The organism is Streptococcus saliviloxodontae (genome assembly GCF_016908655.1).
In the GTDB taxonomy this organism is placed as follows: Bacteria; Bacillota; Bacilli; order Lactobacillales; family Streptococcaceae; genus Streptococcus; species Streptococcus saliviloxodontae.
The window spans coordinates 1-47,000 of the sequence record NZ_JAFBEI010000016.1 but is presented as its reverse complement, the minus strand read 5'-3'; the positions used below and the strand labels follow the sequence as shown (position 1 = coordinate 47,000).

Here is a 47,000-nt window from a genome sequence, read left to right as displayed (position 1 = left end):
CTAGTTTACTCCTCCTTATCTGACCTGAACACTTAGATTATACAGGAAAAATAAATGGAAGCTCAAAGCCTTGTCAGCCACCAGCATAGCTGGTGGTTTTCTTGTTTTTCTCTCAGAGAAAAACTGGCTCGAAGCCATAATAAAAAAGTCAACCGAAGTTGACTTTGTGTATAGATGAACTTTTTAGAATAGTCCGATTGCAGTTCCGTCTTCTGCCACATCCATATTGAGGGCTGCTGGTTTTTTAGGAAGACCTGGCATAGTCATAACATCACCTGTAAGAGCAACGATAAATCCTGCACCAGTTTTTGGTACAAATTCACGGATCGTAATATCAAACTCTTCTGGTGCACCTAAAAGAGCTGGATTGTCTGAGAAGCTGTATTGTGTTTTTGCCATGCAGACAGGAAGTTTATCCCAACCGAATGTAGCAAACTGTTTCAGTTGTGTTTGGGCTTTTGGTCCAAAAATAACTGAACGTCCACCATAGATTTGCGTAACAATTTTAGAAACTTTTTCTTCAATTGAATCGTCATCTGAATAGAGTCGTTTGTAGTCAGCTCCGCCATTTTCAACCGCTTCTACAACCGCTTTAGCAAGGTCAACACCACCATCTGCACCGTTTGCCCAAACGCTAGCAAGCTCAACAGGAACACCAATTTCAGCACAGAGTTCTTTCAAAGTGGCGATTTCAGCTTCTGTATCTGCAACAAATTCGTTGATGGCTACGACTGCTGGAAGTCCGAATTTACGAACATTTTCAACGTGACGTTTCAAGTTAGCAAACCCAGCTTTAACCGCTTCAACATTTTCTTCTGAAAGATCTGTCTTAGCAACGCCACCATGCATTTTAAGCGCACGAAGAGTGGCAACAATCACAACTGCATCCGGCGTTTTTGGAAGATTTGGTGTTTTGATATCCAAGAATTTCTCAGCACCAAGGTCAGCACCGAACCCAGCTTCTGTGATAGTATAGTCTGCCAAGCGAAGGGCTGTTGATGTTGCGAGAACAGAGTTACAACCGTGAGCAATATTAGCAAACGGACCACCGTGAACAAGGGCTGGTGTACCGTAAATCGTTTGAACGAGGTTAGGCTTAATAGCATCTTTAAGAATGAGAGTCAAAGCTCCCTCAACCTCAAGATCGCGCACATAAACAGGCGTACGGTCATAGCGGTAAGCAACTACAATATTTGAAAGACGTTCTTTGAGGTCTTTAATATCTGTTGCCAAGCAAAGGATGGCCATAATTTCTGAAGCAACAGTGATATCGAAACCATCTTCACGTGGAATACCATTTACTGGGCTTCCAAGTCCGATAATAACTTGACGAAGAGCACGGTCATTTAGGTCAACAACACGTTTCCAAATGATACGACGTTGGTCAATACCGAGTTCATTTCCCTGTTGGATATGATTGTCAATAAGGGCAGACAAGGCGTTATTGGCAGTCGTGATGGCGTGCATATCACCAGTAAAGTGTAGGTTAATATCTTCCATAGGAAGAACCTGAGCATAGCCACCACCTGCTGCACCACCTTTAATCCCCATGACAGGTCCAAGAGATGGTTCGCGAAGGGCAATCATAGTTTTTTTGCCGATTTTATTAAGTGCATCAGCAAGTCCGATAGACATCGTTGATTTTCCTTCACCTGCTGGCGTCGGATTGATAGCTGTTACGAGAACTAGCTTACCTGGTTCTTGATCTTTAACTGCATTGATCTTATCAAAAGAAAGCTTTGCTTTATATTTGCCATATAACTCGATATCGTCAAACGTAATGCCGACTTGTTCAACGATGTCAGTAATTGGTTTTAGTTCAATACTTTGTGCAATTTCGATATCAGATTTCATGAGACACCTCTTTTTCATTTATGAGTCTATTATAGCAAAGATTAAGCAAAAACGCACCATTTTTGTACTAAAAACAGATAACGTTCGCTTATTACTTTATATTACTCATAAATAAACCCTTTTTATCGGAAAAAGAGTTCATTTTTAGAGAAACTTTATTTTGCTTTTTACTTGTTTCTTACAGGATAAAAAGTTACCCTAAATAATTTCTTGGTTTACAAAGGCTTTGATTTAAGGTAAAATGCATCTATGAAAGTTTTGATTACATCTGGTGGTACAACTGAGAAAATCGACTCAGTAAGAGGTATCACTAATCACTCAACAGGAAATCTGGGAAAGCTCATAGCTGAACGTTTCTTAGCTCAAGGACACGAAGTAAGTCTGGTGACAACCAAACAAGCTGTTAAACCTGAAGCAAGTTCTTTATTGCACACTTATATTGTCTCGACGGTAGATAGTTTGCTAACAACAATGGAGCCTTTAGTGAAAAGCCATGATCTTGTGATCCATAGTATGGCTGTTTCTGACTATACTCCAGTTTATATGACAGATCTTGATGATGTCTTGTCTAGCGAAGACTTAACCAAACTACTAACAAAAAGCAATCAGGAATCTAAAATTTCATCTCAGGCAGATTATCAAGTGCTTTTTCTGAAAAAAACACCCAAGGTTATCAGTTTGATCAAGCAATGGAATCCGGATATTTGTCTTATAGGATTTAAATTATTAGTCAATGTGTCTCGTGATGAGCTTTTTTCAGTTGCTCGCGCAAGCCTTCAAAAAAATCAGGCTGACTATATTTTAGCCAACGACCTCAATGAGATAACATCCAAACAGCATCACGCTTATCTCTTGTCGGATAATCAAATCAGCGAAGCCTTCACCAAACAAGAAATCGCTGATGTAATCTATGAACAGGTGACACACAATGACTAAACGTATTACTCTAGCTGTTTCAGGTTCTATCTCAGCCTATAAGTCTGCTGATTTGACAAGTCAGTTAAAAAAACGAGGCTATAATGTCACTATTATCATGACTAAAGCTGCAACTTCTTTTATTACCCCTTTGACATTACAGGTTTTATCAAAAAATCCTGTGTATCTAGATGTTATGGAGGAGAAAGTAGCTACTCGTATTGAACATATTGATTTAGGAAAAGAAACAGATCTTTTTGTTGTCGCACCTGCTTCAGCTAATACCATCGCACACCTGGCAAATGGCTTTGCTGATAACATGCTAACTGCTACTGCTCTAGCCTTGCCATCAACAACTAAAAAATTATTGGCTCCTGCTATGAATACTAAAATGTATGAGCACCCTTTAACTCAAAAAAACCTGACTTCTTTGGAAGAAATTGGCTATGACATTATTCAACCGAAGTCAGCCTTGTTAGCTTGTGGAGACATAGGACGAGGGGCACTTGCTGATGTGGATGATATTCTGATTAAAATAGAGGAGATATTACATGAACCGTAACCAAAAATCATCAACTATTGCAACACTTGCTATTTTTTTTGCTGTTATGCTAGTCATCCATCTGTTGTCTAGTATCATTTTCAATGTTCTACCAGTACCAATCAAACCAACCTTGATTCACATTCCGGTTATTGTAGCTTCAATCATTTACGGACCTAAAATAGGTGCGAGCTTAGGATTGTTTATGGGAATCATCTCAGTTGTGACAAATACAGTTGTACAACTGCCTACCTCATATCTGTTTAGTCCTTTTGTTGACAATGGAAACTTCTACTCCCTTATTATCGCTATAGTCCCAAGGGTTTTAATTGGCATTACCCCTTACTTCATTTACAAATGGACTAAGCGAACAGGCAAATTCGGCCTACTTCTATCTGGCGCTATAGGATCAATGACCAATACCGTCTTTGTTTTGGGAGGTATTTTCATCCTATTTGCCAACCTCTACAATGGCAATATCCAAGCGCTCTTAGCGGTTATCTTAGGTACAAATGCTATAGCAGAAATGCTGATTTCAGCTTTCTTAACACTTGCTATCGTACCAACTCTACAAAAAATCAAACTTCATTAATCTGAAAGCTTAGGTGTTTTAAAAGAAACTCACCTAGGCTTTTTTAAGTCCTAAACTTCCTTAAAATCTAGCTAAATCATTGAGTTTCAGAATTTTTCATGTTATAATGAAAGCGTTATAAAAACTATAAGGAGTTTCTTATGTCATATCAAGAAAATTATCAAAAATGGGTTGATTTCGAAGCCCTTCCAGACTACCTCCGCCAAGAATTAGAGGGTATGGATGAAAAAACAAAAGAGGATGCTTTCTATACAAACCTTGAGTTTGGTACAGCAGGTATGCGTGGTTATATCGGTGCAGGTACTAACCGCATCAACATCTACGTTGTTCGTCAAGCCACTGAAGGATTAGCAAAATTGGTAGAGAGCAAAGGCGATGAGGCTAAGAAGCGTGGTGTGGCGATCGCTTACGATTCTCGCCACTTCTCTCCAGAGTTCGCTTTTGAATCAGCCCAAGTGTTGGCAGCCCACGGCATCAAATCTTATGTCTTTGAATCACTTCGTCCAACACCAGAATTATCATTTGCCGTTCGTCATTTGAATACTTTCGCTGGTATTATGGTGACAGCAAGTCACAATCCAGCTCCGTTTAATGGTTATAAAGTGTACGGTGAAGATGGTGGACAAATGCCACCTGCTGATGCTGATGCCTTAACAGATTATATTCGTGCAATTGAAAACCCATTTACAGTTGAGCTAGCCGATTTAGAAGAAAGCAAGGCTTCTGGACTTATTGAAGTTATCGGTGAAGCTGTTGATGTCGAATACCTTAAAGAGGTTAAAGATGTCAACATTAACCAAAAATTGATTGCTGAGTTTGGACGTGATATGAAGATTGTCTATACACCACTTCATGGTACTGGTGAAATGCTAGCTCGTCGTGCCCTTGCACAAGCTGGTTTTGAATCTGTTCAAGTTGTCGAAGCACAAGCAACTCCAGATCCTGATTTCTCAACCGTTAAATCACCAAATCCTGAAAGTCAAGCTGCTTTCGCACTTGCTGAAGAACTTGGACGCCAAGTTGATGCAGACGTTCTTGTAGCTACCGACCCTGATGCTGACCGTCTTGGTGTTGAGATTCGTCAGGCTGATGGCTCTTACAAAAACCTCTCTGGTAACCAAATCGGGGCTATTATTGCGAAATACATCCTTGAAGCTCATAAAGCTGCCGGTACACTTCCTGCTAATGCTGCCCTTGCTAAGTCAATCGTATCAACTGAGTTGGTGACTAAGATTGCTGAAAGCTATGGCGCTACTATGTTCAACGTCCTAACTGGTTTCAAATTTATCGCTGAAAAAATTCAAGAATTTGAAGAAAAACACAACCACACTTATATGTTTGGTTTTGAAGAAAGTTTCGGCTACCTCATTAAACCGTTTGTACGTGATAAAGATGCTATCCAAGCTGTCTTAATTGTTGCTGAGATTGCTGCTTACTACCGCTCACGTGGTTTGACCCTAGCTGATGGTATCGATGAAATCTACAAAGAATACGGCTACTTCGCTGAGAAAACCATTTCCGTTACCCTTTCAGGTGTTGATGGTGCGGCTGAAATCAAAAAAATCATGGATAAATTTCGTGACAATGCCCCAACACAATTCAACCAAACTGACATCGCACTTCTTGAGGACTTTGAACTCCGCACTGCTACTGCCCTTGACGGAACTGTTACTGAATTAACAACTCCAGCAAGTAACGTCCTTAAATATCATTTGACAGATGGCTCATGGTTCGCTGTTCGCCCATCTGGTACAGAACCAAAAATCAAATTTTACATTGCTACAGTCGGCGAAACTCTTGCTCAGGCTGACGAAAAAATCGCAGCTATTGAAGCTGAAATCAATGCTTTTGTAAAATAAAAACGCGTAAATTCCAAACAAAAAAACTCCTAGCCCATACAGACTAGGAGTTTTTTTGTTTGGAATTCAATCAACTACCATCTATTCTACTTGTTGTGCAGTTTGCATTTGATAGTAAATACCTTTTTGTTGCATCAATTCACGATGGTTACCATGTTCAACGATATTTCCTTTATCCATGACTAAAATCAAGTCTGCTGTTTGGATCGTTGATAAACGGTGAGCTATAATGAAGCTTGTGCGACCTGTCATCAGTTTTTCAAAGGCTTCTTGAATAAGTACTTCAGTTCTTGTATCAATTGAAGAAGTTGCTTCATCTAGAATCAATAATTTAGGAAGTCTTACGAATATTCGCGAGATCGTCAACAGTTGTCGTTGACCTTGTGATAAGGAATCTCCTGCATCTGAAAGATAGGTATCATAGCCTTGAGGTAATTGACGAATAAAGAAGTCTGCATTGGCAGCTTTAGCGGCATCAACAACCTCTTCTCGACTAGCATCTGGAAATCCATAGGCGATATTATCATGAATGGTAGCTGTTTCTAGCCACGTTTCTTGTAAAACCATACCGAATTGCTGCCTTAGTTCGGCAACGGGTATCTCGTTGATGGCTTGATTATCGATAAGAATTCGTCCACCATCAAGATCGTAAAAACGCATTAACAAATTAATGAGAGTGGATTTTCCAGCACCAGTAGGCCCAACAACTGCCACTTTGGCCCCAGCAGGGATATGAAGATTCAACTGTTTAATTAAAGGTTTGTCTTTTGTATAGCCAAACATCACATTTTCAAAGTCGACCTGACCTTTAAGGTTTTTCAACTCTTTGGTTTCGAGACTTGTATCTGGAAGCTCTTCTTCTAAGATGCTATACAGTCTCTCTGCGCAGGCTGTGGCACTTTGCAATTCTGATAAGACGGCTGAGATATCATTAAAGGGTTTGGTGTATTGGTTAACATAGTTAAGAAAAGTTGTTAATTGACCAATACTGAATGCTCCATGCATAATACGGACGGCACCCACTCCAGCTAACAGAGCATAAATCAGTGAATTGACAAAACGCGTTGCTGGATTGACCGCAGATGAGTAAAAAATGGCATCTTGAGAGTGTTTAGCGTAGGTAGCATTGACCTTATTAAAAGTCTTAATCACTTGATCTTGCGCATTTAATGATTGCAAGAGACTTTCTTGGCTAATCATTTCTTCAATCAACTGCGTTTGTTCTCCCCTTGATTGCGTTTGTTGCTGATAGAGATGGTAACTTCTAGAAGCAATAAAACGTGCCAGATAGAGCGATAGAGGAGTTAGTAACAAAACTAGAACAAGCATAATGAAATCAATTTCTGCCATCGTAACGATAGTAACGACAATCGTTAAAATACCTACAAAAAATTGATTAAATACCATGATTAAGCCGTTAGAGAGTTGTTCAGTATCGGTAGTAACACGACTAACCATATCTCCAATAGAACGTCTATCAAGATAACTCAAAGGAAGGTGATGCAATCGATCAATGACTTTCATTCTCAAATCAGAAATATAGCGATAAACCAATCGATTATACAACAATGGATTAAGCGCTTGAACAATGGTATTGACCGCAATGACACAAACCATTTTCCAAATAATCGGGAGCAAACGAGCACTTGAATTCGGTAACAAAACACTATCTACTGCATTACCAATCAAAATTGGTAAGTAAACCGTTAAGCCTACTTGGATAACAGTTAGTACAAATACAGGAATAAGAATTTGTTTTTGTCTTAGCAAATCACGACTAAGTCGTCTTAAAGTGGTTTGTTGTTTCTTAGCTTTCATCAGATGACTCCCCTCTTTGTTGTGATAAGTGAATCGCTTGATAAGTAGCATTCGAGTCAAGGAGAGCCTTGTGGTTACCATAGCCAATTTGAGCACCCTTATCCAAAACTAAGATGTTGGTCATTGCTTTAAGACTATTAGTGCGTTGTGAAACCATAATTAAAGTGGTTTCACTCAACTCTTCTTGAATGGCTTGCAGCAGTCTTTTCTCAGTCAGGTAGTCTAGAGCTGAAGTTGAGTCATCAAGGATAAGAAATGGTGCGCGTTTCAAAACCGCTCTGGCAATTGTTAACCGTTGACGTTGTCCCCCTGAAAAGTTTTTCCCAAATGCCTCTACAGTTGTGTCAAGTTGCCCTTCTTTTTCCCTGATAAAGTCGCTAGCTTGGGCAATGTCTAAAGCCCACCACAATTCATCGTCGGAAACGGCTCTTTCTAAGCCCATAGTTAAGTTAGAGCGAACAGTCCCTTTAAATAGCTCTGCTTTTTGCGGAACAAGACTCACCATCTGGCGCCAATGTCTAATGGAAGACGGACTTTTGTGGTGATGGAAAATCTGAAGTTCTTGCTTATCAACCTCATAAAGATGGTCAAATAGTTGAACCAAGGTTGACTTACCAGACCCAGTACCACCGATAATACCTAGATTTTCACCCGTTTTTACAGAAAAATTCAATTTGTGGAGGGAAGAGTCTCCAGCTGTTGGATAGGTAAAAGTCAGATCACGTACTCTAATGGAAATATCGTCCGATTCTTCAACATCAAACGGCTGATCAAGATCTTCTGCCTCTTCTTCAAAGACTTGAGTTACCCGTTTTGCAGAGATAAAGCTCTGGTTTAGAGAAGTGACAAGCATGGTCATTTTTAAGAGTTCTGTCAGTATCTGTAGCAGGTAATTCGTCAAAGCGATGAGCATCCCTTGACTTAAGTGACCTTGGCTAATCAGACCATTCCCCTGCCAAATGACTAAGACCAAAGTAGTATTGACAACAAAAAATGTTAAGGGGTTAACAAAGCTAGAAATATTAGCAGCTGTAATTTGTTTCTTTGTATAGTCGTTATTGACCTGTTGAAACTGTTTAAGTTCACGTGCAACCTGATTAAAGGCTCGAATAACACGAACTCCTTGTAATTGCTCCCTTGTTTTTGTCACAATAGCATCTGTTAAAGAACGAATCCTTTGGTAATAAGGAGACAAAATCCTAGAAGTTATCGCTATGATTAGCAATAACAGAATGACCATCCCCAAAAAATTCAAGGTAAGTCTAGGACTGATACGGTAAGCCATGATAATCGAACCAAATACAATAATCGGAGCCCTTAGAAAAAGCCTTAAAAATTGATTTATCGCTGTTTGAATTTGATAGGTATCACTTGTCAAACGAGTCACTAGACTAGAGGTGGTCAAACGATCTCGTGATGCTTTAGGAAGTATCATGATTTTATTAAAAAGATCTTGATTTAATTTTCTGGTGTAACCTACTGCTGCTTTTGATGAGAAAAATTGAGCTGTTAGAGAAACAATGATACCCATGACAGATAGAGCAAAAAGCCCGCCAATCATGAGATAAAGTCTCGGATAATTAGATTTGGGAATAATATCATCAACTATTGTCGCTATGATAACAGGAACTAACAGTTCAAAACTTGCTTCTAATAATTTAAATAAGGGCCCAAGGAGTGTCTCCTTGATGTAGCCCTTAAAGTATTTTAGTAATGATGCCATATCTCTCCTTTTAAAAGACTCTCATTAGTTTAATGAGATAAAGGTTGAATTGAACCTCGCGTGAATAATAGATGTTACCTCCATTAACGTACAATTTCCCGCCACCATATAGTAAGGCGATAGGATGGTAATAGAAGTAGGTTTTCCCACTAGAATTCCCTAAACTAGGAGCAACAACATCTCTTGAGTAGCTTTCCGCCAACTCTACTGTGTTTTCTCTTCCATGATTTGCAACGAAATCGATATAGGCAGATCCAAAGTTATAGGCTTGAACGGCCGTCCATTTGTTAATCTTAGCTTGGTCTGCTAGATCTAGATTTTCAGATAAAACAGAGACACCTTGTTGAATACTGGATTGAGTATCTGAAATGGAGTTGGCAACACCACTAGAACTTTCACTGGATTGCATAACATCTAGTGAAGATCCTTTTGTCTCTGTATAAATCATCGCTAAAACCATGTCAACATTGGCTTTGGTATCGTTTGATGCCAGGGTCTTCGCCACTAATTGTTCATAGGTAAGTACCTTTTGGACATCCTGGTGAACACGATAAAGCCGAAAAACAATAGCAATAAGAATAAGAATGGCGATAAGCCTTCGTAAAAGTTTAAACATATTATTTCATTTGAATATCTTGGATATTCTTAATCAAGATAGAGTAAGTCCCATCAGAATTTTGGATAAACTCCACAGACTCTGCATCTTGATAAATATTGTTAGGAACGACAAGTTCTATGCCATTTGACAAGGAGAGTTTTTGATTCTCCAATTTCTTTATTTGTCGTGAATGATCGATATCTTTCACCTGGATTGGTTCAGGAATGGCCTCTTTGAGTTCGTCAACAAAGGTTAGACGAGCTGTCAAATTTTGGTCAAAGAGTTGATCAGCCAATTTTTCAGGTGACAACTCCTGATCCTCTTCCAAGTTTTTGAAAATAGCAGATTTCATTTTTGACTGAAATGCAAAATCATCTTGATTGAAATTATCAGCAATCTTTTGAGCTGTTTGCTCCACTAGTTTGATAGACTTTTTAACAGATTGCTCAGGCTGAACCTGTAACAGATTTTCAGAAAAATAATTTTCGAAAGAACCGTTGTGTTTAATCCGTTTTTCAATCAAATAATACTGCTTATTCACACGATTAATAAGCAAGGCTTCATCAGGAGCAGTTGCCGCTGACGGTAGAATATTTTGTGTTAATTTGATTGGAGATTGACTATCTCCTGTAATGTGCGCCAAGTTTTCTTTAAGGGCGACACGTAAAAAACCAAAGTATTCTTGCCCATCGCGATCAAACTGAGTAAAGATGAGGTCGTTTGTTTTTTGGTTCTCAGAAATCACAAACTCCTCTTTCCAGACTTCAGCAATACGGTGAGATGTCTCCATTAAATCGTCAGTGAGATAAGATACAAAGACATTCTCATCTGAAAACTGACCCCTCATAGCATCATCTGAAAAGACCTTGGTTAATTTCTTTCGAAAATACTCATCTAATTGTGGTGTCAAAGTTAGGTAATCATCAGCGTACACAATTTCTGTGTCATTTGGACTGAATTGGTGGATAATTACTCGCTTCAAATACAAATCAATCATATCAGTACAATGGGAAAGCAGTTGTTAGTGCTTTTACTTCTTGACGGACTTCGTCTAAAACAACTTCGTTGTCAGCATTCTCTAGAGCTTTAATAATCAATTCAGCAACCTTACGACTCTCGTCTACTCCGAATCCACGGGCTGTGATTGCTGCTGTTCCGATACGAATACCTGATGTTTTAAATGGTGATAGGGTCTCAAATGGGATAGAATTTTTGTTCAGTGTGATATTTACAGAATCGAGTAAGTTCTGTGCAATCTTACCATTTTCGACTACTTTAGTCACATCTACAAGGAATAAGTGGTTTTCACTTGCTCCAGAAACAACACGTAACTTATCATGTTGATTAAAAACGGAAACCATGGCTTGACAGTTATCGATGATTGATTGAGCATACTCTTTCCAAGCTGGATCAAGATTCTCTTTGAAAGCAACTGCCTTAGCAGCAATAACATGCTCAAGAGGTCCCCCTTGAAGTCCAGGGAAGACTGCTGAGTTAATTTTCTTAGCTAATGCTTCATCATTAGTCAAAACAAGTCCACCACGAGGTCCTCTGAGTGTTTTATGAGTTGTGGTTGTTGTGATGTCCGCGTACGGAACAGGACTTGGATGAAGCCCTGCTGCCACTAGCCCTGCGATGTGAGCCATATCAACCATCAATTTAGCTCCGACAGCATCAGCAATCTCACGGAATTTTGCAAAATCAATAATGTGTGAATAAGCCGACGCACCTGTTACGATCAATTTAGGTTTAACTTCCTTGGCCTGCTCTAAAATTTGGTCATAATCCAACAATTCTGTTTCTGGGTCAACATTGTAAGCAACAAAGTTGTATGTTTGACCTGAGAAGCTTACAGGTGAGCCGTGTGTCAAGTGCCCTCCAGCTGCAAGGTCGAGTCCCATAACAGTATCTCCATGCTCAATCAAAGCCATGTAAGCTGCAGCATTAGCTTGACTTCCTGAGTGTGGTTGAACGTTTGCGAATTTTGCTCCAAAGAGTTCCTTAGCACGCTCGATAGCAAGTGTCTCAACAATGTCGACACACTCTGTACCACCATAATAACGTTTTTCAGGATAACCTTCAGCGTACTTGTTTGTTAATAGAGTACCTTGAGCTGCCATCACAGCTTTTGAAACGGTATTTTCAGAAGCGATGAGCTCGATATTATTTTGCTGACGCTCTTCTTCTTTAGCGATTGCATCCCAAAGTTCTTTGTCATAAGCTTTGTAGTCTTCTTTGTCAAAAATCATAGTAAACTCCTTTGTTGAGAGAGAGGGTGTGAGACACCGGTAAAGTTAAATTAAGATTTTACTTATTGAAATTGGATTTCGGGAATAGCACGGCAAATATCTGCTTGTGTGATACTTCCCTGACGTAAAATTCTAGCTTTATCAGATGATAGGTCTAGAATAGTTGAGTCAACCCCTAAAAGGGCTTGATCGTCTCGAAAGCCAGTGACCTGACCTTCAAAGGCTTGGACTATCTCATCGAATAGCCTACCGCTATCCGTACCAGAAAGATTGGCCGACGGTCCAATAAGGGGTCCTTGAGACCTGATTAATTTTTGCGTTTCGGCATGGTTGGGAACTCTAAAACCAACGGTCTTGAGACCTGAGTTGATCCAGTTGGGAACCAGCTCATTTGCTTCTAAGATGATAGTCAACGGACCAGGTAAAAATGCTTGATACAAATCTTCCAAAAATGCCGGTTGGTGTTTAGAAAATCGGTAGATTTCTTCTAAACTAGATACATTGAGATTCATGGCCTTATCCTTTGGACGCTTTTTCAAGCGATAAACAAACTCGACGGCTTGCTCGTCCAAAGCCTTAGCAAAAAGACCATAGACAGTTTCAGTAGGCATGATAACAGCTCCGCCATTTGCCAAAATTGTCTCAAAATTAGTCATTTGAAATCACCACCATCCTATCTTTTCCCCACATATCCTTTAATATTCGGACAGAACTTTTAGGCATGTAGATCTTTGACAGTTGACGAATGCCATCTGCTTGCTTATAACCAATCTCAAAATAGAGTTTTCCTTTGCTGTTTAAATGAGAATTGGCATCTTGCAATATACGTCGATAGATAGCGAATCCATCTTCATCTGCGAAAAGGGCTAAATGAGGCTCAGAGGCTAAGACATTTATACCTACCTCGTCATGGTCAGAAAAAGCAATATATGGTGGATTTGATACAATAATATCAAATTTTTCAGAGATTGCCTCATAAACGTCTGATTGTCGAAACTCAATAGCCAGATCATTTCGCTGTGCATTATACCGAGCAAGTTCAAGCGCATCTTCTGAGATGTCTGTCGCCGTCACTTGCCAGCTATGCTGAGCTTTTGCCAAGGATAGTGCAATAGCACCGCTCCCTGTACCAATATCTAAAACAGATAGGTCTGCTCTGCTATTTTCCTGTAAAATCAAATCAACCAATTCTTCTGTTTCAGGACGTGGAATAAGAACGCGGGAATCAACTGCCAAAGATAAGTCACAAAAATAAGCACGCTTAGTAATATACTGAGCTGGTATATGCTCAGATAGTTGCTTGAAAATATCATCAATCAGCGACCGATCTTCCTGACTCACTTCTTTTCCTAGATGTAGTACAAAATCTGTTTGTGTCCAGTTTTTAAGCTCTTTAAAGACATAAGAGAGGGCTTGTCCTTCTTCTCCCAACTCTTCAAGTTGTTTCTCATACTGAGAAAAAAGCTGACCGTATCGCATTATTGGTTTAATTTTTCGAGTTTTTGAGTTTGATCATATAGGACAAGCGCATCAATGACTTCATCCATCTTACCTGATAGAATCGTATCAAGTTTTTGAAGGGTCAATCCGATGCGGTGATCAGTAACACGGTTTTGTGGGAAGTTGTAAGTACGGATACGTTCTGAACGATCACCAGTACCGATAGTCGATTTACGTTCAGCATCCTGTTCATCTTGGGCAATTTGAGCAAAGTGGTCAGCGACACGTGCACGGATAATTTTCATCGCTTTTTCACGGTTTTTCTGTTGCGTACGCTCTTCTTGCATTTCAACTTTGATACCTGTTGGGATGTGAACCATACGGACGGCGGTAGCGACCTTGTTGACGTTCTGTCCACCCGCACCAGAGGCGTGATAGATATCTACACGAAGATCTTTTTGATCAATTTCGTATTCTACCTCTTCAACTTCTGGCATAATCAGTACAGTTGCCGTTGAGGTATGAACACGGCCTTGGCTCTCAGTGACAGGAACACGTTGCACACGGTGAGCTCCAGATTCATATTTCAGTTTTGAGTAAACGGATTGACCTGACACCATGGCAACGACTTCTTTAATACCTCCGACACCATTCATAGAAGCTTCCATAACTTCAAATTTCCATCCTTGGCTCTCAGCATATTTTTGATACATCGTCAAGAGGTCCCCAGCAAAGAGTGCTGCCTCATCACCACCAGCTGCTCCACGGATTTCAAGAAGGATATTTTTGTCATCGTTTGGATCTTTTGGAAGCAATAAAATCTTCAATTTCTCTTCGTAGTCTTCCTTGGCAGCCTTAGAATCCTTTAATTCCATTTTAGCCATTTCTTCCAACTCAGCATCCCCAGCTGCGTCTTTGATCATTTCTTCTGCGTCAGCAATGTTTTGGATAATAGCCTTGTACTCACGGTATGTCGCTACTGTTTCACGAGTATTGGCTTCCTCACGCGATAGCTCCATAAAACGTTTTGTGTCAGAAACGACCGCCGGGTCGCTCAGTAATTCTCCTAGCTCTTCGTAACGGTCTTCTACTGCTTGTAATTGATCGTAGATATTCATTGTTTACCTTTCATTTTTAGTATCATTATTTAGTTAATCTCTGGATTAAAGTAATGGTTGCGACAAACTGAGATATAGGACTCATGCCCTCCAATTTGGATTTGCTCACCATCATAGACTGGTTTACCATCCTTGATACGAAGGACCATAGTTGCTTTTTTAGCGCAATATTGACAAATGGTTTTGATTTCGTCAATTTTATCTGCTAAGAGCAACAAATACTTTGATCCCTCGAATAATTCGTTTCGGAAATCATTTTTCAAACCAAATGCCATAACAGGGATTCCCAACTCATCAACGACACGAGCTAAGTCATAAACATTAGCTCTCGTTAGGAACTGAGCTTCGTCAACCAAAACACAATAAGGTTTATCAGCCAACGATGCAATATAGCCTAAAATATCAGTGTCATCAGCAATAGGATAAGCTTCTCGTCTCATTCCTATACGACTAGAAATATACCCTACCTCATCTCGATTATCAAGGGCGCTCGTCATTAGTAAGACGGGTTTTCCTTGCTCTTCATAGTTATAGGCAACCTTAAGAATTTCAATGGATTTACCTGAATTCATGGTTCCATAACGATAGTATAATTGTGCCATAATAGCCACCAATCTAATCAAACTTATTCTTACATTTTATCATAAATAATCCACTTTGGCGATAAGTGATGGTGGTCTAAAATTTTTATTTTGTCAGAATTTTCTAGATTTTTGTGTTATAATAGACTTATCTAAAAATAATGATAAGGAGCAAAAACTTATGCCATTCATCAAAATCGACCTTTTCGAAGGTCGCACAGAAGAGCAAAAAATTGAGCTTGCTCGTGAAGTTACAGATGTTGTTTCACGTATTGCAAAAGCACCAAAAGAAAACATCCATGTTTTCATTAACGATATGCCTGAAGGAACCTACTACCCTCACGGTGAAATGAAAAAGAAAGGCTAATAGCCAATCTAAAAGAGTCTGAGAGATCGGATTCTTTTATTTAAAACTCACTTGAGCATATTTCTTGACTTTTTTGAAAATACATAAAATTCTATTGACAACATTTTCAGAAAACGCTATCATTTTTATGTAGATTACTTTGGAGGTGAGGTATGTTAGTATCCCATAGCGTCAAAATGATGGGAACAACTATTGATATTGCTATTCATTCGAATAATCCTAAAAACGATATCCAAGAAGTCTGTCACTTACTGACTGTTTACAACAAGCGTTTTAGTGCAAACGATGACGATTCTGAGCTAATGATGATCAATCGTCAAGCTGGCATAGGAGCCGTCAAAGTTCATCCAGAACTCTTTGAACTTATCAAGCTCGGCAAAGAACACAGCCTAGCTGAGCCTAGCAACCTTAATATTGCTATCGGACCTTTAGTACAAAGTTGGCGAATTGGATTCGATGATGCTACTGTTCCTAGTTCAGAAACGATTTCTGAAAAACTTGCACTGACAAATCCTGAGCTGATCCAGCTAGATAGTTGTCAAAAAAGTGTTTTTCTATCCCAAAAAGGAATGAAAATCGATCTTGGAGCACTTGCGAAAGGCTATATTGCAGATCGGATTATCCAGCACCTTTCAGAAAAACAAGTGACGGCAGCTCTTATCAATCTAGGTGGTAACGTTCTGGTTCACGGTTCAAACCCTAATCGAGAGGATGGCTCTTGGTGGATTGGGATTCAAAAACCTGAAGAAAAACGAGGAACAAATGTCGGCGTTCTTGCTGTAACTAATCAGTCAGTTGTGACGTCTGGTATTTATGAAAGACATCTCCTCGTTGACGGTCAAGATTACCACCATATTTTTGATAAAAAGACAGGCTACCCTATCGAAACAGATATGGCAAGTTTAACGATTGTCTCAGATCTATCAACCGATTGTGAAATATGGACAACAAGACTTTTTGGTCTTCCTATTATCCAAGCCATGATGACTATAAACGAGATAGCGCATATCGAAGGGATTATCATCACTAAGGATAATCGTCTCATTGTCTCCGAAGGATTAAAACAACATTTTCGACTTTACTATTAATTTACTTATGAAAGAGGTATTTTCTATGAAACTTATCGGACTCGTTGGTACAAACTCAACCAAGTCAACAAACCGAGTATTGCTACAATACATTGCCAAACACTTTGCTGACAAAGTAGATATTGAATTAATCGAAATTAAGGGCTTCCCTATTTTCAATAAACCAGCCGATAAAAACGTGCCAGACATCGTTTTGGACGTCGCTGCTAAAATTGAAGAAGCTGACGGTGTCATCATCGGTACTCCTGAATACGATCACTCAATCCCTGCTGTCTTAATGAATGCTTTGGCTTGGCTTTCTTACGGCATCTTCCCATTGCTTAATAAACCTGTAATGATTACTGGAGCATCTTATGGGACACTTGGTTCATCACGTGCTCAATTGCAACTTCGTCAGATTCTGAACGCCCCTGAGTTAAAATCAAATGTTCTTCCAGACGAATTCTTACTTTCTCATTCCCTCCAGGCTTTCAATGAAAATGGTGATTTGATTGATTTAGACACCATTCAAAAATTAGATGCTATCTTTGATGATTTCCGCATCTTTGTAACAATGACTGAAAAAATGTCAAATGCCAAAGCATTGTTGCAAAAAGAAGCTGAAAACTTCGATTGGGAAACATTATAATCATTTTGTACAAGGAGAATAAATCATGAAATTTGTAGGTATTGTTGGTTCAAACGCAGATCAATCATACAACCGTATGTTATTAGAGTTTATCCGTCGCCATTTTAAACTAAAATTTGAGTTAGAGGTTTTAGAAATTAAAGATGTTCCTATGTTCAACCAAGATGAGGATCAATCTCAGTCTTTCCCAGTCCAATACCTCTATAATAAAATCACTAGAGCTGATGGTGTTATTATCGCTACTCCCGAACATAACCACACAACGACACCAGCTCTAAAGAGCACACTCGAGTGGCTATCATTTAACCTTCATCCCTTCGAAGACAAACCAGTAATGATTGTCGGGGCATCTTACTACGACCAAGGTACATCACGTGCTCAAGTGCATCTCCGTAAAATCCTGGACGCTCCAGGTGTCAACGCCTATACACTCCCAGGAAATGAATTCTTGCTTGGTAAGGCTAAAGAAGCTTTCGATGAAAATGGTAATATCAAAAATGAAGGAACAGTTGCTTTCTTAGGACAATGTCTCGACAACTTTGTTAAATATGTTGGTGTTGTCTCACAACTTAAAAAACCAAAACCAATCGCACCTGAAGACCTCGATTGCGGAAAACCTATCTCAACAACCATCACTGGTGTCGATCCTGATGATCCTGAATGGTTGGACAAAGCAGCAAAACTCGTCAATGCTGTTGAAGGAGATACTTATGTTAAACTTGATCAAGGTCTCCTAACCGTAAACCAATTAAATATGTTCTTAAACGCTATGCCATTTGAATTGACATATGCGGATGACAACAATCAATTCTTGTATTACAACAACGCCCACCAAGATCCTGAAACAATGATGGCTAAACGTGTACCATCTCAAGTTGGTAACCGTATGTCCACAGTACACGGCTCTCTACCACCTGCGCGAATGAAAAACGTTGAATGGGTAATCGGTACCCTCCGTAACGGTAACCAAGAATACGTACGTACCATTGTTCCAGGTTCCCCTGCAGAAGTAATCAACACACACAATTACCAAGCTATGTACTATCCTGACGGCTCTTACGCTGGTATCAATGAGATTGTCTTTAACTTTAAACCATGGTTGGATTGGTATCTCCAAACAACTGGTCAACGTCTTGTTGGTGGATCAGGACCATCTGCTGCTCCAGCCGGCCACGGTCACACAGATGCTAACTCTGGTGCGTCAGATGCTGGCGGTCATTCTGACAATGCTAATAGCAATACAGATGCAGACTCTGGTGCATCTTCACACTAAACTTTATTAAATAACATCCCTAAGTTCCATTTAAAAAGCTTAGGGATGTTTTACATTGTATAGTTATAAAAAAGCAAGCCCAGGAGAGCTTACTTTTTTATTAGATTAACGACGATAAGTGTAAAAATAACTTGGTCGTTCGTAAGAGTTATTTCTCAAAGCAAGGTAAGCGCGTTTTAGGCGGTATAGCGCGAGATCAATATCTCTTTGTCTTGCTGATTCATCAGACAAGATGAGATCCGCTGTCTGTAAGGCAATCAAGAATTGACGTTTCAATAAAGAACTTGCTTTTTTGTAAGTTCGAGTATTAAGCATATAGTAGCTTTCAGTTACCAAATCTTCCAAAGCACTCACTTGATTTTCTTTTCCTGATAGGTTTTGCTCAGCTTGAGTCAAGTCTGCCAAGTACTTGTCAAGTTCTGCTTGCGTAACCGTTTCAGAATTATCAAGCAGTTTTTGCGCTGCATTTAGAGCTTCTAAATAGACTCTCTGTTCTTTACTTTTTGCATTGATGAAACGTTGACTAGACTGGATACTACTTGCTTCTTTGAGGCTGTTTTCTAACTTACTAAAGTCTGTTGCTTTGCCATCAAGAGCATCATAACTCGCTTTTAACAAGGCTAAGGTAGTGTCGATTTCCTCTTGGGAAGATTTACGAGCTAAAACTGATTCTGCTTCTTCCTTAGCTTTAAGATAGGCTGTTTGAAGATTTTGACTAGCGTTAAAGTAACGAGCTTCTTGGGTTACAGTCGTTTGATTAGTTAGCTCTTGAGAAAGGCTCTCTTTTGTTATTAAGGTGAATGTTTTTTGATTTACTGTGTTAGCAACTACGCCTAACTCTAAATCTTCCAACACCTCATAGCCAGTAGGTAAAGCAACTTGAACCTTATATTTTCCAACAACGAGATTGTAACTAAATGTTCCTGGATCATAAATTGCTTCTGGAATAACCGTCTGTTTGCCATTTTCATCGATAAGGATAAGTTGGACAGCTTTTCCAAGACTTTGCGTGAACGTAATCACCGTTGTTGCTCTAACAATAGGTTGGAAATCAAAGTAAACAGTGCTGATGCTGTGTTCTTCATTGATTAACACTTTGAGCGTTTTATCTCCGACAACCGTTCCGTTTTCATCATCGAAAGATTGAAGGACGATACTGTAACTACCAAATGGTAATTCCAAAGAATTGAGGAATCCGTTATGGTAGGTTGGAGCAACCACCTCGTTACCAGTAGCATCATAAATCTTGTAAGCAATCAACTTATTGTAAGCTGACTGATTAGTAATATCTCGAGTGAAGACATTGACAATTCCTTTGCCATTTGGAAGCTTAGCCATTGCAGATACTTTTTGAACGGCACGGTTTCCAGCAAAATCAGTAACTAGATAGTAGGCATTGTCTAATGAGACATCTGTTGGGATGAGGTAAGTTCCATTTTCTGATTTTTGAACGGTCACACGGTTGTCTGATAGAGAAATCAAGCCGGTTTCTTTATCGATGGTAATATTTGTGAAGGTTCCATTATCTGTTTTGACAAGGTAGAAGACTTCCTCACTATAAATGCCTGATCCATTTTCATAGATGGCATTCGGTTTGAAGAGGGTACCATTTTCAGTAGTCGTCACAGCTGCTGTCGTGATTTGAGGGTCAGTCGTATCAATTGTTACGTCAAAGCTCATGCTTTGCTTATCAGCTCCTGGAACAGCAGAATAGTAGCTAACAACATACACATAATCGCCATCTGCTAAGCTCTTGCCGTCTTTATCTTGTCCATACCACTGAGTATTAGTGACTAGCGTTGATTTCGTACCACTTCCTTGTTCATAGGCATCTTTTTCACCACTCCCAACATAAGTTGACCAAAGAGGATTTGTTTGATTGGTGTCATCTTTAGCATAGACTGCTACTTCTAAATCTTTGTAATTTCTCAAGAAGACACCTTTAAAGGTCAAGCTATCTTGATTACCATCAGCATTAGGTGAGATTGCTAGATGTGCTTTTCCAAATCCATCTTTGTAGAGACTAAAATGTCCATCTTCGTTTTGGAAACTACCAAGAACTTTTGAGACACTTCCTGTTTGAATTCCTTGAGAATACACAATCGTGCTAGATTCCGTTACCAGACTTGTGACATCACTATCTGCTGAAAGATCGCTTTGAGCAGCGCCTTTATCATAGATTCCCTGTGCACCTTCTGAGGTTAATTGATAAATGCTATCTTCAACAACAGTTAGATTTTCAAAATCACCACGGAACCCAACGTAAGGAATCGAAACCACTTCTCCTTGATCCACTGGATCTAAGAAACGAACAAATCCTTCTAAGTAATAGCCGTTTGGCATTGCTTTTTGCAGTGCAGTCGCATAACCAGTAGCATCAATACTAATATGCACCGTCTGTGTGGAGTGTGCCTTAACCGTTACACTCTCCCCTTTAATCGTCTCTAATCCCAAAGGCAATAGAGTGATTGAACCATCTTTAGTGGCATCTGTTTGAAGTTGGGTCACATAGCTCAAGGTTTTATCTTGGTCTGTTATATTGTGAAGAGTGACATCAAACTCAAACTGATCTTTCACATCACCCAATGTCAGACTCGCATCATTGTTTAGACCAGTAACATAAAGTCCTGTTGACGTTGCAGCTGCGAGGTCAATCAAGCCAGCACCCTGCTGACGTGGTGACGTATAAGCTTTACTATTTGTATCGTAGTGTGCCTTAGCTGTACTCATCAAAAGATTTTTAATTGTTTCAGACAGCTCCTCGCCTTTTAATTCTGGATAATTTTTAGTGAGGTATTCTTTGACCAGAGCTATAGCACCTGCAACATGCGGACTGGCCATACTTGTCCCACTGTTTAGATTATAGGTATTGTCATTACCAGCAGCATAAATATCGCCACCTGGTGCAGTTAAATCAGGTTTCAAGAAACCGTCGCTTGTTAGACCCCAGCTTGAAAAATCAGAGAGCTGATTAGCTTCGTCGCTATTGATTTTACCCAGTCCTTTGTTAAAAATGAGCTGATGTTCTCCTGATAACAAGAGGTCTCCAGCATCTTTCGTAACAAATACAGATGGAATATCTAGCTCTTCTTCATCAACACTCATGCCACCACTCAAAAAGCCAGTATTGTTATTAAAGACAACAACACCAATCGCTCCTGCTGCTTTAGCATTTTTGATTTTTTCGGTAAAAGTGATTGAACCACGTTGGATCAAAGCTACCTTGCCAGTTAAGTCAGTGTCACCAATAGCTTCCTTAGTCCCCAATCCCACATAGGTGTAGTCATAGGATTTGTCAGTATCGAAGTCTACTGAGCCTTCTGTTGCAACTGATGGGAAGTTAACCTTGTTCTGACCATCTACAGTGACATATGATGAATAATAGGTAGAGTTATTAAATGAGGCAACCGAGATAACATCTTTGGTTGTCGAAGGGTTTCCTACGGTAGCAAAATCTGGATTCTTAGCCGATACTGGAGTAGCACCATAGCCAAAATTGGCTGCATTTCCGGCTGAAATTGCAACTGTTACCCCAGCTTCTTTGGCCGTTTTGATAGCATTTTTCAAAACATCTGAACTGTCAATTGTTGAGCCAGAACTAGAACCAAGGCTTAGATTGATACTGTCTGCTCCTAGCTTGACAGCATCCAAAATAGCTCTAGCATAGATTGATTCATCAGTTGTACGAAGACGATCTGAGAAAACTCTCATAAACATCAACTGAGCTTCAGGAGCTACCCCCTTGACCAACTCATTGGTCTCTTTATCAGCAACCTGAGAATTTCCAGCTGCAATCGAAGACACGTGCATCCCGTGAGAATGAGTCCCTTCTTCCTTAATATCATCGCTAGAATCATAGTAATTATAAGCGTAAATCACCTTGTTATTGTACCACTTACCGTAAGTGATACCAGCCGCTGCCATAGCTTCAGTCATAGCTTGCTGCGTTTGATACTTGGCTTTAGTGATATCAGTTAATGCCATTGTATCGTGGTCTACATCAATCCCTGAGTCAATAATAGCAACGACAGTTCCTTCACCTTTGTAGCCTTCATTCCATACTTGAGGTGCTGAAATAATGCCGTTACTTGATTCATCCAAGGGCTTAACAGCTGTTGCTGGAGCAACCTGAGCTTCTGCTACTGCTTGCGTTGTAATCTCTTGTTCAGTCGAAGGTTTTGTCTCCTTTGAAGTTGCAGTTGAGATTTCCTGATTCGAACCACTAACACTTGTGATTTCTTCAACCTCAGAAGAAACCGCTTCCTTGGTTTGAGTAGTAACATCGCTTTCTGGGCTTGTTTGTGCCTCAGTAACGCTTGCTGTAACTTCTGTAGTTTCAGCTACCGAAGTTGTCTCTTTGGCTGTTGTCGTTTCTGGAAGAACAGTCTCCTCAGCCTGTGTTTGGACCTCACTAGAAGTCACTTGGGTTTGAGCAGTTGTTGTTTCAACTGTTGTCGCTCCCAATTCATCAGCCAAAACGCCATTAGACGAGACCAAAAAAACTGCACCTAAAAGAACAGATACAGCTCCAATTTTTAATTTACGGATAGAAAATGTTTGCTTACTTGTCATCCTAAACCTCCTCTTTTTCACACAATCTATTGTGTCTAAATTCATTTTAATACATATTGTCAGAATATTCAAGTAGTTCCATTGAAACATTTATGTTTTTGTAAACAAAAGAAGTAAAAAAGCCCCACAAACTTTATTGTGGGACTTTTTACAAATTATTTGTCATCAGAAATGGTTGATTTCTCAGAATCTTTACCGTTGAATAACAGGTTAAGGAAAACTGATGAGAGCGTTGCAATTACAATTCCATTTGTTAAAAACATTTGAACAGTATCTGGTAAGCTGGCGAAAAGATTTGTTCCATTGAAACCAAGTCCTGCTGCGATTGATACCGCCGCGATAACCAAGTTATACTCATTGTTTTTGAAGTCAACGCGACTAAGAATCTGCATCCCTTGAACAGTCACCATACCAAATAGAACGAGCATAGCGCCACCTAAAACAGGATCTGGAATCATTTGAGCAAGGGCTCCAAATTTAGGAATTAAACCAATGACGACAAGGAAAGCTGCCGCATAGTAAATCGGACGGCGAGTCTTGATACCTGAGATTTGAACAAGACCGACGTTTTGTGAGAATCCAGTATATGGGAAAGTGTTGAAAAGACCACCAAGTAGCACTGCCAACCCTTCAGAACGATAACCGTTTCGCAAACGCTTTTCAGACAGTTGGTCACCAGTTAAGTCTGAAAGCGCTAAGTAAACACCGGTTGATTCAACCATTGAAACCGTTGCAATAATACACATCATAAGAATAGATGTGATTTCAAACTTAGGCATACCAAAGTAGAATGGCATTGGCACATGGATCCATGATGCTTGGACAACTGGAGTAACATCGACTTGCCCCATAAACGCAGCGATAATTGTTCCACCAATAAGTCCAATAAGAATGGCGATTGATTTGATAAAGCCTTTTGTCAATTTTTGAATCAAAAGGATAATTGCGACAGTTAGCAGAGAAAGAATCATACTTTGGAGGCTAGGTTTATCAACATTTCCTCCCATATTTCCCATAGCTACTGAGACCAGAGTTAAACCGATAGTCGTGATAACTGATCCAGTTACAATCGGCGGAAAGAAACGAGCAATTTTTGAAAAGACACCCGCAACAAGTACAACATAGATACCTGAGACGATCAAGGCACCAAACATAGCCCCTGAACCTTGTGTTTGCCCAATGATTGATAGCGGAGCTACTGATTGGAAGGCACAGCCCAAAACAACAGGCAAACCGATACCTGTCTGCTTAGTCACTTTCAATTGCAAGAAAGTAGCGACCCCACACATAAAGATGTCAGTAGCGATTAGATAAGTTAATTGCTCAGATGAGTAACCAAGAGCACCAGCAATCATAATCGGAACAAGAATTGATCCCGCATACATCGATAGAACATGCTGCAAACCAAGAACAGCCGACTGTGAATGTGAATGTTGTTTTTCCATTTTATGCATCTGCCTCCGCAAAATTTAAACTTCCATTTTCAAAACTAGCAATACGTGCCAATGAAGTGACTTTGACTCCTTGGTCTAGCAATAATTGACGACCTGATTGGAATGATTTCTCAATCACAATACCAACACCTTCAACTTTTGCTCCAGCTTGGTTGATAATATCAATCAAACCTTTAGCAGCCTGCCCATTTGCCAAAAAATCATCAACAATTAGCACTTTATCATCTGGGCTTAAAAATTTGCCGGCGATTGATACTGTTGAAGTGACTTGTTTGGTGAACGAATACACTTCTGCTGTCAAAATACCTTCTGTCATTGTGATGTTTTTATGCTTCTTAGCGAAAATCATAGGAACATCCAGAGCTTCTGCAACATAGACTGCTGGTGCAATCCCTGATGCCTCAATTGTAACAACTTTTGTAATCCCAGCAGTTTGATAAGCAGACGCAAGAACTTTACCAATTTCTTTCATCAATTGGTAGTCCACTTGATGCGTTAAGAAAGAATCAACTTTTAGAATATCTTCTCCTAAAATATTGCCATCTTTAAGAATACGTTCTTCTAATAATTTCATAATTATCCTCTTTTTATTTTAAAAAAACAAAAAAGCTTGCTGCAAGACACCTCTTCCACCTAGAGATATCTTGCTAGGTTATACAACCAGCAAGCTTGATTAAGCCTACTTATTGTCAGACATTAACGGTGTCTGGTAGAGCTCTGCGCCATATTCGCAGATTAAATAAGTAATTTTTGATGATACTATCCATTCTAACACAATATCTTAACTTCGTAAATGTTCTTTTTAAGAAATACTGTCTCCATTCCAAATAGAGTTTTTTACGACAACATAATCGACATGACATAAACTAACTAGGTCTCTTCCACCAGCGTAGGAAATAGAAGACTGTAAATCTTCTTGCATCTCTTGTAAGGTATCTTCAAGATGTCCTTTAGCTGGGATGAGGATTTTTTTACCTTCGACATTTTTGTGTTCGCCTTTTTGATATTCTGAAGCTGAACCATAGTATTCTTTAAAAGCTTCTCCTTCTACCATAACGGTTTTTCCAGGACTTTCAATATGACCTGCAAAGAGAGAACCTATCATAACCATACTTGCTCCAAAGCGAATTGATTTTGCAATGTCTCCATGAGTGCGAATGCCCCCATCGGCAATAATAGGTTTACGAGCAGCTTTGGCACACCAACGCAAGGCTGCTAATTGCCAACCGCCTGTACCAAAACCAGTTTTAACCTTTGTGATACAAACCTTTCCAGGACCAATACCAACTTTAGTAGCATCGGCACCTGCATTTTCTAACTCACGAACTGCTTCAGGAGTCCCGACATTTCCTGCGATAACAAAAGTCTCTGGCAGTTCTTTTTTGATGTGTTTGATCATACTAATCACACTTTCAGCGTGACCATGAGCAATATCAATCGTTATAAATTCAGGAACATTATCTTTCAAGGATGAAACAAAATCATACTCATAATCTTTAACACCTACTGAAATAGATGCAATCAAGTCTTGATTATGCATTCTCTTGATAAAATCTAGTCTCCCTTCTTCGTCAAAACGATGCATGATGTAGAAGTAGCCCTCTTTTGCCAATTGCTCCGCGACCTCTTCATCAATAATTGTTTGCATGTTAGCTGGAATCACTGGAAGTTTGAACGTGTAGCGACCAAGCCTTACACTAGTGTCAGCTTCTTTACGACTAGATATGATACACTTATTCGGAATCAACTGAATATCCTCATAATCAAATACAGGGATGTCATTAAACATAAAAAACCTCTTTCTCAGCTAGCATAGCCCAAAAAAGAGGAATTTCCTTATTGTTTATGAGGTCATTCATTTGGAGCTATAGACTAGCTGTTTAAATAATGACCTTCCTATAACTCTTCTAGGATTAAAAGAGCATCGCTAGGTGATTTTTCACCTTTCCATACTTATTTTACTAGAAAATATCGTTATTTGTCAAATTATAGTATTTTTCTGCCTTAAACGTTCGGATTTTGATGGTTTTTGTCATCTAGCATCATTTCGTAAAGTCCAAGACCTTGCGTCCTTGAATCAGACCTTTTTCCATCTCATCAAAGACTGCAACCGCTGTTTCAACGGGAACTGTTTCGACTACAGGGACTACCAAACCTTCTGCTCCAAATGCAAATGCTTCAGCCAAATCTTTACGCGTTCCAACAAGTGATCCGACAACTCGAATACCATCTAGTACCGTTTTGACGATTGAGAGTTCCATGTACTCTGATGGAAGGCCAACAGCCACTACCGTACCACCTGCACGTACACTGTCGATAGCTTGGTTAAAAGCTACCTTAGAGACAGCTGTTACAACTACTCCATGGGCTCCTCCAGTCTGCTCTTGGATATAGGCCGCAACATCAGCAACTTCTCTACCATTTACCACAAGATCAGCACCTACTTCTTTAGCTAAGTCAAGCTTATCTTGATTGATATCAACAGCTACCACATGTGCGTTAAATACTTTTTTAGCGTACTGAACAGCTAAGTTACCTAGACCACCTGCTCCATAGATGGCAATCCATTGACCTGGTGCCGCACCTGCTTCTTTGATAGCTTTATAGGTGGTTACACCTGCGCAAGTGATAGATGATGCTTGTGCAGGATCTAGACCATCCGGAACTTTAACAGCATAGTCAGCTGTCACAAGAGCATAATCACTCATTCCGCCATCAACATTGTAACCAGCGTTTTTTACCGAACGGCAAAGCGTTTCACGACCTGTTGTGCAGTACTCACAGTGACCACAACCTTCAAAAAACCAAGCAATTGAAACACGATCTCCTCTTTTCAAAGTTTCAACACCTGCTCCAACTTCTTCAACAAGACCAATTCCCTCATGACCTAGGATACGTCCCGGAACTTGACCAAAATCACCATGGGCTACATGCAAATCAGTATGGCAAACGCCACAGTACTCTACTTTTACCAAAGCTTGACCGTAACCGACTACTGGACGGTCGTGCTCTACAATTTCTACACCTGTACTTTCTTGATTAACAACAACTGCTCTCATACTTAGGGCCTCCTAGAATAGTTTGTGATATTTTTTACAATTTTATTTTATCACTTTTTATAAGGATGTCAACGCTTACATTAGATTCGAGTGGACTTATTTGAAGTTTCTTCACTTAAAAATAGTATCCTAACAAAGTCCGAAATGGTTGAAAGCCTTAAAAAGACCATCTTTTTCGACATCATCTGTCACAAAGTCAGCCATCGCTAGAATTTCTGGTCCACCATTGCCCATAGCTACCCCTTTTTGGCAATAATCAAGCATAGGGATATCAATCTTAGCATCACCAAAAGCTATGGTCTGACTGCGATCAACCTGGAGTTTCTCCAGTAAGACATCAATAGCATGTGCTTTATTGATATCTTTCACACCTAAATCTCCAAATAAAGCCGTTTCACCACGTCCACCCCAAGTGTGTGCTTCTAGATTTGGAAATTCCTCAATAGAATCCAAATGATCCTGATAAGATGATAGGATAAAACTAACCTTATTAAGATCATCACGATAGAGCTCCCCATCAAAAACCATGCCATGCATCAAATCTTCGACTTCCAGGTTAGCCACATCTTGGTCGCTCATCCCCTTTTGGCGAGCATATTGTCTAAGTACTGGACGAGCTTGTTCTCTAAAGTCCTCGGAAGCAAATAGCCCGTTATTTGATTCCAAGTAAAACTCTAAACCACGTGAGTGGCACCAGTCCACGATATGCTTGGCATCTTCTTTTGAAATCAACTGGTGCATAAGAACTTCTTCATGACATTCAACATAAGAACCATTGCCGCCTATCATTCCATCAATACCGATATCCCAAATCTCTTGCTGTATTTCTGCACGACTTCGACCAGTACAAACAAAAACGAGGTGCCCATTTTCTCTAGCTTTTCGAATGGCTGTTACAGCTGATTCAGGAATACGATTATGGTAGTCTACCAAAGTTCCATCAACGTCTAAAAAAATGATATGTTGTGTCATAATGTAATCTCCTTATCTACTTTTAGTCTACCCTTATCCCTCTGAAAAAGATAACACTTTAATAGGGTATTCCGATACTATTCAACGAAAGCTATCTGCTTTGCTATTTTTCTAAAAAAAGGATATGATAACACAATGAAAGAAATTATGAATCACCTCCCTTATAAATTAGCTTACTATGATGCTCAGGGTAAGCTTGTCTTTGATAATGGCGGTACAGACGGTACCTTTTTCCGAGAGATAGAGCCTGAAGACCTCCCAGAGTGGATTTGCCAAGAGTTGCGTCTCTCAGAGACTGGTAGTCTACAACTACAGCTACCATCTGATGCCTTTGATAAGATTCTCTTTGCACATTACCAAGTTGCACGGCAGGACGATGGAACAATCATCGGATTTTCTGAAACTATTTTTGACTTCAGAGAAGCTCTTTCTAGCTACCTAAACGAAACAGGGCAAGCCATCGTCGGTTGGTCAGATGTTACCTCTGGAGCCTCTATCAAAAATGACCTTTTCGATGATATGTAAAAAAGACCTTTCGGTCTTTTTTGTTATATATTACGCCTTACTATCTAATGCTTGCGCTGCTGTAATGATAGCAAGTTTATATACGTCATCGGCAGAGCAACCACGAGAAAGATCGTTCACTGGCATATTAAGACCTTGAAGAACAGGACCAATAGCATCGAACATTCCCAAGCGTTGAGCAATCTTGTAACCGATATTACCTGATTGAAGGTCTGGGAAAATAAATGTATTAGCTTGTCCTGCAACTGGGCTACCTGGTGCTTTGATTGCTGCCGTTTTCTCAACAAATGCAGCATCAAATTGAAGTTCTCCATCAAGAGCTAAATCTGGCGCCAACTCTTTTGCAATTTTAGTAGCTTCTTGCACTTTTTCAACTTGAGGTGCTTTGGCACTTCCCATTGTTGAAAAGCTAAGCATAGCAATCTTAGGATCAATATCAAAGATTTTTGCAGTATCTGCAGTATTGACAGCAATCTCTGCTAATTCTTGAGCATTTGGATCGATATTAATAGCACAATCAGCAAATAAGAAACGCTCACCAGTATTCTCACGGTTCATAAGGAAAACACCTGATGTACGAGAGATTCCTGGTTTTGTCTTAATGATTTGAAGTGCTGGACGTACTGTGTCAGCAGTTGAATGAATAGCTCCTGATACCATGCCGTCTGCCAAACCTTGCTTAACAAGCATTACGCCAAAGTAATTGACGTCTCGTAATAATTTATCAGCGTCTTCGATGCTAGCCTTACCCTTACGCAATTCAACAAATTCTGTTTTCATTTGCTCAAAATCAGGATAATCATTTGGGTTGATGATTGTCAAATCTGGATTTGTAAAACCAAACTGATCCAAAAGTGCAGTAACATCAGCTGGATTTCCTAGAATGATTGGTTCTACCAAACCTTCAAATTTTAAACGAGCTGCTGCACGAACCACGCGCTCATCGTCTCCTTCTGGAAAGACAATTTTCACACTTTGTCCAACAACTTTTTCTCTCAAACTACCAAATAAAGAACGTACTCCCATTTGTATAACCTTCTATCTATTTTTTTGTAAATATATGATAACGTTTTCAAAGTCATCTGTCAAGCCATTTTCAAAAATCAACTCTTTTTTTAGATAAGGATCTGTAAAACGCAAATAATGGCAATGCAAAGCCTGCCTTTCAATCCCGCAATCCATACGACCGCCGTATAAATCGTCTCCTAATAAAGGAAAGCCAATATGCGCAAAATGCACACGAATCTGATGCGTTCGACCTGTATGAAGGCGAATATCCACCAAGTGCACATCACCAAAGGACTCCACGATACGATAGCTGGTGTGGGCGTACTTCCCAGATTTATGGACACGTCTTGTGATCATACTGTCTTCATCACGCGCAATCGGAGCAATGATCTCTCCTTCTGGCTCCAAGATTCCAGAACCAGACACCAAAGCATAATAACGCTTTTCGATTGCCTTTGCTTGCAACTGCTTGTCCAATCTAGCATGAGCGTATCCATGTTTGGCAAATAGCATTAAACCACTAGTATCTTTGTCCAGTCGAGTAACGATGTGAACCTGCTTATTGGGATAGTGGTTTTCTAGATAATAGTGTTTCACAAAGTTAGCGATTGTATTTGAGTGAAGGACACTTGGGATACTTGCAAAACCAAAAGGTTTATTGATTACCATAAAATGATCATCTTCATGGACAATATCCAAGTCGTGAGCAACAGGTTTTAGCGTTTCATGAGACTCTTCGTCTGGAATATCAATGGCTACCACATCACCAACGTCTAGGAGATAAATAGCATTTTGCTCCCGACCATTAACCCAAATATTACCACCTTTAAACTTAACCTTGGCTAGCAAAGCTTTTGAGACATCATGCCCTTTTAAGAAAGTTTTGACCTTGCATCGTCTATCTGCAACAAATTCAAATCTCATGAATCAAACTCCCCAATAAAAGCATCTTTGACACGTTCCCAAAAACTAGTGTGAAAGGGTGTTGCGACAAAGCTAATTTTTTTACTGTCTAGCCAATACTCCACCTTGACAACATTTTTATGAGAGAAGGTTTTATTATCAACAGATAAGGTATAGGTCCCTAAACGTTTAGGAACGATCTCAATAGCTTCTTCCTTAGGAATGATGACAGATGATCCCAGTGTACGATAGACACGATTGTTCAAACTTGAAATCTCTGTTAACTGCAAGGCTTCAATGGTTGGATGAAGAACAGCTCCCCCTAAAGATTTGTTGTAAGCGGTAGAACCTGTTGGGGTTGATACCGATATCCCGTCTCCTCTAAATCGTTCAAATTTAACACCGTTAATAAAAACATCTGCTACCATCGTTTTTTCGATACGCTTTATCGTTGATTCGTTAAGAGCTCTGCTTTCAATCACACGACCGTCTTGTAGGGTCATTTTGATACGAAGAACAGGATAGGAGATTTTCTCACCTTTATCTCGTCTCAAGTCATCCAATAGTTTATCGACTTCAAAATCACGATAGTCAGTATAAAAGCCTAGATGCCCTGTATGGATACCAACGAAGCGCACCTTATCTAAATCTTTTTCATACATATGGAAAGCGGATAAGAGCATACCGTCTCCACCGATAGAAATCACGATATCTGGATTATGTTTGCTTAAATAAAAGTCTTTATCATCACGCAGTGCAGCAAAAAGCTTTGAAGCCACTCGCTTACTCTGATATTTACCATTTGCGATAATGGCGACTCGTTTCGCCTTACCTGAATAATTCATCTGTGTCATCACTATTTCCTACACCATCATTTAAAGTTCTACTTACAGGGTCAAACAAAAGCTGTGCCTCCTGTATATCTTTTTTTATTTTACGCATCTCTTCATCAAGCTCTAAGGCAATCTTAGCGGTTGTTTCCAAACGTTGCTTGATTTCCGATGGGAACTCACCTTTGTATTTATAGTTTAAGGAGTGTTCAATCGTTGCCCAGAAGTTCATCGCCAAAGTTCTAATCTGAATTTCTGCCAAGATTGTCTTTTGACCATCAATTGTGTCAACGGGATATTCGATAACAACATGATAGGAACGATAACCGCTCGCTTTCATGTTGCGGATGTAATCACGCTCATAAACAATCATCATATCTTGACGATGTCTCAGAAGCTCTAACACATCATCAACGTCATCAACAAACTGAACCATGATACGCAAGCCTGCAATATCTTGTAAATCTTGGGCAACATTTTCTTCTTTGATACCACGAAGCGCCATCTTTTCTAGAATACTCTCTACAGATTTTACGCGACCTGTCACAAACTCAATCGGCGAGTGACGATTTTGCTTACGAAATTGTTTACGAATACCTCGTAGCTTAATCTTTAATTCACCAACTGCTTGAATGTAGGGATCTAAAAACTCTTCCCACTCTACTGTCACTCAGACTCCTTTTCTATTTGCTCTGCTATTTGACCTGGAAACAGGCTAAGCCTTGTCAAATACTAGAGTTTTTTATAAAATTAACTTAATGATAATTATATCACATTCAGGACCACAAAGGAAAAAAATATGAACCACTTAGAAATTGAGTATAAAACCATGCTAACCAAGGCAGAGTTTAACCATTTACAGGCCTTGTTGATGCATGTCCCAGCCATTACTCAAACCAACTACTATTTCGATACAGATGCAAGCGATATGCGAAACAACCGCTTGTCACTTCGTATCCGTACGTTCGAAAAAAGTGCCGAGATGACCTTAAAAATCCCAAAAGCTGTAGGAACGCTCGAACATAACCTTCCCCTAACTAGAGATGAAGCGCGTCATATCATCGAAACCGGTGAGTTTCCAACCAATGCTATTACAGACCTCATCTGTCAACATGGCGTCGCTTTAGAACATCTCCACACCTTGGGTCACCTGACAACAGTTCGTCGCGAATGTCAAACACCTATCGGTCTTATGGCACTAGATAGAAACCAATACGCTGGTCGCATTGACTATGAACTCGAACTTGAGGTCGAAGATGCCGAGCAAGGAAAACAAGATTTTGAAGCCTATCTCAAAGACAACAACATCAACTTTAAATACGCCAAAAGTAAAGTTGCTCGCTTCTGTGCAACGCTCAAAAAAGAAGAGGATTGATGATAGCACATTGCTTACCTTTCTCTGATAGTTCATACCATCATACGCTATTTTAAGAGAATACAGCATCAATTGCTGAAATATTCTCTTTTTTTTGTTAGAATATAAAGTAACATAGAAAAAAGGAGCCATCATTTTAAAATGGTAAATCAATCTGCAAACCCTCAACTAAAACTCTTTTCATTGACTTCCAACACTGCTATTGCTGAAAAAATCGCAAAAGCAGCTGGTGTTCCACTTGGAAAATTGTCATCACGTCAATTCTCTGATGGAGAAATCATGATCAATATCGAAGAGAGTGTTCGTGGTGATGATATTTACATCGTCCAATCAACAAGTTTTCCTGTTAATGATCACCTTTGGGAACTTCTTATCATGGTTGATGCTTGCAAACGCGCTAGTGCTAACTCTGTCAATGTTGTTATCCCTTACTTTGGTTACTCACGTCAGGATCGTATCGCTTCGTCACGTGAGCCAATCACAGCGAAGCTTGTTGCTAACATGTTAGTTAAAGCAGGTGTTGATCGCGTCCTTGTCCTCGATCTTCATGCTGTACAGGTACAAGGTTTCTTTGATATCCCAGTGGACAACCTCTTTACAATGCCTCTTTTTGCTAAACATTATATCGATCTTGGTTTGACTGGTGAGGACGTCGTGGTCGTTAGCCCTAAAAACTCTGGTGTGAAACGCGCTCGTAGCTTGGCTGAATACCTCGATGCCCCTATTGCTATTATCGATTACTCAGAAGATGATAGCCATCGTGAGCAAGGTTATATTATCGGTGATGTCAAGGGCAAGAAAGCAATCTTGGTCGATGATATCCTAAATACTGGTAAAACATTCGCAGAGGCTGCTAAAATCGTTGAGCGTGACGGTGCAACAGAAATCTATGCCGTCGCTAGTCATGGTCTCTTTGCAGGTGGCGCAGCTGAAGTTCTCAAAATGGCTCCAATTAAGGAGATCGTCGTTACAGATTCAGTATGTACAACTGCGCCAAAACCGGATAACGTCAAATATCTTTCAGCTAGCGAACTAATCGCGGAAGCTATTATCCGTATCTACGAACGTCAACCACTTAGCCCATTGTTCACTTATTCAGAAGACTAGGAGTAAGGCTGTGATTTATCTCGATAACGCAGCAACAAGCCCTTTGACCCCAAAAGCAATGGACGCCATGACACAAGTCATGACGTCTCATTTAGCTAATCCGTCCAGTATACATGCCTATGGACGCAAAGCGGCTCAACAATTACGTTTGGACCGACAACTTGTTGCGAATCTTTTTCAAACAGACCCCAATAGGATTGTTTTTACCTCTGGTGGCACTGAAAGTAACAACTCTGCGATTAAGGGATATGCTCTTCGCCACCAAGATAAAGGCAAACACATCATTACTAGCCAGATAGAACACCACGCTGTCCTCCATGTCATGGCTTTTCTTGAGCAACGTTTTGGATTTGAAGTTACTTATCTCAAGCCTCAAAATGGTACCATCACTATCCAACAAGTCAAAGAAGCACTTCGTGAAGATACTATTCTTGTATCGCTGATGTATGCTAACAATGAGACGGGTGCTCTACTACCAATTTCTGAAATCGGAAACCTGCTAGCTAACCATCAAGCAGCCTTTCACGTTGACGCAGTACAGGCGGTTGGTAAGTTAAAGATTGCTCCTCAAGAACTTGGTATTGATCTTCTGTCAGCGTCTGCTCACAAATTTCATGGTCCCAAAGGTGTCGGTATCCTCTATCAAGCACCGCATATTCTTCTTGACAGCTTGCTCCATGGTGGTGATCAGGAAGAAAAACGCCGTGCTAGTACAGAAAATCTTATCGGTATCGCTGGAATGGCAGCTGCTTTAGAAGAAGCTTATCAGAATTGCGATAAGAACTATCACTACATCAAAGAGCTTCGTGAGCACTTCTTTAACGCGTTAGAAGGTATCAGCTACTACTCCAATTCAGCTGAAGTATTCTTGCCTCATATCATCAACATTGGTTTTCCTGGGGCTAACAACGGTATCTTACTGACACGATTGGATTTAGCAGGTTTTGCTATTTCAACAGGTTCGGCTTGTACTGCTGGAACTGTTGAACCTAGCCATGTCTTGCAAGCAATTTACGGTGAAGACTCACCTCGCTTGCAAGAGTCTATTCGCATTAGCTTATCCGAATTCAATACAAAAGAGGAGCTGTCACAGCTAGCTCAGGAACTACGTCATATTTTAGGAGATTAAGATGGCTTTTGAAAAAACAGTAACCCTAACCGACTGTGCTTTTAGCTATACTATTAGCCCAAATGTCAAAAAATACACACTACGTGATAATACCTTCTTTCAAAGTAAGGTTGGTAACTACGAACTCACTCGACTATTAGAATGGGTGCCTAATTCAGGCGATGGCTTCAACTTGAAGATCATCATCAACAAAGACTTGACTGGCTTCAAATTAAATATCACCGACAAATCTGGACTTCGTCTCATCAATATCTTTAAATCCGAAGATAATAAAATTCTACAGGATAAATTTTACTTTTTGATGGATAGTCTAGTAGAACGTGATATTTTTGAAAAGAATCCCAAAAACTAATACATGCTATCTATAAAAAATATCTATCTCCTGATAGGTATTTTTTATCACCTCTACTAGCAAATTTGTTGCACAATTCACAAAGTTTATTTACAATAAGACTATACTATTTTATTAAGGAGACGATATTATGGCTTTTGATAAATCTATTCCGAACGCTACCGCTAAGCGGCTGTCATTATACTATCGTATCTTTAAACGATTTAATGCAGATAATATTGAAAAGGCTAGCTCTAAAGAAATCGCAGATGCTATCGGTGTTGACTCTGCTACTGTACGTCGTGATTTTTCATACTTTGGAGAACTGGGGCGTCGTGGCTTTGGTTACGACGTGAAAAAACTGATGAATTTTTTCGCCGATATTTTAAATGATCACTCAATCACTAACGTGCTATTAGTTGGTGCTGGTAATCTCGGACGTGCCCTTCTACACTATCGCTTCCACGATCGCAATAAGATGCAGATTGCTATGGCTTTTGATACTGATGATAATGAGCTTGTCGGTACAAAAACCGCTGACGATATTCCTATTTACGGTATTTCAAGCATTAAAGAACATCTGAAACAGTCTGAAATTGAAACGGCTATCCTTACTGTACCAAGTACAAAAGCTCAAGAGGTTACTGATATTCTTGTTGATGCTGGTATCAAAGGGATACTATCATTTTCACCTGTCCATCTATCTGTGCCTAAGGGTGTCGTGGTGCAGTATGTTGATTTAACCAGTGAACTTCAGACACTACTTTATTTCATGAATCAAGATTAAGGAGACTGTATGCCCAAACCTATTATTGGTATTACTGCTAACCAGCGTCCAAATCCCGCTCATGACGATATCATGTGGTCCTACGCACCTACAGGATTTGTCCAAGGGGTGATTGAAGCCGGGGGAATCCCCCTTATTTTACCTATCGGTGATAATGAAACGGCCAAACGTTATGTCTCAATGGTGGATAAAATCATCCTAATTGGTGGTCAAAACGTGGATCCAGAATATTACGGCGAAGAAAATCAAGCTTCCGAAGATGACTTCTTTAAAGAGAGAGACATCTACGAACTTGCCATTATCGCAGAAGCCGTTAAACAAAAGAAATCAATATTCTCTGTTTGTAGAGGAACTCAGTTGATGAACGTCGCACTCGGTGGTAGCTTACACCAAGATATCGAAAATCACTGGCAAGACCATCCTTCTGATTATCTAGCCCATGAAATGGTTGTCGATCCAGAAAGTAAATTAGCCGATATTTATGGAACGAAAACAGCAGTTAATTCATTCCATCACCAAAGTATAAACCATCTTGCAAGTGACCTTAAAATTATTGCGCGTGATCCAGAAGATGGTACCGTTGAAGCTGTTGAATCAACTAATCCCAATATGCGATTTTTAGGTGTGCAATGGCACCCTGAACTATTACACGAATCTCGCCAAGAAGATCTCGACTTGTTCAAGTATGTGGTCAATGAGTTATAACAAATCGTTTTCTTCTCGAAAACTATAATAGGCTTTTTTACCAACGATGATGTGATCGAGGCAAATAATGCCGATGGCTTCACATGATCGTTTTATTTTTTCAGTGAATTGCCTATCGTTCTCGCTCGGCTGGACAGCTCCTGAAGGATGGTTGTGAACCACAATGAGCGATGTTGCCATGTTACGACAGGCATAGTGTAAAATTTCTCTCGGCTCTGCTATTGATCGTCTGACACTACCGATAAAAATCGTTCGTTGTTCAATAATACGATTTTGAGTGTCTAAATAGAGGGCTACCAAGTGCTCTTGTTGTAGTTCCCCTAATTCTCTCATCATTTTTTGAGCGACTTTTTCACTTGATAAGATACGTTCAGTAGAGCTTTCCTCAGATTCTCTGATTCGTTTTGAAAATTCAAGCATTGCCTTAATTTCAATAGATTTTACCTCGCCGATACCTGAAATCTTTCGTAGCTCTTGTAGCGATAGTCTACCAAATTCAGATAAGCTATCGAGACCATCTAGAATTTTGGTTGACAAATGAAGAACAGATTCCTTGCGTGTGCCTGTTCTTAGTAAAATGGCTAGTAACTCCTGGTTGCTCAGATTTTCAGCTCCTCTGTCAACAAGTCGTTCACGAGGTTTCAGAGCCTCTTTCTTAGATTCTATTTGATACATATCACTACCTACCTCCACTTAACTATTCGTCATTTTTTCATGATATGAAAGGAAAATTATGCCAACAGGAATAATCATTAACACCCTCGCTATTGCTTTAGGAGGGATTTTAGGAACACTTTTTGGAAATAAGCTATCTGATGACTTTAAATCGCAACTCAATATGATTTTTGGTCTTAGTTCAATGGGAATGGGGATTGCTTCCTTGATTCAAATGGCTAATATGCCGGCTGTGATTTTTTCTGTTGTCATCGGGACTGCTGTCGGTCTGGCTAGTCATTTTGGGTTATTTATTGAGCATGGTGCAGGTGCCATGTCTCGTATTTTCAAGAGCCAGACGAGTAGCCTTTCTGAAAAAGAATTTATGCTGACACTTATTACTGTGATTGTTCTCTTTTGTGCGAGCGGTACTGGGATTTATGGTAGTTTGGTCAATGGAATGACAGGGGATAGCTCAATTCTGATTTCAAAGTCTATCCTAGACCTCTTTACTGCAGCAATCTTCGCCTGTAGTCTAGGATTGGTTGTCTCTGCTATTGCTGTTCCACAATTCATTATTTTTATGGGGCTTTTCTTTCTTGCCCATGTCATCATGCCTTACACCACTCCTGATATGATCAATGATTTCCGTGCCTGCGGTGGTTTTCTCATGATTGCAACAGGTTTCCGAATTCTAGGCGTTAAAATGTTTCCAACTGCAGATATGATTCCTGCCATGATCATCGTTATGCCTATCAGTTGGATTTGGACAAATCTCATTTTGCCCTTCTTATAACATCAATAAAAAGACTTCATTTCATGAGCAATTGAAATGAAGTCTTTTATTTATTCTTCCGTTAGATGATTTCTCTTATAAACATCATCTTTTATGATTTGATAAATCGTTGCAGCAAGTGGTACCGCAATTAACATCCCTAGAATACCATATAGGGCTCCACCGACAGTGATTGCTAACAGCACCCACATTCCAGGTAAGCCAATAGATCCACCGACAACACGAGGGTAGATCAAGTTCCCTTCAAACTGTTGCAAAACAACCATAAAGACTACAAACCATAGACCAGTTGTAATTGACTGGGTCGCAATCAGTATAAAACCGACCGTAGTTCCTATGTAGGCACCTATAACTGGAAGCAACGCCGTAAAGGCAACTAAGACCCCTACAGTTGCAGCATAAGGAAAGTGAAAAATGGTCATTCCTACCGCTGTCAAACTTCCCAAAATAATTGCTTCTAAGGTCTGACCTACAAAAAAACTATGGAATCGCTTGTTCGTAATCTCAACAATATAATGAATAGTTTTTGAAAAGCGACCTGTGTAAGTGTCTATCAGTAAGCTTGCTTGTCTGATGAGTTTTTCTTTGTTTGCTAATACATAAATCGAAAAGATCAAACTGATCAGCAAATTGAGCAAGGTTGATGCAATTGATGTTACTGATGTTAGAATATTTGACAAGACAGAGACAACTTGTGATAAAATTTGGCGGCTATAACTTGAAAGCATGCCTGCAATATCAGAGCTCAATCCAAAATAATTAAGGATTTTTGCAACTGTCTCATTGTCATTTAACTCATTGATCCAATTCATAACAACTGATGTATCAATCTTGGTCAAGGAACTAATACTTGTGATCAAATCTGGCAATACAATAGAAAATACCCAAATGATAAGCGCTATAAATGTCACATAAGCTAAAACAAGAGCTAAAGGTCTCTTGAACTTACCAATCCATGATACTTTCGATTCGCAAAATGTCAACAAGCGCTCGTAACTACTCATCACGATATTGATAATATAAGCAATTGCAGCTCCTATAAGAAAAGGTTGACTTGATAACCACATCGTATTGAGGTAGCCTGAACCTGTGGACCAATAACTCATTATTAAATAACATAGTGCAAATACAACTAGCATCGAGTAGATCAATTGTTTATTAATCTTCATAGATTCTCCTTTATGTCATATTTGTTTTATTATACACTATTTGAGTACCTTTTTACCACTATTATCCCTGTCGTTCAGGTAACCCATAGACGTAAAAAACTGAGCTTGGTTATAAAGGTGAAAAACACTCCTAACCAAACTCAGCTAGAATTTTAAATAAGACGTGAAACAGTCTCCTCGTTCCAATTAAGGTCTCGACTTTTTCTTGAACTGTAGGCGTTCCAAGAAAGTGATCAACCCAAAGGCTGAAAGCGGTAAAAGTAAGAAGACATATGGGTAAACGTACTGACTTTTGGTTTCCCAAAACAGATGAAAGATAAAGCCACCTGTCAAATAAATCAAGGGAACCAAGCCATCAAGTCCCATAATAATTGGCCTTTTGATAAAGTGGATAGCCGCCACTAGGACACCAAAATAAATAAAAATAAGAAGAATATGTGCAATAAAGTAAGCAATCTGATAACCTGATTTTTGATGGTAAATACTCTTTGCGAAATCGCCAGATACCTTTTGACCTTGCGCTTCTACGGGACCAGACCAGACAGATTGAAATAGACTGTCCGTCCAGGTTGAAATAATCTTGTTTTTAAAGAAATCGAAGGTGTATTTAGGATGACTAGACATGTAGGTAAGTCGCTTCGATAAGTCTGTTCTACTTTGCTGCTCAATCTTTTTAAAATTACCATTATTATCAGAATAAACGGTCTCGACATAGGCATCGTACCAACCAGCAACACGATTATAAATCGGACGATCGTTTAACCCCATGGTAACCCAAGCGATCTTGGGCTCTCCTGATAGGTTAGTATCTGCTAATTGCTCATAGTAGCTTTTCAACGCAGCGCTTGCTCCAAAATTCATCATGAAGGTTAAAGCAACCACCACAAAGAGAGCATATTTCTTACGAGCCATCATATCCAATAAAGCGACAATTGCAAAACTAAGAGTCAGGATGATATAGTTGTTTCGAATCAGATAGGCCAGTAACATGGCTACCATAAAGAGAAATGCCTGTCTTACTTTACCCTGCTTGCGATACAGGATAAAGGCATAGAAAGCTAACAAGGAAAAGAATAAGCCTGGAACTAGTCCATAAACGAAAAGGATAAAGAAGAGCTGAGGGAGAAAAAAGAATGACAGTAAAATCACAAGATTATTGACCAAAGGTCTCTTGAAAAGACTGTCGGTTATCTTCCAGGTTAGAGCATTAGACGCAAGTACTAACATTAAATTTAGGAAGAATAGCAATTTGGTCGAACTTGTCCGAAATAGAGTCACTAAAACCCTCTCATATGTAACCAATCCTAGCTGGTGAGGATAACGGTAAAGGTAATTATCCTTGGTTAAATAAGTGTAATCCCCATGATTGATAGCTAAGGCAGACTCATAAACTAGCCTTGCATCATCCCTTAGTACCCAAGTCACCTGACTGATCAATAAACCTCCTAAAATAAGGTAAATCAAGCAACCAGCAATAAATAACCACTTGGATTTGATTTTAGGAAGATCTCGTAGAAGGCAAAATAAAAAGAATAGAGTCATAACTGCTACAAGTAACAACCAAGGAGAGGTTGCTACCATTTTTGCCATCTCTGTACCGTCCATAGGAAGCGTCGTCTGAACAAAGCAACTGATAAGTAGTAATAAACTAAATAGAATAATCGACCACACTTGTGCTGCTCTGGTTAAGATGAAACTTGATTTTTGTAATAACATAAAAACCTCTTTGATGTATTCTTTATTATTGTAACCTACTTGAACGGTCTTGTAAACTCAAGGCATTTTTGGACACGACAAACGCATGAAAGATTTTTAGAGTGAAAATAAAGCTTTCTGCAATTCAAAGTTCAGGTATTTCAAAAAAATCTAAAATACTTTGAACGTCTTACTATAGGAATAACAGTAAAAGTATCTATTTTAAACTGTACTATAATTCGGAAATAACTGTTTCATGCGTTTGTCGTGATTTTTGGACTAAAAAAATGAAGTTAGTCGATTGACCAACTTCACCTTTCATTTTAAATGGGACAAGGTTTGCGACTGCTTTTAATCCAAGTCTTGTCCTTGGCTTGCGATAACTTTTTTGTACCAACCAAATGATTTTTTCTTAGAGCGTTTGAGCGTTCCGTTTCCATCATTGTCACGATCAACATAGATGAAACCATAGCGTTTTTTCATTTCTCCTGTTCCTGCTGAAACAAGATCGATACACCCCCAAGTAGTGTAACCAAGCAATTCGACGCCATCTTCGTTGATAGCAGCATTCATCGCTTTGATGTGTTCACGTAAGTAATCGATACGGTAATCATCTTCAACATAACCCTGTTCGTCTGGCGTATCTACTGCACCCAATCCATTTTCAACAATGAACATTGGTTTTTGGTAACGATCCCAGATAGTGTTTAAGGTGATGCGAAGCCCTAGAGGGTCAATTTGCCAACCCCACTCTGAAGCATCCAAATAAGGGTTTTTAAGAGAGGCAAATATATTCCCAGATGTCTTCTCTGTTAATTCAGGATCTGCCGAAGAGACACGACTTGAATAGTATGAGAAGGATACGAAATCAACGGTATTTTCTTTTAGGAGAGCTAAATCTTCCTCGGTCATCTCAACGGTGAGTCCCAAGCGCTCGAATTTCTTTTTAGCGTAGTTTGGATACTCTCCACGCGCTTGGACATCAATGAAGAAATAGTTTTCACGATCATCATTCATTGCTTGCCAATAGTCAGATGGATTACAAGTATTTGGGTAGTATTGCCCTGCTGCCAACATACAACCAACCTTGTTTTCAGGGTCAATCTCATGGGCAATCTTGGTTGCTAGAGCTGACGCTACCAACTCATGGTGAGCAGCTTGGTATTTGACTTGGTCTTGATTTTCACCTTGTTCAAAATAAAGTCCAGCCCCCATAAATGGTGCGTGTAGAATCATATTGATTTCGTTAAAGGTCAACCAATACTTAACCAGACCTTTGAAGCGTGTGAAGAGCGTACGCACCAAACGTTCATAGAACTCAATTAGTTGACGATTACGCCACCCACCATAGTGTTCGATAAGGTACATCGGACAGTCAAAGTGAGTAATAGTTACAAGAGGTTCAATGCCATATTTACGGCACTCTTTAAAAACATCTTCATAAAACTTCAAGCCAGCTTCATTAGGCTCAAGCTCATCTCCTTTCGGAAAGATACGTGTCCATCCAATAGACATACGAAACGTTTTGAATCCCATCTCAGCAAGTAAGGCGATATCCTCCTTGTAGTGATGGTAAAAATCAATCGATTCCTTAGCTGGATAGAAATACCCTTCTTCAAAGTCGAACATCTTCTTTTTACCAGCTATGATTGGGAAACGGTCTTTACCAATCGGCACAACATCAACATTAGCTAAACCGCGTCCGTCAGCATCATAGGCACCTTCGCACTGATTGGCAGCTGTCGCTCCCCCCCATAAAAAGTTTTCTGGAAATGCTTTATAAGTTGTCATCTTTGTAACCTCTTTCAATGATTTTCTATAATTGTAACACATTTTTTCTGAAAAGACTGATGCTATCTTAGGGTATTGTGGTACTATTCTACCAACTCAAACGATTACTCTTCAGGTATTTCAAAAAGGGACTCTCTGCTGACAGGATTAAATCCTGATAAAACACGGAACTTGCCAGACTCATAAGCTACTTTTAGAATACAGCAATTGGTGAAACGTGACTTTATTCTGAGATGATTATGCGCTACATTGGCATTGAATTGTCCTATTGCAGCACCATGACTCACAACTAAAATACAGTCAGAAGGGTCTGCTTGCTCCATGATCTCTGTCAGCGTTTTTTCCATTCTTTCATAGACACTAACATTAGACTCGCCTCCATAAGCCACAAAATAATGACGATAGCCTGAACCATCTTTAAAAAGGTGAGGGTTGAGATACTCTTGATGACCCTCGAAAGCCCCAAAATCCTGCTCTTTCAAGCCTTTTAAACGCTGGTAATCTGACGTGCCTGAAACAATTTCTGCAGTGTCACAAGCCCTTTCTTGCGTCGAAGCATAGACTTTTGAAAATAGGATACCTTCTTCTTTAAAATAACGATGGGCAGCTTTCGCTTGTTCAATACCTAGCTCTGTCAAAGGAGAATCACAGGCTCCTTGAATACGCGATTGGGCATTAAAGCGGGTTTGACCATGTCTCATCAAATAAAACACCTTACTCATCTTATTCTCCTAAATTGTTATCTCTTGATTACCCTTTGTTGGTAAAATCAGCTTGTTAAATGATAAGCTGTCATCTATGACATCAAACTCGCAGATGGCACAGTTAGAAAAGCCCACACCTTTCGGAAAAACAATTTCCAAAGTAAGACAAAGTCCCCACATGGCAGCACCATGGCTAACCATGAGTAAGCTTTCTGAATGATCGCGCTCCAGAACAGACTGTATAGTGGCTAGCACACGTCCTCCTACAGCACGAATATCTTCGCCACCATAAGGAATCAGTAGGTCTTCAAAGGAAGTTGCTCCTTCTCGAAATTTGGGAAGAAGATACTCTGGCTGTGCCTCAAAGGAGCCAAAGTTCATTTCTTTCAATCCTTTGAGCTGTACAACATGGTCTTGATGGGAAACTAATTTTGCAGTATCCGTTGCTCTTTCTTGTGTGGAAGAGTAAACTGCATCAAATTGGATGGATTGAGTGTCAAAATAGGCTTTAGCTTGCATGGCTTGCTCTTTCCCGTCTTCTGTTAGTGGTGAGTCGCAAGCTCCCTGTACCCGTCCCTGACTATTAAAAAGTGTTTCGCCGTGACGCATGAGATATAATTTTCGACCCATAGTTGCTCCTTTCTTACTTCAAAATAGAAGCACCATTGGAAGTGATAAGCTCCTTGTACCAGAAAAATGAATCTTTTCTATAGCGATCAAAGCTACCATGCCCTTGGTCATCTGCGTCAACATAGACAAAACCATAGCGTTTAGACATCTCAGACGTTGAAGCAGACACTAGGTCAATGCAACCCCACGGCGTATAACCCATTAAGTCGACACCATCCTCAATCGCCTCATACATTTGTTGAACGTGTTTTTCAAGATAATCGATACGGTAACTATCATGAATAGCACCATCATTTTCCAATGTATCGAGGGCACCAAGACCATTTTCAACGACCATTAACGGAATTTGATAACGGTCATAGAGTTTATTTAAGGTCACACGAAGTCCAACTGGGTCAATCTGCCAACCCCAATCAGAGGCTTCAAGGTAAGGGTTCGCCTCACCTAAAATCAGATTCCCAGCCGTAGCTTTTTGCTCTTCTGTTTGATTTTTAGGACTGCGGGTCACTGAGCTCATATAGTACGAAAAACTCATAAAGTCAACAGGATATTGTCTTAAAATAGCTTCATCTCCAGGCTCAAAGACAAGCTCTATCTCATTTTCTTTAAAGAATCGTTTCATGTAACTTGGATAGTAACCTCGCACCTGAACATCTGAATAGAACAAATTAGCGTGGTCCTTATGGATTGCTTCCATAATGTCATCTGGGTGACAAGTTGCAGGGTAAGCTTCCATCCTAGCCAACATCATTCCGACCTTGTTGTTAGGATCAATCTCGTGTGCTAACTTGGTCGCAAGACTAGATGCAATAAATTGATGATGAACAGCTTGGTACATCTCTTGGAGATGGAGTTTTCCATCTTCAAATAAGAGTCCTCCTGATAAGTAGCCAGTCATTCCTAAAATATTGATTTCGTTGAAAGTAAGCCAATACTTAACCTTACCTTTATAACGGTTGAGTACTGTTTCTGCATAGCGAACAAAGAAATCAATAACCTTACGATTTTTCCATCCGCCATAAGCTGTTACCAAATGCAAAGGAAATTCATAGTGAGACAGAGTCACCAAAGGTTCAATCCCGTACTTATTTAACTCGTCAAAGACTTTGTCGTAAAAGGCTAAGCCGGCTTCATTGGGCTCTAACTCGTCACCTTTTGGGAAAATACGAGACCAGGAAATGGACATCCGAAATGTTTTAAAGCCCATCTCAGCCATTAAAGCAACATCTTCCTTATAGCGGTGGTAAAAATCTGAGCCCCAACGTTTGGGATAGAGTCCTTCCGTATCCTCAAGGGCAGCTACAACCTTCTCAAGTGTCATAGGGGTGCTAAATTCACTCCCCATTGACCGACGTTCACTTGGATCGACTGCTCTTGAGGTATCCGAAGTTGCTGGCCCTCGTCCATCCTCATTCCAAGCGCCTTCGTACTGATTTGCAGCAGTTGCACCACCCCACAAAAAATCTTTTGGAAATTGTTTGACCATATGATAAACCTCTGATAAAAATTTTTATCAGCCCTTCTTTATTTCTACACAAGGATAGTTTACGCCTTTTCAATCTGATATTCTTATAAGATGATGTTAAAAACTTATACTATCCTACTATTTTTAGCCTATCAACAGACAAAATAAAAGGTTTGAAACCTACCGGTAACAAACCTTTTAATCTAGAACTTTGTTAACATTAACTGATACGAGGACCCTTTCTCTGTCTTGAAGCAAGCTTTAAAACCTAAGCTTTTAAAGAGGCGCTGAGACGCCTTATTCTCATCATAGATTTCCTGAATAAAAAGTTTAGCAAACCCTTTTTCTCTGGCTCTAGAAATCAAAAAGGACAGCACTTTACTACCTATCCCTTGCCCTCTGTAAGCGGCATCGCCAATCACAATCGGAAGGTTTTCTGGAGAAAGACAAACATCCCCAATCGGTAACCAATCACTCCCTTTCAATACGTCAATGAAAAAGAGTTCACCATGTTGGTCTAAATATCGATACATTCGCTCTAATTTTTCCATGGTATAGGATTCTCTGATGCCATCTACCATATAAACCAATTCCTTACCTGTTGTGCTAGTTAATTCTAGCCAAACTAAAAAACTTTGCGTATCATAAACTCAAAACAACCACGAAATGAGGAAACGATATGCAAAGTCAAGCTT

Annotated in this window: 44 protein-coding genes and 1 riboswitch; of the genes, 16 read left to right on the top strand and 28 right to left on the bottom strand. The window is 39.7% G+C overall.

Annotation, left to right across the window (positions count from 1 at the left end):
• Positions 1-183 precede the first annotated feature (183 nt).
• Positions 184-1,854, bottom strand: coding sequence for a formate--tetrahydrofolate ligase (locus JOC31_RS04805; RefSeq protein ID WP_205017032.1), 1,671 nt, complete (start codon positions 1,852-1,854; stop codon positions 184-186).
• Between the two features lie 249 nt (positions 1,855-2,103).
• Here JOC31_RS04805 and JOC31_RS04800 point away from each other — a divergent pair, with 249 nt between their 5' ends.
• From JOC31_RS04800 to JOC31_RS04785, 4 genes are all read left to right on the top strand, one after another.
• The gene (locus tag JOC31_RS04800) at positions 2,104-2,790 is read left to right on the top strand and encodes a phosphopantothenate--cysteine ligase (protein WP_205017031.1); all 687 of its coding nucleotides are present in this window, start codon (positions 2,104-2,106) and stop codon (positions 2,788-2,790) included.
• Complete coding sequence (coaC, locus tag JOC31_RS04795; protein ID WP_205017030.1) at positions 2,783-3,331, top strand: phosphopantothenoylcysteine decarboxylase; 549 nt, start codon at positions 2,783-2,785, stop codon at positions 3,329-3,331. The genes JOC31_RS04800 and coaC overlap by 8 nt, the downstream gene beginning before the upstream one ends.
• Positions 3,321-3,902: an ECF transporter S component gene (locus tag JOC31_RS04790; protein WP_205017029.1), complete on the top strand. Its 582-nt coding sequence runs from the start codon at positions 3,321-3,323 to the stop codon at positions 3,900-3,902. Before coaC ends, JOC31_RS04790 begins: the two co-directional genes overlap by 11 nt.
• A gap of 140 nt (positions 3,903-4,042) precedes the next feature.
• Entirely contained in the window at positions 4,043-5,761 is a 1,719-nt protein-coding gene (locus tag JOC31_RS04785; protein ID WP_205017028.1) for a phospho-sugar mutase, read from the top strand.
• 81 nt (positions 5,762-5,842) lie between these two features.
• On the opposite strand, the gene JOC31_RS04780 is transcribed toward JOC31_RS04785, so the two are convergent.
• The 9 genes from JOC31_RS04780 to JOC31_RS04740 form a co-directional block, all read right to left on the bottom strand.
• A complete protein-coding gene (locus JOC31_RS04780) occupies positions 5,843-7,579 on the bottom strand; it encodes an ABC transporter ATP-binding protein (protein WP_205017027.1) in 1,737 nt (578 codons plus the stop codon).
• Positions 7,569-9,302, bottom strand: coding sequence for an ABC transporter ATP-binding protein (locus JOC31_RS04775; protein WP_205017026.1), 1,734 nt, complete (start codon positions 9,300-9,302; stop codon positions 7,569-7,571). Before JOC31_RS04775 ends, JOC31_RS04780 begins: the two co-directional genes overlap by 11 nt.
• 10 nt (positions 9,303-9,312) lie before the next feature.
• Positions 9,313-9,918 carry a lysozyme family protein gene (locus tag JOC31_RS04770; protein WP_205017025.1) on the bottom strand — a complete coding sequence of 202 codons (606 nt, stop codon included), beginning with the start codon at positions 9,916-9,918 and terminating at the stop codon, positions 9,313-9,315.
• Between the two features lies 1 nt (position 9,919).
• Entirely contained in the window at positions 9,920-10,897 is a 978-nt protein-coding gene (locus JOC31_RS04765; RefSeq protein ID WP_205017024.1) for a nucleoid-associated protein, read from the bottom strand.
• A gap of 1 nt (position 10,898) precedes the next feature.
• Positions 10,899-12,149, bottom strand: coding sequence for a serine hydroxymethyltransferase (gene glyA, locus JOC31_RS04760; protein ID WP_205017023.1), 1,251 nt, complete (start codon positions 12,147-12,149; stop codon positions 10,899-10,901).
• Positions 12,150-12,211: 62 nt separating this feature from the next.
• A complete protein-coding gene (locus JOC31_RS04755; protein ID WP_205017022.1) occupies positions 12,212-12,805 on the bottom strand; it encodes an L-threonylcarbamoyladenylate synthase in 594 nt (197 codons plus the stop codon).
• Positions 12,798-13,628: a peptide chain release factor N(5)-glutamine methyltransferase gene (gene prmC / locus JOC31_RS04750; RefSeq protein WP_205017021.1), complete on the bottom strand. Its 831-nt coding sequence runs from the start codon at positions 13,626-13,628 to the stop codon at positions 12,798-12,800. Before prmC ends, JOC31_RS04755 begins: the two co-directional genes overlap by 8 nt.
• Entirely contained in the window at positions 13,628-14,707 is a 1,080-nt protein-coding gene (prfA, locus tag JOC31_RS04745; RefSeq protein ID WP_205017020.1) for a peptide chain release factor 1, read from the bottom strand. Before prfA ends, prmC begins: the two co-directional genes overlap by 1 nt.
• Positions 14,708-14,736: 29 nt before the next feature.
• Positions 14,737-15,309, bottom strand: coding sequence for a thymidine kinase (locus JOC31_RS04740; protein ID WP_205017019.1), 573 nt, complete (start codon positions 15,307-15,309; stop codon positions 14,737-14,739).
• A 160-nt stretch (positions 15,310-15,469) separates the two neighbouring features.
• Here JOC31_RS04740 and JOC31_RS04735 point away from each other — a divergent pair, with 160 nt between their 5' ends.
• The 4 genes from JOC31_RS04735 to JOC31_RS04720 all read left to right on the top strand — a co-directional run bounded on the left by JOC31_RS04735 (position 15,470) and on the right by JOC31_RS04720 (position 18,644).
• Positions 15,470-15,655: a 4-oxalocrotonate tautomerase gene (locus JOC31_RS04735; protein ID WP_205017018.1), complete on the top strand. Its 186-nt coding sequence runs from the start codon at positions 15,470-15,472 to the stop codon at positions 15,653-15,655.
• 152 nt (positions 15,656-15,807) lie between these two features.
• Entirely contained in the window at positions 15,808-16,743 is a 936-nt protein-coding gene (locus JOC31_RS04730; RefSeq protein WP_205017017.1) for an FAD:protein FMN transferase, read from the top strand.
• A 25-nt stretch (positions 16,744-16,768) separates the two neighbouring features.
• Entirely contained in the window at positions 16,769-17,371 is a 603-nt protein-coding gene (locus tag JOC31_RS04725; RefSeq protein ID WP_205017016.1) for an NADPH-dependent FMN reductase, read from the top strand.
• 25 nt (positions 17,372-17,396) lie between these two features.
• Entirely contained in the window at positions 17,397-18,644 is a 1,248-nt protein-coding gene (locus JOC31_RS04720) for an NAD(P)H-dependent oxidoreductase (RefSeq protein ID WP_205017015.1), read from the top strand.
• A 105-nt stretch (positions 18,645-18,749) separates the two neighbouring features.
• Here the strand turns inward: JOC31_RS04720 and JOC31_RS04715 are convergent, their stop codons facing one another.
• The 6 genes from JOC31_RS04715 to JOC31_RS04690 all read right to left on the bottom strand — a co-directional run bounded on the left by JOC31_RS04715 (position 18,750) and on the right by JOC31_RS04690 (position 28,701).
• On the bottom strand, positions 18,750-23,216 hold the full coding sequence (locus JOC31_RS04715; RefSeq protein ID WP_205017014.1) for a S8 family serine peptidase: 4,467 nt from the start codon (positions 23,214-23,216) through the stop codon (positions 18,750-18,752).
• 155 nt (positions 23,217-23,371) lie between these two features.
• Positions 23,372-24,670: a nucleobase:cation symporter-2 family protein gene (locus tag JOC31_RS04710; protein WP_275586106.1), complete on the bottom strand. Its 1,299-nt coding sequence runs from the start codon at positions 24,668-24,670 to the stop codon at positions 23,372-23,374.
• Entirely contained in the window at positions 24,663-25,244 is a 582-nt protein-coding gene (locus JOC31_RS04705) for a xanthine phosphoribosyltransferase (RefSeq protein WP_205017012.1), read from the bottom strand. The genes JOC31_RS04710 and JOC31_RS04705 overlap by 8 nt, the downstream gene beginning before the upstream one ends.
• Positions 25,245-25,336: 92 nt before the next feature.
• Positions 25,337-25,433: riboswitch (purine riboswitch) on the bottom strand.
• Positions 25,434-25,472: 39 nt separating this feature from the next.
• Positions 25,473-26,459: a GMP reductase gene (gene guaC, locus JOC31_RS04700; protein WP_205017011.1), complete on the bottom strand. Its 987-nt coding sequence runs from the start codon at positions 26,457-26,459 to the stop codon at positions 25,473-25,475.
• A gap of 253 nt (positions 26,460-26,712) precedes the next feature.
• On the bottom strand, positions 26,713-27,729 hold the full coding sequence (adhP, locus tag JOC31_RS04695) for an alcohol dehydrogenase AdhP (RefSeq protein WP_205017010.1): 1,017 nt from the start codon (positions 27,727-27,729) through the stop codon (positions 26,713-26,715).
• 129 nt (positions 27,730-27,858) lie between these two features.
• A complete protein-coding gene (locus JOC31_RS04690; protein ID WP_205017009.1) occupies positions 27,859-28,701 on the bottom strand; it encodes an HAD family hydrolase in 843 nt (280 codons plus the stop codon).
• Between the two features lie 135 nt (positions 28,702-28,836).
• Here JOC31_RS04690 and JOC31_RS04685 point away from each other — a divergent pair, with 135 nt between their 5' ends.
• Positions 28,837-29,226 carry a sodium transporter gene (locus JOC31_RS04685; RefSeq protein WP_205017008.1) on the top strand — a complete coding sequence of 130 codons (390 nt, stop codon included), beginning with the start codon at positions 28,837-28,839 and terminating at the stop codon, positions 29,224-29,226.
• 30 nt (positions 29,227-29,256) lie between these two features.
• On the opposite strand, the gene pta is transcribed toward JOC31_RS04685, so the two are convergent.
• The 4 genes from pta to yjbM are packed head-to-tail and all read right to left on the bottom strand — an operon-like array spanning position 29,257 to position 32,637.
• Positions 29,257-30,252: a phosphate acetyltransferase gene (gene pta, locus JOC31_RS04680; RefSeq protein WP_205017007.1), complete on the bottom strand. Its 996-nt coding sequence runs from the start codon at positions 30,250-30,252 to the stop codon at positions 29,257-29,259.
• Positions 30,253-30,264: 12 nt separating this feature from the next.
• Complete coding sequence (locus tag JOC31_RS04675; RefSeq protein ID WP_205017006.1) at positions 30,265-31,158, bottom strand: RluA family pseudouridine synthase; 894 nt, start codon at positions 31,156-31,158, stop codon at positions 30,265-30,267.
• The gene (locus JOC31_RS04670) at positions 31,155-31,991 is read right to left on the bottom strand and encodes an NAD kinase (protein WP_205017005.1); all 837 of its coding nucleotides are present in this window, start codon (positions 31,989-31,991) and stop codon (positions 31,155-31,157) included. The genes JOC31_RS04675 and JOC31_RS04670 overlap by 4 nt, the downstream gene beginning before the upstream one ends.
• The gene (gene yjbM, locus JOC31_RS04665) at positions 31,966-32,637 is read right to left on the bottom strand and encodes a GTP diphosphokinase (RefSeq protein ID WP_205017004.1); all 672 of its coding nucleotides are present in this window, start codon (positions 32,635-32,637) and stop codon (positions 31,966-31,968) included. The genes JOC31_RS04670 and yjbM overlap by 26 nt, the downstream gene beginning before the upstream one ends.
• Before the next feature lie 129 nt (positions 32,638-32,766).
• On the opposite strand from yjbM, the gene JOC31_RS04660 reads away from it, so the two are divergent.
• The 6 genes from JOC31_RS04660 (at position 32,767) to JOC31_RS04635 (ending at position 37,401) form a co-directional block, all read left to right on the top strand.
• Positions 32,767-33,342 carry a CYTH domain-containing protein gene (locus JOC31_RS04660; protein WP_205017003.1) on the top strand — a complete coding sequence of 192 codons (576 nt, stop codon included), beginning with the start codon at positions 32,767-32,769 and terminating at the stop codon, positions 33,340-33,342.
• Positions 33,343-33,483: 141 nt separating this feature from the next.
• Entirely contained in the window at positions 33,484-34,449 is a 966-nt protein-coding gene (locus JOC31_RS04655; protein WP_205017002.1) for a ribose-phosphate diphosphokinase, read from the top strand.
• Between the two features lie 10 nt (positions 34,450-34,459).
• Positions 34,460-35,578, top strand: coding sequence for an aminotransferase class V-fold PLP-dependent enzyme (locus tag JOC31_RS04650; RefSeq protein ID WP_205017001.1), 1,119 nt, complete (start codon positions 34,460-34,462; stop codon positions 35,576-35,578).
• 1 nt (position 35,579) lies between these two features.
• Positions 35,580-35,930 carry a DUF1831 domain-containing protein gene (locus tag JOC31_RS04645; RefSeq protein ID WP_205017000.1) on the top strand — a complete coding sequence of 117 codons (351 nt, stop codon included), beginning with the start codon at positions 35,580-35,582 and terminating at the stop codon, positions 35,928-35,930.
• A 130-nt stretch (positions 35,931-36,060) separates the two neighbouring features.
• Positions 36,061-36,696: a redox-sensing transcriptional repressor Rex gene (locus tag JOC31_RS04640; RefSeq protein WP_205016999.1), complete on the top strand. Its 636-nt coding sequence runs from the start codon at positions 36,061-36,063 to the stop codon at positions 36,694-36,696.
• Between the two features lie 9 nt (positions 36,697-36,705).
• Complete coding sequence (locus JOC31_RS04635) at positions 36,706-37,401, top strand: gamma-glutamyl-gamma-aminobutyrate hydrolase family protein (RefSeq protein WP_205016998.1); 696 nt, start codon at positions 36,706-36,708, stop codon at positions 37,399-37,401.
• Here the strand turns inward: JOC31_RS04635 and radC are convergent.
• A complete protein-coding gene (gene radC, locus JOC31_RS04630) occupies positions 37,396-38,076 on the bottom strand; it encodes a RadC family protein (protein ID WP_205016997.1) in 681 nt (226 codons plus the stop codon). The two genes, JOC31_RS04635 and radC, sit on opposite strands and share 6 nt — an antisense overlap.
• Before the next feature lie 58 nt (positions 38,077-38,134).
• On the opposite strand from radC, the gene JOC31_RS04625 reads away from it, so the two are divergent.
• Positions 38,135-38,851: a DUF554 domain-containing protein gene (locus JOC31_RS04625; RefSeq protein WP_205016996.1), complete on the top strand. Its 717-nt coding sequence runs from the start codon at positions 38,135-38,137 to the stop codon at positions 38,849-38,851.
• A gap of 50 nt (positions 38,852-38,901) precedes the next feature.
• Here JOC31_RS04625 and JOC31_RS04620 read toward each other — a convergent pair whose 3' ends face one another.
• The 7 genes from JOC31_RS04620 to JOC31_RS04590 form a co-directional block, all read right to left on the bottom strand.
• The gene (locus tag JOC31_RS04620; protein WP_205016995.1) at positions 38,902-40,020 is read right to left on the bottom strand and encodes an AI-2E family transporter; all 1,119 of its coding nucleotides are present in this window, start codon (positions 40,018-40,020) and stop codon (positions 38,902-38,904) included.
• Between the two features lie 186 nt (positions 40,021-40,206).
• On the bottom strand, positions 40,207-41,736 hold the full coding sequence (locus JOC31_RS04615) for a hypothetical protein (RefSeq protein WP_205016994.1): 1,530 nt from the start codon (positions 41,734-41,736) through the stop codon (positions 40,207-40,209).
• Positions 41,737-42,066: 330 nt separating this feature from the next.
• Positions 42,067-43,506, bottom strand: a complete 1,440-nt coding sequence (locus JOC31_RS04610) for a 6-phospho-beta-glucosidase (RefSeq protein WP_205016993.1) — start codon at positions 43,504-43,506, stop codon at positions 42,067-42,069.
• Positions 43,507-43,610: 104 nt separating this feature from the next.
• On the bottom strand, positions 43,611-44,228 hold the full coding sequence (locus JOC31_RS04605) for a histidine phosphatase family protein (protein ID WP_205016992.1): 618 nt from the start codon (positions 44,226-44,228) through the stop codon (positions 43,611-43,613).
• Between the two features lie 9 nt (positions 44,229-44,237).
• Positions 44,238-44,840, bottom strand: a complete 603-nt coding sequence (locus tag JOC31_RS04600) for a histidine phosphatase family protein (protein WP_205016991.1) — start codon at positions 44,838-44,840, stop codon at positions 44,238-44,240.
• A gap of 13 nt (positions 44,841-44,853) precedes the next feature.
• Positions 44,854-46,326, bottom strand: a complete 1,473-nt coding sequence (locus tag JOC31_RS04595) for a glycoside hydrolase family 1 protein (protein WP_205016990.1) — start codon at positions 46,324-46,326, stop codon at positions 44,854-44,856.
• Between the two features lie 182 nt (positions 46,327-46,508).
• Positions 46,509-46,856 carry a GNAT family N-acetyltransferase gene (locus tag JOC31_RS04590; protein ID WP_239551651.1) on the bottom strand — a complete coding sequence of 116 codons (348 nt, stop codon included), beginning with the start codon at positions 46,854-46,856 and terminating at the stop codon, positions 46,509-46,511.
• Between the last annotated feature and the right edge of the window lie 144 nt (positions 46,857-47,000).

Bases quoted from the DNA above. Each gene is read 5' to 3' on its own strand.
- JOC31_RS04710 (WP_275586106.1), bottom strand. From the start codon at position 24,670: ATGCATAAAATGGAAAAACAACATTCACATTCACAGTCGGCTGTTCTT.
- JOC31_RS04725 (WP_205017016.1), top strand. From the start codon at position 16,769: ATGAAACTTATCGGACTCGTTGGTACAAACTCAACCAAGTCAACAAAC.
- JOC31_RS04675 (WP_205017006.1), bottom strand. From the start codon at position 31,158: ATGAGATTTGAATTTGTTGCAGATAGACGATGCAAGGTCAAAACTTTC.
- JOC31_RS04655 (WP_205017002.1), top strand. From the start codon at position 33,484: ATGGTAAATCAATCTGCAAACCCTCAACTAAAACTCTTTTCATTGACT.
- JOC31_RS04730 (WP_205017017.1), top strand. From the start codon at position 15,808: ATGTTAGTATCCCATAGCGTCAAAATGATGGGAACAACTATTGATATT.
- JOC31_RS04800 (WP_205017031.1), top strand. From the start codon at position 2,104: ATGAAAGTTTTGATTACATCTGGTGGTACAACTGAGAAAATCGACTCA.
- JOC31_RS04705 (WP_205017012.1), bottom strand. From the start codon at position 25,244: ATGAAATTATTAGAAGAACGTATTCTTAAAGATGGCAATATTTTAGGA.
- JOC31_RS04610 (WP_205016993.1), bottom strand. From the start codon at position 43,506: ATGACAACTTATAAAGCATTTCCAGAAAACTTTTTATGGGGGGGAGCG.
- coaC (WP_205017030.1), top strand. From the start codon at position 2,783: ATGACTAAACGTATTACTCTAGCTGTTTCAGGTTCTATCTCAGCCTAT.
- JOC31_RS04640 (WP_205016999.1), top strand. From the start codon at position 36,061: ATGGCTTTTGATAAATCTATTCCGAACGCTACCGCTAAGCGGCTGTCA.
- JOC31_RS04780 (WP_205017027.1), bottom strand. From the start codon at position 7,579: ATGAAAGCTAAGAAACAACAAACCACTTTAAGACGACTTAGTCGTGAT.
- JOC31_RS04715 (WP_205017014.1), bottom strand. From the start codon at position 23,216: ATGACAAGTAAGCAAACATTTTCTATCCGTAAATTAAAAATTGGAGCT.
- JOC31_RS04625 (WP_205016996.1), top strand. From the start codon at position 38,135: ATGCCAACAGGAATAATCATTAACACCCTCGCTATTGCTTTAGGAGGG.
- glyA (WP_205017023.1), bottom strand. From the start codon at position 12,149: ATGATTTTTGACAAAGAAGACTACAAAGCTTATGACAAAGAACTTTGG.
- JOC31_RS04805 (WP_205017032.1), bottom strand. From the start codon at position 1,854: ATGAAATCTGATATCGAAATTGCACAAAGTATTGAACTAAAACCAATT.
- JOC31_RS04765 (WP_205017024.1), bottom strand. From the start codon at position 10,897: ATGATTGATTTGTATTTGAAGCGAGTAATTATCCACCAATTCAGTCCA.
- JOC31_RS04735 (WP_205017018.1), top strand. From the start codon at position 15,470: ATGCCATTCATCAAAATCGACCTTTTCGAAGGTCGCACAGAAGAGCAA.
- JOC31_RS04670 (WP_205017005.1), bottom strand. From the start codon at position 31,991: ATGACACAGATGAATTATTCAGGTAAGGCGAAACGAGTCGCCATTATC.
- radC (WP_205016997.1), bottom strand. From the start codon at position 38,076: ATGTATCAAATAGAATCTAAGAAAGAGGCTCTGAAACCTCGTGAACGA.
- JOC31_RS04775 (WP_205017026.1), bottom strand. From the start codon at position 9,302: ATGGCATCATTACTAAAATACTTTAAGGGCTACATCAAGGAGACACTC.
- JOC31_RS04635 (WP_205016998.1), top strand. From the start codon at position 36,706: ATGCCCAAACCTATTATTGGTATTACTGCTAACCAGCGTCCAAATCCC.
- JOC31_RS04605 (WP_205016992.1), bottom strand. From the start codon at position 44,228: ATGAGTAAGGTGTTTTATTTGATGAGACATGGTCAAACCCGCTTTAAT.
- JOC31_RS04645 (WP_205017000.1), top strand. From the start codon at position 35,580: ATGGCTTTTGAAAAAACAGTAACCCTAACCGACTGTGCTTTTAGCTAT.
- JOC31_RS04590 (WP_239551651.1), bottom strand. From the start codon at position 46,856: ATGGAAAAATTAGAGCGAATGTATCGATATTTAGACCAACATGGTGAA.
- JOC31_RS04755 (WP_205017022.1), bottom strand. From the start codon at position 12,805: ATGACTAATTTTGAGACAATTTTGGCAAATGGCGGAGCTGTTATCATG.
- pta (WP_205017007.1), bottom strand. From the start codon at position 30,252: ATGGGAGTACGTTCTTTATTTGGTAGTTTGAGAGAAAAAGTTGTTGGA.
- adhP (WP_205017010.1), bottom strand. From the start codon at position 27,729: ATGAGAGCAGTTGTTGTTAATCAAGAAAGTACAGGTGTAGAAATTGTA.
- JOC31_RS04660 (WP_205017003.1), top strand. From the start codon at position 32,767: ATGAACCACTTAGAAATTGAGTATAAAACCATGCTAACCAAGGCAGAG.
- prmC (WP_205017021.1), bottom strand. From the start codon at position 13,628: ATGCGATACGGTCAGCTTTTTTCTCAGTATGAGAAACAACTTGAAGAG.
- guaC (WP_205017011.1), bottom strand. From the start codon at position 26,459: ATGTTTAATGACATCCCTGTATTTGATTATGAGGATATTCAGTTGATT.
- JOC31_RS04785 (WP_205017028.1), top strand. From the start codon at position 4,043: ATGTCATATCAAGAAAATTATCAAAAATGGGTTGATTTCGAAGCCCTT.
- prfA (WP_205017020.1), bottom strand. From the start codon at position 14,707: ATGAATATCTACGATCAATTACAAGCAGTAGAAGACCGTTACGAAGAG.
- JOC31_RS04595 (WP_205016990.1), bottom strand. From the start codon at position 46,326: ATGGTCAAACAATTTCCAAAAGATTTTTTGTGGGGTGGTGCAACTGCT.
- JOC31_RS04770 (WP_205017025.1), bottom strand. From the start codon at position 9,918: ATGTTTAAACTTTTACGAAGGCTTATCGCCATTCTTATTCTTATTGCT.
- JOC31_RS04690 (WP_205017009.1), bottom strand. From the start codon at position 28,701: ATGACACAACATATCATTTTTTTAGACGTTGATGGAACTTTGGTAGAC.
- JOC31_RS04740 (WP_205017019.1), bottom strand. From the start codon at position 15,309: ATGGCACAATTATACTATCGTTATGGAACCATGAATTCAGGTAAATCC.
- JOC31_RS04685 (WP_205017008.1), top strand. From the start codon at position 28,837: ATGAAAGAAATTATGAATCACCTCCCTTATAAATTAGCTTACTATGAT.
- JOC31_RS04600 (WP_205016991.1), bottom strand. From the start codon at position 44,840: ATGGGTCGAAAATTATATCTCATGCGTCACGGCGAAACACTTTTTAAT.
- JOC31_RS04620 (WP_205016995.1), bottom strand. From the start codon at position 40,020: ATGAAGATTAATAAACAATTGATCTACTCGATGCTAGTTGTATTTGCA.
- JOC31_RS04720 (WP_205017015.1), top strand. From the start codon at position 17,397: ATGAAATTTGTAGGTATTGTTGGTTCAAACGCAGATCAATCATACAAC.
- JOC31_RS04615 (WP_205016994.1), bottom strand. From the start codon at position 41,736: ATGTTATTACAAAAATCAAGTTTCATCTTAACCAGAGCAGCACAAGTG.
- JOC31_RS04790 (WP_205017029.1), top strand. From the start codon at position 3,321: ATGAACCGTAACCAAAAATCATCAACTATTGCAACACTTGCTATTTTT.